Source organism: Ruegeria sp. AK4 (assembly GCF_056541025.1).
Genome location: NZ_JBQFXS010000012.1, coordinates 1 through 57,671, shown reverse-complemented (window position 1 = coordinate 57,671; position 57,671 = coordinate 1). Strand labels below are relative to the sequence as shown.

General features: G+C 56.8%; 50 protein-coding genes (1 of these 50 running past the window's edge). 28 read left to right on the top strand and 22 right to left on the bottom strand.

Annotated features, from left to right (window positions below; genetic code table 11):
* From ACR0EZ_RS18490 to ACR0EZ_RS18440, 11 genes are all read left to right on the top strand, one after another.
* Positions 1 to 890, top strand: the 3' portion of a protein-coding gene (locus ACR0EZ_RS18490) for a substrate-binding domain-containing protein (protein ID WP_480615883.1). It extends 256 nt beyond the left edge of the window; 890 of the gene's 1,146 nt are visible here — the last part of the coding sequence; its start codon lies beyond the left edge, outside the window; the stop codon is at positions 888 to 890.
* Positions 891 to 965: 75 nt separating this feature from the next.
* Positions 966 to 1,928: a YncE family protein gene (locus ACR0EZ_RS18485; RefSeq protein ID WP_480615881.1), complete on the top strand. Its 963-nt coding sequence runs from the start codon at positions 966 to 968 to the stop codon at positions 1,926 to 1,928.
* Entirely contained in the window at positions 1,925 to 2,929 is a 1,005-nt protein-coding gene (locus ACR0EZ_RS18480; protein WP_480615879.1) for a 4-hydroxythreonine-4-phosphate dehydrogenase PdxA, read from the top strand. Before ACR0EZ_RS18485 ends, ACR0EZ_RS18480 begins: the two co-directional genes overlap by 4 nt.
* A 10-nt stretch (positions 2,930 to 2,939) precedes the next feature.
* Entirely contained in the window at positions 2,940 to 4,115 is a 1,176-nt protein-coding gene (locus ACR0EZ_RS18475) for an L-rhamnonate dehydratase (protein ID WP_480615877.1), read from the top strand.
* 3 nt (positions 4,116 to 4,118) lie between these two features.
* The gene (locus tag ACR0EZ_RS18470) at positions 4,119 to 5,027 is read left to right on the top strand and encodes a dihydrodipicolinate synthase family protein (protein WP_480615875.1); all 909 of its coding nucleotides are present in this window, start codon (positions 4,119 to 4,121) and stop codon (positions 5,025 to 5,027) included.
* 1 nt (position 5,028) lies between these two features.
* Entirely contained in the window at positions 5,029 to 6,531 is a 1,503-nt protein-coding gene (locus ACR0EZ_RS18465; RefSeq protein WP_480615873.1) for an aldehyde dehydrogenase (NADP(+)), read from the top strand.
* Positions 6,532 to 6,660: 129 nt separating this feature from the next.
* Positions 6,661 to 7,593 (top strand): SMP-30/gluconolactonase/LRE family protein, encoded by a 933-nt coding sequence (locus ACR0EZ_RS18460; RefSeq protein ID WP_480615871.1) that lies wholly within the window; start codon positions 6,661 to 6,663, stop codon positions 7,591 to 7,593.
* Positions 7,594 to 7,809: 216 nt separating this feature from the next.
* Positions 7,810 to 9,060 (top strand): sarcosine oxidase subunit beta family protein, encoded by a 1,251-nt coding sequence (locus ACR0EZ_RS18455; RefSeq protein WP_480615869.1) that lies wholly within the window; start codon positions 7,810 to 7,812, stop codon positions 9,058 to 9,060.
* A gap of 12 nt (positions 9,061 to 9,072) precedes the next feature.
* Positions 9,073 to 9,363: a sarcosine oxidase subunit delta gene (locus ACR0EZ_RS18450; RefSeq protein ID WP_480615867.1), complete on the top strand. Its 291-nt coding sequence runs from the start codon at positions 9,073 to 9,075 to the stop codon at positions 9,361 to 9,363.
* Positions 9,360 to 12,314 carry a sarcosine oxidase subunit alpha family protein gene (locus ACR0EZ_RS18445; RefSeq protein WP_480615865.1) on the top strand — a complete coding sequence of 985 codons (2,955 nt, stop codon included), beginning with the start codon at positions 9,360 to 9,362 and terminating at the stop codon, positions 12,312 to 12,314. Before ACR0EZ_RS18450 ends, ACR0EZ_RS18445 begins: the two co-directional genes overlap by 4 nt.
* Positions 12,307 to 12,870 (top strand): sarcosine oxidase subunit gamma, encoded by a 564-nt coding sequence (locus tag ACR0EZ_RS18440; RefSeq protein ID WP_480615863.1) that lies wholly within the window; start codon positions 12,307 to 12,309, stop codon positions 12,868 to 12,870. Before ACR0EZ_RS18445 ends, ACR0EZ_RS18440 begins: the two co-directional genes overlap by 8 nt.
* Before the next feature lie 98 nt (positions 12,871 to 12,968).
* Here ACR0EZ_RS18440 and ACR0EZ_RS18435 read toward each other — a convergent pair whose 3' ends face one another.
* The 3 genes from ACR0EZ_RS18435 to ACR0EZ_RS18425 form a co-directional block, all read right to left on the bottom strand.
* Positions 12,969 to 15,350, bottom strand: coding sequence for an aldehyde dehydrogenase family protein (locus ACR0EZ_RS18435; protein WP_480615861.1), 2,382 nt, complete (start codon positions 15,348 to 15,350; stop codon positions 12,969 to 12,971).
* A 10-nt stretch (positions 15,351 to 15,360) separates the two neighbouring features.
* Positions 15,361 to 16,386 carry a deoxyribose-phosphate aldolase gene (gene deoC / locus ACR0EZ_RS18430; RefSeq protein WP_480615859.1) on the bottom strand — a complete coding sequence of 342 codons (1,026 nt, stop codon included), beginning with the start codon at positions 16,384 to 16,386 and terminating at the stop codon, positions 15,361 to 15,363.
* Between the two features lie 673 nt (positions 16,387 to 17,059).
* Positions 17,060 to 17,371 (bottom strand): hypothetical protein, encoded by a 312-nt coding sequence (locus tag ACR0EZ_RS18425; RefSeq protein ID WP_480615857.1) that lies wholly within the window; start codon positions 17,369 to 17,371, stop codon positions 17,060 to 17,062.
* Positions 17,372 to 17,619: 248 nt separating this feature from the next.
* Between ACR0EZ_RS18425 and ACR0EZ_RS18420 the strand changes: the two genes are divergently transcribed.
* Positions 17,620 to 19,137 carry a basic amino acid/polyamine antiporter gene (locus tag ACR0EZ_RS18420; protein WP_480615855.1) on the top strand — a complete coding sequence of 506 codons (1,518 nt, stop codon included), beginning with the start codon at positions 17,620 to 17,622 and terminating at the stop codon, positions 19,135 to 19,137.
* Between the two features lie 10 nt (positions 19,138 to 19,147).
* Here ACR0EZ_RS18420 and ACR0EZ_RS18415 read toward each other — a convergent pair whose 3' ends face one another.
* Positions 19,148 to 20,494, bottom strand: a complete 1,347-nt coding sequence (locus ACR0EZ_RS18415; RefSeq protein WP_480615853.1) for a phophatidylserine decarboxylase associated domain-containing protein — start codon at positions 20,492 to 20,494, stop codon at positions 19,148 to 19,150.
* Between the two features lie 211 nt (positions 20,495 to 20,705).
* On the bottom strand, positions 20,706 to 21,386 hold the full coding sequence (locus tag ACR0EZ_RS18410; RefSeq protein WP_480615851.1) for a GntR family transcriptional regulator: 681 nt from the start codon (positions 21,384 to 21,386) through the stop codon (positions 20,706 to 20,708).
* Positions 21,387 to 21,458: 72 nt separating this feature from the next.
* Between ACR0EZ_RS18410 and ACR0EZ_RS18405 the strand changes: the two genes are divergently transcribed.
* From ACR0EZ_RS18405 to proC, 3 genes are all read left to right on the top strand, one after another.
* Entirely contained in the window at positions 21,459 to 22,697 is a 1,239-nt protein-coding gene (locus ACR0EZ_RS18405; protein WP_480615849.1) for a TAXI family TRAP transporter solute-binding subunit, read from the top strand.
* Positions 22,698 to 22,766: 69 nt separating this feature from the next.
* Positions 22,767 to 23,708: a D-amino acid aminotransferase gene (locus ACR0EZ_RS18400; RefSeq protein ID WP_480615847.1), complete on the top strand. Its 942-nt coding sequence runs from the start codon at positions 22,767 to 22,769 to the stop codon at positions 23,706 to 23,708.
* 4 nt (positions 23,709 to 23,712) lie between these two features.
* On the top strand, positions 23,713 to 24,576 hold the full coding sequence (gene proC, locus ACR0EZ_RS18395) for a pyrroline-5-carboxylate reductase (RefSeq protein ID WP_480615845.1): 864 nt from the start codon (positions 23,713 to 23,715) through the stop codon (positions 24,574 to 24,576).
* Between the two features lie 217 nt (positions 24,577 to 24,793).
* Here the strand turns inward: proC and ACR0EZ_RS18390 are convergent, their stop codons facing one another.
* On the bottom strand, positions 24,794 to 25,636 hold the full coding sequence (locus ACR0EZ_RS18390) for an AraC family transcriptional regulator (RefSeq protein ID WP_480615843.1): 843 nt from the start codon (positions 25,634 to 25,636) through the stop codon (positions 24,794 to 24,796).
* A gap of 64 nt (positions 25,637 to 25,700) precedes the next feature.
* On the opposite strand from ACR0EZ_RS18390, the gene ACR0EZ_RS18385 reads away from it, so the two are divergent.
* The 4 genes from ACR0EZ_RS18385 to ACR0EZ_RS18370 all read left to right on the top strand — a co-directional run bounded on the left by ACR0EZ_RS18385 (position 25,701) and on the right by ACR0EZ_RS18370 (position 28,618).
* The gene (locus ACR0EZ_RS18385) at positions 25,701 to 26,951 is read left to right on the top strand and encodes an MFS transporter (protein WP_480615841.1); all 1,251 of its coding nucleotides are present in this window, start codon (positions 25,701 to 25,703) and stop codon (positions 26,949 to 26,951) included.
* 78 nt (positions 26,952 to 27,029) lie between these two features.
* Complete coding sequence (locus ACR0EZ_RS18380) at positions 27,030 to 27,446, top strand: VOC family protein (RefSeq protein ID WP_480615839.1); 417 nt, start codon at positions 27,030 to 27,032, stop codon at positions 27,444 to 27,446.
* 229 nt (positions 27,447 to 27,675) lie between these two features.
* Entirely contained in the window at positions 27,676 to 28,245 is a 570-nt protein-coding gene (locus ACR0EZ_RS18375; protein WP_480615837.1) for a DUF2087 domain-containing protein, read from the top strand.
* On the top strand, positions 28,238 to 28,618 hold the full coding sequence (locus ACR0EZ_RS18370; protein ID WP_480615835.1) for a GFA family protein: 381 nt from the start codon (positions 28,238 to 28,240) through the stop codon (positions 28,616 to 28,618). Before ACR0EZ_RS18375 ends, ACR0EZ_RS18370 begins: the two co-directional genes overlap by 8 nt.
* 122 nt (positions 28,619 to 28,740) lie before the next feature.
* On the opposite strand, the gene ACR0EZ_RS18365 is transcribed toward ACR0EZ_RS18370, so the two are convergent.
* Positions 28,741 to 28,989, bottom strand: coding sequence for a DUF2267 domain-containing protein (locus ACR0EZ_RS18365; protein WP_480615833.1), 249 nt, complete (start codon positions 28,987 to 28,989; stop codon positions 28,741 to 28,743).
* A gap of 55 nt (positions 28,990 to 29,044) precedes the next feature.
* Here ACR0EZ_RS18365 and ACR0EZ_RS18360 point away from each other — a divergent pair, with 55 nt between their 5' ends.
* A complete protein-coding gene (locus ACR0EZ_RS18360; RefSeq protein WP_480615831.1) occupies positions 29,045 to 29,329 on the top strand; it encodes a transposase in 285 nt (94 codons plus the stop codon).
* 246 nt (positions 29,330 to 29,575) lie between these two features.
* Positions 29,576 to 30,157, top strand: coding sequence for a TSUP family transporter (locus ACR0EZ_RS18355; protein WP_480615829.1), 582 nt, complete (start codon positions 29,576 to 29,578; stop codon positions 30,155 to 30,157).
* A 142-nt stretch (positions 30,158 to 30,299) separates the two neighbouring features.
* On the opposite strand, the gene ACR0EZ_RS18350 is transcribed toward ACR0EZ_RS18355, so the two are convergent.
* Positions 30,300 to 31,175, bottom strand: a complete 876-nt coding sequence (locus ACR0EZ_RS18350) for a LysR family transcriptional regulator (protein ID WP_480615827.1) — start codon at positions 31,173 to 31,175, stop codon at positions 30,300 to 30,302.
* Between the two features lie 93 nt (positions 31,176 to 31,268).
* Between ACR0EZ_RS18350 and ACR0EZ_RS18345 the strand changes: the two genes are divergently transcribed.
* The 4 genes from ACR0EZ_RS18345 to ACR0EZ_RS18330 all read left to right on the top strand — a co-directional run bounded on the left by ACR0EZ_RS18345 (position 31,269) and on the right by ACR0EZ_RS18330 (position 37,886).
* Complete coding sequence (locus tag ACR0EZ_RS18345) at positions 31,269 to 32,117, top strand: alpha/beta fold hydrolase (RefSeq protein ID WP_480615825.1); 849 nt, start codon at positions 31,269 to 31,271, stop codon at positions 32,115 to 32,117.
* 277 nt (positions 32,118 to 32,394) lie between these two features.
* Entirely contained in the window at positions 32,395 to 34,614 is a 2,220-nt protein-coding gene (locus ACR0EZ_RS18340; protein ID WP_480615823.1) for a tetratricopeptide repeat protein, read from the top strand.
* A 476-nt stretch (positions 34,615 to 35,090) separates the two neighbouring features.
* A complete protein-coding gene (locus ACR0EZ_RS18335) occupies positions 35,091 to 36,254 on the top strand; it encodes an extracellular solute-binding protein (protein ID WP_480615821.1) in 1,164 nt (387 codons plus the stop codon).
* A gap of 30 nt (positions 36,255 to 36,284) precedes the next feature.
* Positions 36,285 to 37,886, top strand: coding sequence for a BCCT family transporter (locus tag ACR0EZ_RS18330; RefSeq protein ID WP_480615819.1), 1,602 nt, complete (start codon positions 36,285 to 36,287; stop codon positions 37,884 to 37,886).
* Positions 37,887 to 38,277: 391 nt separating this feature from the next.
* Here the strand turns inward: ACR0EZ_RS18330 and betB are convergent, their stop codons facing one another.
* The 5 genes from betB to ACR0EZ_RS18305 form a co-directional block, all read right to left on the bottom strand.
* Positions 38,278 to 39,741, bottom strand: coding sequence for a betaine-aldehyde dehydrogenase (gene betB, locus ACR0EZ_RS18325; protein WP_480615817.1), 1,464 nt, complete (start codon positions 39,739 to 39,741; stop codon positions 38,278 to 38,280).
* A 63-nt stretch (positions 39,742 to 39,804) separates the two neighbouring features.
* Complete coding sequence (locus ACR0EZ_RS18320; protein ID WP_480615816.1) at positions 39,805 to 41,454, bottom strand: ABC transporter substrate-binding protein; 1,650 nt, start codon at positions 41,452 to 41,454, stop codon at positions 39,805 to 39,807.
* Between the two features lie 14 nt (positions 41,455 to 41,468).
* Positions 41,469 to 43,091, bottom strand: a complete 1,623-nt coding sequence (locus tag ACR0EZ_RS18315; protein ID WP_480615814.1) for a choline dehydrogenase — start codon at positions 43,089 to 43,091, stop codon at positions 41,469 to 41,471.
* Between the two features lie 250 nt (positions 43,092 to 43,341).
* Positions 43,342 to 43,917, bottom strand: a complete 576-nt coding sequence (locus ACR0EZ_RS18310) for a TetR/AcrR family transcriptional regulator (RefSeq protein ID WP_480615812.1) — start codon at positions 43,915 to 43,917, stop codon at positions 43,342 to 43,344.
* A 44-nt stretch (positions 43,918 to 43,961) separates the two neighbouring features.
* Positions 43,962 to 44,423 (bottom strand): Lrp/AsnC family transcriptional regulator, encoded by a 462-nt coding sequence (locus ACR0EZ_RS18305; protein ID WP_480615810.1) that lies wholly within the window; start codon positions 44,421 to 44,423, stop codon positions 43,962 to 43,964.
* Between the two features lie 109 nt (positions 44,424 to 44,532).
* Between ACR0EZ_RS18305 and ACR0EZ_RS18300 the strand changes: the two genes are divergently transcribed.
* Entirely contained in the window at positions 44,533 to 46,347 is a 1,815-nt protein-coding gene (locus ACR0EZ_RS18300) for a PLP-dependent transferase (RefSeq protein WP_480615808.1), read from the top strand.
* Between the two features lie 386 nt (positions 46,348 to 46,733).
* Positions 46,734 to 47,951 carry an MFS transporter gene (locus tag ACR0EZ_RS18295; RefSeq protein ID WP_480615806.1) on the top strand — a complete coding sequence of 406 codons (1,218 nt, stop codon included), beginning with the start codon at positions 46,734 to 46,736 and terminating at the stop codon, positions 47,949 to 47,951.
* A 179-nt stretch (positions 47,952 to 48,130) separates the two neighbouring features.
* Here ACR0EZ_RS18295 and ACR0EZ_RS18290 read toward each other — a convergent pair whose 3' ends face one another.
* The 8 genes from ACR0EZ_RS18290 to aptA form a co-directional block, all read right to left on the bottom strand.
* Entirely contained in the window at positions 48,131 to 48,763 is a 633-nt protein-coding gene (locus ACR0EZ_RS18290) for a tyrosine-type recombinase/integrase (RefSeq protein WP_480615804.1), read from the bottom strand.
* A 230-nt stretch (positions 48,764 to 48,993) separates the two neighbouring features.
* Complete coding sequence (locus tag ACR0EZ_RS18285; RefSeq protein WP_480615803.1) at positions 48,994 to 49,542, bottom strand: universal stress protein; 549 nt, start codon at positions 49,540 to 49,542, stop codon at positions 48,994 to 48,996.
* Positions 49,543 to 49,544: 2 nt separating this feature from the next.
* Positions 49,545 to 50,837 (bottom strand): TRAP transporter large permease, encoded by a 1,293-nt coding sequence (locus ACR0EZ_RS18280; RefSeq protein WP_170511078.1) that lies wholly within the window; start codon positions 50,835 to 50,837, stop codon positions 49,545 to 49,547.
* On the bottom strand, positions 50,834 to 51,448 hold the full coding sequence (locus ACR0EZ_RS18275) for a TRAP transporter small permease (protein WP_480615802.1): 615 nt from the start codon (positions 51,446 to 51,448) through the stop codon (positions 50,834 to 50,836). The genes ACR0EZ_RS18280 and ACR0EZ_RS18275 overlap by 4 nt, the downstream gene beginning before the upstream one ends.
* Positions 51,449 to 51,519: 71 nt before the next feature.
* Positions 51,520 to 52,509: a TRAP transporter substrate-binding protein DctP gene (dctP, locus tag ACR0EZ_RS18270; protein WP_480615989.1), complete on the bottom strand. Its 990-nt coding sequence runs from the start codon at positions 52,507 to 52,509 to the stop codon at positions 51,520 to 51,522.
* A gap of 104 nt (positions 52,510 to 52,613) precedes the next feature.
* Positions 52,614 to 53,723: an alanine dehydrogenase gene (ald, locus tag ACR0EZ_RS18265; RefSeq protein WP_480615801.1), complete on the bottom strand. Its 1,110-nt coding sequence runs from the start codon at positions 53,721 to 53,723 to the stop codon at positions 52,614 to 52,616.
* A gap of 25 nt (positions 53,724 to 53,748) precedes the next feature.
* The gene (locus tag ACR0EZ_RS18260; protein ID WP_480615799.1) at positions 53,749 to 55,260 is read right to left on the bottom strand and encodes a CoA-acylating methylmalonate-semialdehyde dehydrogenase; all 1,512 of its coding nucleotides are present in this window, start codon (positions 55,258 to 55,260) and stop codon (positions 53,749 to 53,751) included.
* A 34-nt stretch (positions 55,261 to 55,294) separates the two neighbouring features.
* Positions 55,295 to 56,617 (bottom strand): omega-aminotransferase AptA, encoded by a 1,323-nt coding sequence (gene aptA, locus ACR0EZ_RS18255; protein WP_480615797.1) that lies wholly within the window; start codon positions 56,615 to 56,617, stop codon positions 55,295 to 55,297.
* 155 nt (positions 56,618 to 56,772) lie between these two features.
* Between aptA and ACR0EZ_RS18250 the strand changes: the two genes are divergently transcribed.
* Positions 56,773 to 57,327, top strand: coding sequence for a cupin domain-containing protein (locus ACR0EZ_RS18250; RefSeq protein WP_480615795.1), 555 nt, complete (start codon positions 56,773 to 56,775; stop codon positions 57,325 to 57,327).
* Positions 57,328 to 57,448: 121 nt separating this feature from the next.
* On the opposite strand, the gene ACR0EZ_RS18245 is transcribed toward ACR0EZ_RS18250, so the two are convergent.
* A partial coding sequence (locus tag ACR0EZ_RS18245) for a hypothetical protein (RefSeq protein ID WP_480615793.1) occupies positions 57,449 to 57,671 on the bottom strand: 223 nt, incomplete at its 5' end.

The window sequence follows — 57,671 nt, the reverse complement described above, 5'->3', positions numbered from 1 at the left end:
CGGATTTCTGGGCGCGCAACTATCTGGCGATGACGAAACGGCTGGAAGAGTTGGGGATCGAATACGAGACCACAGAATTCGCCAGCCGTCAGATCGAGCACAGCCTGCAGTCGACCTATGCCAATCAGGTGGTTCAGGATGCGGACCTGTATGATTTCGTGATCTTCGGGCCGTCAGAACTGGCGATTCAGGCAGACAATATCGACAAGATGGCAGGCAATGATGGTTTTGCCACCTTTGTCTGGGCCTTCCACACGCCACCCAAGGACCTGAAGAACCAGCCGGATGCGTGGTTCGACTTCAGTTCGGCCGCCGGTGCGCTGACCATGTGCGACTATATGCTGGAACGTCTGGGCAACGATGTGACCATGGCGATGAACCGGGGCATTCCGGGCATCACCGACGATCAGCGCTCGGGCGATTTCAAGGCCTGCGTTGAAGAGAAAGGCAACTGGACCACCGTTTACGAACATTACGGTGAGTACCAGCGCGAAGGCGGCTTTGAAGGCACCAGCCTGATCCTGCAGGCCTATCCCGAAGCCACGATCATCCATAACGCCAACACCGCGATGGCCATGGGCTCAGTCGAGGCGCAGGTCGCCGTCGGCAAAGAGAAAGACGTGTTCTCAACCGGTTGGGGCGGCACGGGTCTGGAGCTGGACGCCATCCGCCGGGGCGAGTTGGACGCAACACCGATGCGCATGGGCGATGACGTGGGCGCAGCCACGGCCGAAGCGATCAAGGCACATCTGGAGGGCCGTCAGGACGAGCTGCCCTTTGTCTTCCTTGGCCGCATCACGGTGGCCCACGATCGGATGAGCGCGGATGAGCTGAACGCGCTGGAGCAGGAAGCGTTCCGCTTCTCGGGCGTCGGCGCGCTGGAACGCTGATACCCCTCTCTGTGACCGGCTGGCGAATGGCCGGTCACGGAACCTAATTTAAGACGGCCACCGGAGGGAGATCGAATGGCGCAATCCATGATGCTGATTGAAAAATGCAGCCATTGCGTAAGCTGGTATGACATTGAAACGGGCGCCCGGCAGGGGCGTTTGGATTTGCCGCATTTCCCCCATGAATTCGTGGTCGATGATGAGTTTCACTATGCCTATGTCGGGCATTATGGGGTGCAGAACTCGGGCATTGAAGGGCTGGAGGGCCGCTCGGTCATCGTGATCGACATCCGCAAGCAGGAAATCGTGCACACCTATGATCTGGGTGAACACCGCCGCCCGCATGGGATCGGGCTGGACGGGCAGGGGCGGCTTTATGTGTTGTCGGAATGGACCGGGCATCTGCTAGTCAAGGAAAACCCGCGTGCCTTCGATCAGGGCTGGGACCATATCACGCCGACCGGCGGCACCAAATGCCATCTGTTTGCGCTGACCCGGGGCGGGCATACGGCCTATTCGATGAACCTGACCTCGGGCGATGTGACCGTGTTCAAACCCTATGATGCCTCGGTCACGCCGATCTCGATCAAGACCGGGCAGAAACCCGAGGGGCGCTGCCTGCGCGAAGAGGCGCGGACGCTTTACACCTCGCAACGGATTTCCAACACGGTGGCGGTGATCAACATCGACACGCTAGAGATCGAGCGGACCTTTCCAACGCCGGACGATCCTTGCCGCATCTACTATGACAAAAGGCGCAACCGGCTGGTGACAATGAACCATTTCGGCGGGTCGTTTTCGGTGTTCGACGAAGCGACCGGAGAGATGTTGCACGAACAGAAAACACCCGCCAACCCGCTGGCGCTGTGCATCGATGATGAGGCCGCATTCGCCTATATCGCCATCGATTGCGAACAAGTGCAGCGCTTCAACCTCGATACGTTCGAAGTGGTGCAGACCTTTGACACCGGCAAAGAGCCGGACGTGATGGTCATCCTGCCGGACGGGTTTTCCAATTACTGGGAGGGCGCGGCATGACCAAACCCCGTATCGCCATTGTCCCCGGCGACCCGTCCGGCATCGGACCCGAGTTGATCGCTAAGCTGCTCAATCAGGACGGCGTGCAGGACGCAGCCGATATCGTGCTGGTGGGCGACAGCCACCTGTGGCAACGCGGCGCGAAACAGGCCGGGCTGGATGTGCCGCTGAACACGGTGGGCGCGGTGGCGGACCAGACGGGCCTAATGCATCTGGAACTCGACACCATTGCGCCCGAGGACGTGCAGATCGCTGAGGTCACGGTCGAGGGCGGCACGACCTCGCTGCGCTGTCTCGACAGGGCGATGGATCTGGCGATGACAGGGCACGTGGATGGCATCCTGTTCGGCCCGTTCAACAAGGCTGCGATGACCGCCGCCGGGCTGAATGCCGAAGATGAGCACCGCTATATGGCGCGGTATCTGGGCCATACCGGCTATCACTCGGAACTCAACGTTCTGGATGAGCTGATGACGACCCGCGTGACCTCGCATATCGGGCTTAAGGATGTGGCGGCCAATATCACCGAAGAGGGGATATTGAAGGCGGTTAACCTAGCCAACGACACTTTGCGCAAGGCGGGCAACACGCGCCCCAATATCGCGGTGGCGGCGCTGAACCCACATGCCGGGGACAATGGCAAGTTTGGCCGGGAAGAGATCGAAATTCTCGAACCCGCCGTGCGCAAAGCGCAGCAAAAACAGATGAGTGTGAGCGGTCCATGGCCCTCGGATACGGTGTTCCTAAAGGCGCAGCGGGGCGAGGTCGATGCGGTTGTGACCATGTATCACGACCAGGGCCAGATCGCGATCAAGCTTATGGGGTTCGAACGCGGTGTGACCGTCGCGGGCGGGCTGCCCATTCCGGTCGCTACCCCTGCCCATGGCACCGCTTTTGATATCGCCGGACAGAACAAGGCCGATCCGGGCGCAACACGGCAGGCGTTCGATCTGCTGGTGCGCATGGCGAAAACACATCGCGCCGAACGCAGCGCGGACTGAGAGGACAAAGATGACCAAGATCAAATCCGTACGCACCCGCGTCTGGAACTGGACCGGACCGACCGTGCCGCCCACCGGCAATTTCTGCACTAATGCCTCGGACGCACTGTATGAAAAGGGCGATGCGATGTCGTCCTTCCGTTTTCACCAATGGCTGACATGCGAGATCGAGACCGAAGATGGCACCGTCGGCATCGGCAACGCGGCCCTTGCGCCCTCGGTGGTCAAAGCCGCCATCGACGAATGGTTTGCGCCCTTGGTGATCGGTGAGGACCCGTTCGACTACGCTTACTTATGGGAAAAGATGTACCGCCGCAGCCATGCCTGGGGGCGCAAGGGGATCGGGATGATAGCGATCTCGGCGGTTGATCTGGCCATCTGGGACCTGATGGGCAAGCTGGCAGGGAAACCAGTGTTCAAACTGTTGGGCGGGCGCACCAAGGAGAAGATCCCGGTCTACTATTCCAAGCTCTATTCCGGCCCCATCGACGTGATGCAGGCCGAGGCCGCCGAGGCGCAAAAGAACGGCTATTCCGCCTACAAGATGCGGTTCGGCTGGGGGCCCAAGGATGGCATGGCGGGGATGCGCAAAAACCTCAAACGGGTCGAGGCCGTGCGTGAAGTCATCGGCTATGACGTCGATCTGATGGTCGAATGCTATATGGGCTGGAACCTCGATTACACCAAGCGGATGCTGCCCAAGCTGGTCAAATATGAACCCCGCTGGCTTGAGGAGCCGGTGATCGCCGATGACGTCGAAGGCTATCGCGAGCTGAATGCGATGAACATCATCCCGATCTCGGGCGGTGAGCATGAATTCTCGATCATCGGCTGCAAGGACCTGATCGAGAAAAAGGCAGTCTCAGTCCTGCAATACGACACCAACCGGGTGGGCGGCATCACTGCGGCGCAAAAGATCAACGCGATTGCCGAGGCGTTTCAGGTTCCCGTCATCCCCCATGCGGGGCAGATGCACAATTATCACCTGACCATGGCCAACGCCAATTGCATGATCAGCGAATACTTCCCCGTCTTCGACGTCGAGGTCGGGAATGAGCTGTTCTACTACATCTTCGAAGGCGACCCCGAGGCGTTGGACGGCTTCCTTGATCTGGATGATGACAAGCCGGGTCTGGGGATCGAGATCACGGACAAGCACCTGAAACATTTCGAAATTACGGAGTAACCCATGACCTATACCGGTATCTGGCCCGTTGCGCCGACGCCGTTTCATGAGGACGGAACGCTTGATCTTGAGGGGATGAAACGGGTTCTGGATTGCCTGATCGATCAGGGCGCGGATGGCATCTGCGTGCTCGCCAATTTCTCGGAACAGTTCCTGATCTCGGATGAGGAACGCGCAATCCTGACCCGGCTGAGCCTCGAGCATGTCGCCGGCCGTGTGCCGATGATCGTGACGATCAGCCATTTTGCCACCCAGATCGCGGTGGAGCGGGCGAAATTCGCCAAAGATCTGGGCGCGGACATCGTGATGATGATGCCGCCCTATCATGGGGCGCTGCTGAAAGGGAACGCGCAGCAGACCTATGATCAGTTTGCCGCCGTAGGCGAGATCGGTATCCCAATAATGGTGCAGGACGCACCCTTGTCAGGCGTTGATCTGCCTGTTCCCTTGTTGGTGCGCATGGCGCAAGAGATAGAAATGGTGAAGCTGTTCAAGATCGAATGCCCTCGGGCGGCCAACAAGCTGCGCGCGCTGATCGCCGAAGGCGGTGATGCGATTGAAGCGCCCTTTGACGGCGAGGAAGGCATCACCTTGTTGGCCGATCTGGATGCGGGGGCCACGGGGTCAATGACCTCGGGCATGATCGTGGATCAGATCAAGCCGGTGATCACGCACCACCTGGCGGGCCGCGTGGACGAGGCGACCGCCGCCTATGGCCGTGTGGCGATGGTGATCAACCATGAAAACCGCCAATGCGGCTGGCAATCCTGCAAGGCCGCGATGGTCGAAGGGGGCGTGATCACCTCGGATTTCTGCCGTCACCCGATCGACCCGTTGCAAACGGCCATCCGCGACCGGCTGATCGGTCTTTTGAAACCGCTGGACCCGATGGTCCTGAATTGGGGAAGATAACATGATCCTTGGACAAAACCTGATCGATGGCACCTGGGTCGGGTCCGACAACCTGCGCGCATCAGACGACCTTGGAGGGCAGAGCTTTGCTCAGGCCACCGCCGCGCAGGTGGATGCGGCCTGCCGCGCTGCCCGACGAGACTTCCGCGCCTATTCGGGTAAATCGCGGGCCGAGCGCGCCGCGTTCCTGCGCGCGATTTCAGACCAGATGGATGTGCTGGGCGATGAGATTACCCGAACCGGCATGGCCGAGACGGGTCTGCCCGAGGCGCGACTGGTGGGTGAGCGTGGCCGCACCACCGGCCAGCTGCGCATGTTCGCCGATCTGATCGAAGACACCGAGTATCTCGATATCCGCAGAGTTGGCGCGCTTCCTGACAGGACGCCACTCCCCCGTCCTGATCTGCGCCTGACGCACAAAGCCATCGGCCCCGTGGCCGTCTTTGGTGCGTCGAACTTCCCGCTCGCCTTTTCCACGGCGGGCGGGGATACCGCTTCGGCTTTGGCCGCAGGGTGTCCGGTGATCGTCAAGGGCCACAGTGCCCATGCGGGCACGGCTGAACTGGTGGCGCAGGCCATTGCCAGGGCCATCGAGATATGCGGCATGCCTGTGGGCACCTTCCAGATGGTGCAGGGGTCGGGGCGCGAGGTCGGCGCGGCGCTTGCACAGCACCCCGAGATCACCGCCGTGGGTTTCACGGGATCGCTGGCCGGGGGCAGGGCGCTCTATGATCTGTGCCATGCGCGCCCGCAGCCGATCCCGTTTTATGGCGAGCTGGGTTCCGTCAACCCGATGTTCTGCCTGCCTCAGGCGATGTCAGCACGCGCGGCCAAGATCGGCACGGGCTGGGCGGCCTCGCTGACCATGGGCGCGGGGCAGTTCTGCACCAATCCCGGCGTGGCGGTTATGGTTAAGGGGCCTGGGGCCGACGCATTGGAAGCGGCCTGCGTTGCGGCCCTGAATGACACGGCAGAGCAGAAGATGCTGACCGACGGCATTCACGACGCCTACGAACAGGGCGTCCGCGCCTTCCGCGACCTGATGACCGTGGTCACATCCTGCGGCGCGGCCACCGGCAATCGTTCGGCCATGCCCGCGCTGTTCAAGGCCAGCGCCGCCGAGTGGATGGCAGACCCCAAACTGCAGCATGAGGTCTTCGGCGCAGCGGGTATCCTTGTGCGCTGCGACGACGCGGATCAGATGAAGGCTCTGGCCGAAGGGTTGGAGGGTCAGCTGACCCTGACCCTGCACATGGACGATGGCGATACCGCGCTGGCGCAGGATCTGATGCCGGTTCTCGAAGAAAAGGCCGGTCGTCTGCTGGTCAACGGTTTCCCGACGGGGGTCGAGGTCTGCTCGGCCATGATGCATGGCGGGCCTTACCCGGCCAGCACCGATGTTCGGGCAACCTCGGTCGGGACGCTGGGTATTGTCCGCTGGCTGCGGCCGGTCAGCTATCAGAACATGCCCGACGCGCTGCTGCCGCCCGAGCTGCGGGGCTAGAACGGCCTGAGGATAACAAGTTTGCATATGACATCGGACGATCCGGGGCCTCGACCCCGATCTGCCGGGAAACAGGCGGGCGCAACCGGGCTGGGCCCCGGTCAGACCCGCAGATAAAGGAGCGGATGGATGTTTGGTATTCTGGACGGAACCGGGTTCGAGGTGATCGAAAAGGAGTTCGAGGCCTGTTTCATCGGCCATGCCCGGGTCGAGCGTCTGTGGACCGGTGCGCGCTGGTCCGAAGGCCCAGCCTGGTTTGCGGCTGGCAGGTATCTGGTCTGGTCGGACATTCCCAACAACCGCCTAATGCGCTGGGATGACACGGACGGCTCGGTCTCGGTCTTCCGCCAGCCATCGAACAATGCCAATGGCAATACGCTGGACCGGCAGGGGCGGCTTGTATCCTGCGAACACCTGACGCGCCGCGTGACCCGCACCGAACATGACGGATCGATCACCGTTCTGGCCGATACGTGGCAGAACAAGCGGCTGAATTCGCCCAACGATGTCGTGGTGAAATCCGATGGCTCGGTCTGGTTCACCGATCCGTCCTACGGGATCATGATGGATTACGAGGGCGAGCGTGCCGAAAGCGAAATCGGCGCCTGCCATGTCTACCGCATCGATCCGGATACGGTTGAAGTGACGGCAGTTGCCACGGATTTCGTGAAACCCAACGGTCTGGCGTTTTCGCCGGACGAAAGCTGCCTGTTCATCTCGGACACCGGGGTCACCCATGACCCGGACGGCCCGGCGCATATCCGGCGGTTCGATCTGTCCTCGGATGGCAAGTCTCTGAGCAACGGCGAGGTGTTCGCAGAATGCACCAACGGGCTTTTCGATGGTTTCCGCCCCGACCGGGCCGGTCGGATCTGGAGCTCTGCCGCCGACGGGGTGCACTGCCTGAACCCCCAGGGTGATCTGATCGGCAAGGTGCATATCCCGGAAATGGTGGGCAATGTCTGCTTCGGCGGGCCCAAGTTGAACCGGCTGTTCATCGCAGGCACAAGTTCGCTTTATGCCATCTATTTGAATGTGAACGGGCTGGATCAGACCGCTTGAAACGCTGAACCGAATAAGGAACGCACAGGTCCGGAATGCCAGCGCTCCGTCAGGGCTTCCAGATGGCCTTTCGGACACCCAAAACCCTGCCTCAGACCCTCGCAAAGGCCATATCCGGCAAATCTGTCGCATATAGGATGGTTTTCGTCCGAAATAACGCGCGAATTGATCGGCGGGCAATGCTCAGGTTGCCGTAGACAATAAGCGAGAGCCTTCATGCGATTTTCGGTGCTGAGACTGATCAAAGAGGCCGTCACCGGCCACAAGGGCTGGGGCCCGCAATGGCGCGACCCTGCGCCTGCGGACGCGTATGACTATGTCATCGTGGGCGGCGGCGGGCATGGTCTGGCAACGGCCTATTACCTGGCCAAGGAATTCGGCGCGGTGCGTATCGCGGTGCTGGAAAAAGGCTGGATCGGCGGCGGCAATGTGGGGCGGAACACCACGATCATCCGCTCGAACTATCTGCTGGACGGGAATGAGCCGTTCTATGAGTTCTCGCTAAAACTGTGGGAGAACCTGGAACAGGATTTCAATTACAACGCCATGGTCAGCCAGCGCGGCATTCTGAATCTGGTTCACACCGACGCGCAGCGCGATGCGGCGCGGCGGCGGGGCAATGCGATGATCCTGAACGGGTCGGATGCCGAATTGCTGGATACCGAAGGCGTGCGCGCGATGTATCCGTTCCTGAACTTCAAAGACGCGCGCTTCCCGATCAAGGGGGGTCTGCTGCATCGCCGGGGCGGCACCGTGCGCCACGATGCGGTGGCCTGGGGCTATGCGCGCGGCGCGGACATGCGTGGCGTCGACATCATCCAGAACTGCGAAGTGAACGGCTTTCGCATCGAAAACGGCAAGGTTCTGGGGGTTGAAACCTCGCGCGGGTTCATCGGGGCGGGGAAGGTTGGCGTGGCGGTCGCAGGCAGTTCCAGCCGCGTGATGGAGAAGGCGGGGATGCGCCTGCCCATCGAAAGCCACGTTCTGCAGGCCTTTGTTTCCGAGGGGCTGAAGCCCATCATCGACGGTGTGATCACCTATGGCGCGGGGCATTTCTATTGCAGCCAGTCCGACAAGGGCGGGCTGGTCTTTGGCGGCGACATCGACATGTACAACACCTATGCCCAACGCGGGAACCTGCCGGTGATCGAGGACGTGATCGAAAGCGGCATGGCACTGATCCCCGCACTGGGCCGCGCCCGCCTGCTGCGCAGCTGGGGCGGGCTGATGGATATGTCGATGGATGGCTCGCCCTTTATCGACAAGACCCACATAGACGGGCTCTATTTCAACGGAGGTTGGTGCTATGGCGGCTTCAAGGCGACACCCGCGTCCGGCTATTGCTTTGCCCATTTGCTGAAAACCGACCGCCCGCATGAAACGGCAACGGCCTATCGGCTGGACCGGTTCATGACCGGGCACATGATCGACGAAAAAGGGCAGGGCGCCCAACCGAACCTGCATTAGGGGGCTTATCCGATGATTATCGACCATCCATTGCTTGGCCCGCGCGACGCGCAGGAGTTCACCTATCTGGGCGATGCGTGCCTTCTGAACCGTCCCGACTGGCAGGCGGACAATGCGGCGCAGGCCTTTCACGACTACCTGTATCTGCGCGACAACCCGGCGGGCGAACATCGCGAGCTGTGGTTCCACGAACAGGGCGACCGCTCGTGGCTGGTGGTCACGCGCAACACGCTGACCCATGAAATTCTGAAGGTCGAACTGGCGCGGGATGTGGCAAGGGCGGCAGGGAAGGCGGCGCAATGACACAAAGCAATCGTCTGACCGGCGGGCTGATCGACCGCAATACCAGCCTGAACTTCACCTTCGACGGCAAATCCTATCAGGGGTTCGGGGGCGACACGCTGGCCTCGGCTCTGCTGGCCAACGGCGTGCGCCTGATGGGCCGGTCTTTCAAGTACCACCGCCCGCGCGGGGTGCTGACATCGGGCAGTGAAGAACCGAACGCGCTGGTCGAACTGCGCACGGGCGGGCGGCAGGAGCCCAACACCCGCGCCACCGTGGCCGAGCTTTATGGCGGGCTGAGCGCCAAGTCCCAGAACCGCTGGCCCTCGCTGGACCGCGATGTCATGGCGATCAACGACCGGTTCTCGAATTTCCTGACGGCGGGGTTTTACTACAAGACCTTCATGTGGCCCAAGGCGTTCTGGGAAAAGCTGTATGAGCCGATCATCCGCAAAGCCGCCGGTCTGGGCAGCCTGACCGGAGAGGATGATCCCGACCTTTATGACAAAGGGTTCCTGCATTGCGATCTGCTGATCATTGGCGCGGGTCCGGCGGGTCTGTCGGCGGCGCTGACCGCAGGGCGGGCGGGGGCTCAGGTCATTCTGGCGGATGAGGATTTCCGCATGGGCGGGCGTCTGATTGCCGAGACCGGCGCGCTGGTGGACATGTCCGGCGCAGACTGGGTTGCGCAGGCGCTAGGTGAACTGGCGGCGCTGAAGAGCGTGCGTGTAATGCCGCGTACGACCGTGTTCGGGGCCTATGACCATGGCATCTATGGCGCGGTCGAGCGCAACGCGGATCACCTGATCGCGCCTAAGGCGGACAAGCCGCGCCAGACTCTGTGGCGCATCTACTCCAAGCGCGCGCTGATCGCGACCGGGGCCATTGAACGCCCCATCGCGTTCGAAAACAACGACCGGCCCGGCATCATGCTGGCCGGGGCGGTGCGGTCCTATGCCAACCGCTGGGCCGCAACGCCCGCGCAATCGGTCGTTGTCTTTGCCAATAATGACGACGCGCATCAGACGGCGCGCGATCTGATGGCGCAGGGCATCAAGGTTCCGGCCATTGTCGATACCCGCCCCGACGCGCCGGATGTCGCGGGCACCGAGGTTCTGAAAGGAGCCCGGATTATCAACACTTCGGGCCGTCTAGGGCTGAGCTCGGTTCAGGTGCGCACAGACAAAGGGTATACAACCGATCTGCATTGCGAGGCGCTGGCGATGTCCGGCGGCTGGAACCCGAACCTGGGCCTGACCTGCCATCAGCGCGGCCGCCCGGTCTGGAACGCGGATATCCACGCCTTTGTTCCGGGTCAAGGGCTGCCCGTCGGTCAGATCGTCGCTGGCGCTGCCAAGGGTGAGCTGACCACCGATGCGGCATTGCAGGGCGGCGCGGCGGCGGCTGTGACTTCACTGTCAGATCTGGGGATCAGCGCATCGCCCGCCGATCTGCCCGCTGCCACGGATGCCCGGGTTTCGATCAGCCCTTTCTGGCATGTCCAAGGCGCAAAACGTGCGTGGCTGGACTTTCAGAACGATGTCACCGTCAAGGACGTCAAGCTGGCACATCAGGAGAACTTTACCTCGGTCGAGCACCTGAAACGCTATACCACGCTGGGCATGGCGACCGATCAGGGCAAGACCTCGAACGTTGGCGCGCTGGCGGCGATGGCGGAACTGACCGGCAAATCGATTCCGGAAACCGGCACGACAATCTTTCGCCCACCCTATACGCCGGTGGCGATGGGGGCCTTTGGCGGCCGCGCGGTCGGCAAGGCGTTCCACCCGACCCGCCTGACGCCCAGCCACACATGGGCCGAGGAACAAGGCGCGGTATTTGTCGAAGTCGGCAATTGGCTGCGCGCGCAGTGGTTCCCGCGCACGGGCGAATCCCATTGGCGGCAATCGGTGGACCGTGAGGTGCTGCAGACCCGCAATTCGGTCGGGGTGTGCGATGTGACCACGCTGGGCAAGATCGACGTGCAGGGCGCGGATGCAGCGGCTTTCCTGAACGTGATCTACGCCAACGCGTTTGGGAAACTGCCCGTGGGCAAGGTGCGCTATGGGCTGATGCTGCGCGAGGATGGCATTGCCTATGACGACGGCACCGCCGCCCGGTTTGCCGAGGATCATTTTGTCGTGACCACTACCACCGCCAACGCGGTTCTGGTCTATCGCAACATGGAATTCGTACGCCAATGCCTGTGCCCGGATATGGATGTGCAGCTGATCTCGACCACCGAGGCCTGGGCGCAATATGCCGTGGCCGGTCCCAATAGCCGCAAGCTGTTGCAAAAGATCGTGGACCCCGAGTTCGACATCTCGAACGAGGCGTTTCCCTTCATGGCCTGTGGCGAGATCACCGTCTGCGGCGGCCTGCGGGCGCGGCTGTTCCGCATCTCGTTCTCGGGCGAGCTGGCCTATGAGATCTCGGTGCCCACACGGTACGGCGACGGGCTGATGCGCGCGCTGATGGAAGCGGGTGAAGAGTTCGACGTTGTACCCTATGGCACCGAGGCCCTGGGCGTCATGCGGATCGAAAAGGGCCACGCCACGGGCAACGAGTTGAACGGCACCACCACGGCGCTGAACCTGGGTCTTGGCCGGATGGTGTCGAAGAAAAAGGACTGTATCGGCAACACCTTGTCCGAACGCGAAGGGCTGAACACGCCGGACGCGCTGGCGCTGGTGGGCCTGAGGCCGGTGGATGCCAAGGATACCATCGCTGCGGGCGGGCATCTGATGAACGCCACCGGGCCGGTCGATGCGGTCCATGATCAGGGCTATGTCACCTCGGCGGCTTATTCACCGATCCTGCACAGCTCGATCGGGCTGGGCTTTGTCAAAGGCGGGTTCGACCGCATGGGCGAATCCCTGCGTCTGGTCAACCCGCTGGAAGGGCAGGAGATCCTGGTCGAGATCGTCAGCGCTCATTTCCTGGACCCGGAAGGGGAGAAGCTTCGTGCATAACATAAAACCCATCACCCCGCTGGGCAGCGACACGCCACGCACCGACACCATCGGCACGATCACGATCACCGAGGTCGTGGATCAGGCGCTGGCCTCGGTTGCGGCGCGCAACCTACTGGCAGGTGCGGTGCAAAAGGCGCTGGCTGGAAAGATCGGTCTGACTTTGCCCGGCGTCGGTCAATCCTCCGAGGCCGCACCCTTTACCGCATTCTGGACCGGTCCGGATCAGTGGATGGTCACCGCCCCGCAGGGCAGCCACGAATTGCTGGCGTCCGAGTTGAAACAGATCCTCGGCGACACTGCGTCGGTGGTCGAACAGACCGACGGCTGGTGCCGGTTCGACGTGCAAGGCGCGGCGCTGTGCGACCTGTTCGAACGGCTGACCAACGCCCCGGTCCGGACGATGGACACCGGCGCTGCGATCCGCACCACGGCGGAACATCTGGGCGTGTTCCTGTGGCGGCTGGCAGAAGATCGCATGGCTGTCATCGCCCCCCGCTCCTCAGCCGCGTCCCTGCATCACGGTCTGCTGGCAGCGGCGAAATCCATCGCCTGACCCTCAGCCCGAGGGCAGCACATCATCGCTGGTCTGCGGCCCGGCCCCGGTTACGTCGCTGGGGCCATCCGGATGCGGCCCTGTTCCGCCAAATCCCTTTACTCGCCGTATGGAATCCAGACGTTTTTGACCTCGGTCGCCTGACGCAGAAATTCCTCACCCTCGGCCTGGACCGCGTCGAACCAGTCGATCGCCTTGCCATAATTCACCCAGGTGCGTTTGAGGTTCGCCGCCGAGGCCTTTTCGACCATCGCCGACCCTTCGCCAGTGCCGTGGTACCAGACGCCGTCGATCCCGTAGTGATCGGCGAGCGTCTTGGTCAGCTCGTCCTTGCCGCCGGTGACGATGTTGACCACACCGCCCGGCAGGTCCGAGGTATCGAACACCTGATACAAGTCGGTCGCGGCCAGCGGGTAGACCTCGGACGGGACGGCAACAACCGCGTTGCCCATGGCAATCGCCGGGGCCACCAGCGAGACAAAGCCCAGCAGCGGCGCCTCGTCCGGGCAGGCGATGCCCATGACACCCACCGGTTCCTTCATGGCAACGGTGACGCCGCGTACGGGCACCGAATGCACCTGACCGTCATATTTGTCGGCCCAGGCGGCATAGGTGAACAGCCGGTCGATCGCGGTTTCAACCTCGGCGGCTGCGGTCTTGGCCGAAGCGCCGGTCATCTGGCGCAGGCGGGCTTCGAACTCTTCCGCGCGGGCGGCCAGGTTTTCACCGATATAGTAGAGGATCTGCGCCTTGTTGTGCCCCGAGGCTTTGGCCCAGCCCCCTGCCGCACCGGTCGCGGCCTCGACCGCGTTGCGGATGTCCTTGCGGTTGCCCAGCCCCACATGGCCGATCAGCTTGCCCTTGGGTGACACGACAGGCTGCGAATAACCGCTGTCGGGCCGCGCCTGTTTGCCGCCGACATACATCTTGGCGGTGCGGTCGATGCTGCCCAGACCGCCAAGGCCGGTTTCTTTCACTTCAGCCGGTTTGATGGGGGCCGCGTCTTTCAGCGATTTGAGGTGTTTGGGTTTGACGTATTCATACAGCCCCTCGCGCCCGCCTTCGCGGCCAAAACCGCTTTCGCGATACCCGCCAAAGCCTGCGGCAGCGTCGAACTGGTTGGTGCAGTTGACCCAGATCACGCCGGCCTTGATCTGCGGCGCGACACCAAGGGCGAGGTTGATGTTCTCGGTCCAGATGCTGGCCGCCAGACCGTATTTGGTGTTGTTGGCCAGTTGCACCGCCTCGGCAGGCGTGCGGAAGGTCATGGTGACCAGAACCGGGCCAAAGATTTCCTCTTGCGCCAGCGTTGCCCCGGCTTCGACACCGGTCAGCAGGGTGGGCGGGTAATAGCAGCCATTTTCGGGCAAAGCGGCATCGGCCTGATAAAGCGTCGCGCCTTCCTCGACACCCAACTCGACCATGCGGGTGACCTGCTTGTGCTGGATGGGATCGACGATGCAGCCGACGTCGATGGATTTGTCCAGCGGGTCGCCGACGCGCAGGCTTTGCATGCGCAGCCTGATCCGGTCGTGGAACTTGTCGGCGATGGATTCATGCACCAGCAGGCGCGACCCGGCGCAGCAGACCTGCCCCTGATTGAACCAGATCGCATCCACGATCCCTTCGACCGCGCTGTCGATATCGGCGTCGTCAAAGACGATGAAGGGGGATTTGCCGCCCAGCTCCAGCGTCAGTTTCTTGCCGGAACCGGCGGTCTGTTCGCGCAGAATGCGGCCCACGCGGGTCGAGCCGGTAAAGGCCACCTTGGCCACATCCTTGTGACCGGCGATCATCGCACCGACCGGGCCGTGCCCGGTGACGATGTTCACGACACCTGCGGGCAGGCCGGCCTCAACGCAGATATCGGCAAACAGAAGCGCTGTGAGCGAGGTGTATTCCGCAGGTTTCAGCACGACGGTGTTTCCCATCGCCAAAGCGGGCGCGATTTTCCACGCCAGCATCAGGAAGGGGAAGTTCCACGGGATGACCTGACCGGCAACGCCGACGGGTTCATGATCGGGCAGTTCCTTTTCCATCAGCTGCGCCCAACCGGCATGGTGATAGAAATGGCGGGCGGCGGTGGGGATGTCCGCGTCGCGCGATTCCCGGATCGGCTTGCCGTTATCCATGCTTTCCAGAACCGCGAACAGGCGCGCATGTTTCTGGATCAGCCGGGCAATGGCATACAGGTAACGCGCCCGCGCCGCGCCGCCCATTTTGGCCCAGCCCTTCTGCGCCGCCGAGGCCGCGCTGACGGCCTGATCCACATCCTTTTTGGTCGCCTCGGTCAGCGACGCCAAAGTCTGGCCATCCGCTGGCGACAGGCTGTCGAACTTTGATTTGCCCGGTTTGGTGAAGGCACCATTGATGAACAGGCCGAAATTGCGGCCGTGATTGTCCAGCCATTTGTTTGCAAGCTCGGCGCTTTCGGGTGCGGGGCCATAATCCATGGTCTTGAAAATCTCTGCAATTGTCATGTCAGCCCCCTTAGCTGATGCCGTGCCGGAAGGCGGCCGAGTAGCGGCCCGTTACGTGGTGCTCAAGCTGGCGTTCGATATCGCCCAGCAGGCTGGAAGCGCCAAACCGGAACAGGTCGGGCTCGAGCCAGTCATTGCCGCGCTCTTCCTTCATCATCGAAAGATAGATCAGCGCGTCCTTGGCCTTGGAGATACCACCTGCCGGTTTGAAGCCGATCTTGTATCCGGTCCGCTCTTCGTATTCGCGGGTGGTGCGGACCATGGTCAGGCTGACCGGCAGCGTGGCGTTGACGCTTTCCTTGCCGGTCGAGGTCTTGATGAAATCGGCCCCCGCCATCATGCACACATGGCTGGCCCGCGCCACATTGCGCAACGACCCCAACTGACCGGTCGAGATGATCGCCTTGACATGGGCATCGCCGCAGGCGTCGCGATAGGCGCGCATCTCGTCATAGAGCGCCTGCCAGTCGCCGGTCAGCACATGACGGCGCGAGATCACGATGTCGATCTCGCTGGCACCGGCGCTGACCGATTCCTCAATCTCTTTCACCCGCAGGTGAAACGGGCTGAGCGCATCCGGAAAACCGGTCGAGACCGCGGCAACCGGGATACCCGTGCCCTCCAGCGCCTCGACGGCGGTTTCGACCATGTCGTGATAGACACAGACCGCACCGGTGGTCAGGTTCAGGCTTTCGATGCCCAACGCCTCGACCAGCTCCTGCTTCAGCGGACGGCGCGCCTTGGCACACAGCCGCCGGACCTTGCCCTTGGTATCGTCACCGTTCAGCGTGGTCAGATCCATCAGGGTAATCGCCCGCAGCAGCCAGGCCGCCTGATAGTCTTTCTTCACGCTGCGCCGCGCCGACAAAGACGCCGCCCGGCGTTCAATGGCCGAGGTGTTGGCCTGAACCGAGGACACCCAGTCCAGATCCAGCGGCACACCGGGGTTGCGCGGAAAACGTGCGGCATGCGCCGCAACCGGAAGGTGGTCGGTTCTGACCGTTTCCTTTTGATCGTCCAATGTCGATACAGTCACTGTTTCTCTCCTAGCGTGGGCAGGAAACTCTTGCCGTGGGGCGTGGCGGGGATATCCAGATGGCGCGCGGACGTCGCGCCAGTCAAAGCCAGATTACTGGACATGGATCTGGCGCGTTATCGCGCGATAGACGGAATCGCCGCAGCCCATGATCTGTGCGTGCGTCGCGGTGCCATTCCAAGCTTGGGCTGGATGGATGAAGACTGCAAGAGTATCGTCTGTCCTTTCCACGGTCTGTAAAATGGCAATGACGGGACCTGCACCCGAGGTCCCGCAATCGCTGATCGGCCGAAACCGATCCCCAAAACTGTTCGGCTTATCAGCTATCCGGCGGAAGAACGCAATGGGCTGATTGTGTGAGCGATATGTTGCAACCAAGTTGAAATGTCACTTGGTCTACAAAGTAGAAATGTCCCAGCTGCCGCGGAACGGTAGTGCAGCCTGACAGGGTGGAGACCTCAAACATCGGAGCCCTGTCTGGCTGCACGCTTTTCTTTCGCTGCTTTCGCAAACCTTGAGTTCCAGCATTGTTGCGCCGACCTGTCGGTTTGTAGTGTGTGGCCTGAGTGCCGACGCGGTGCTTCTTGGGTGGTGCTTTATCCTGCTCTTGCTTGATGTGCTCCAGCACTGCGCTCAGTCGCTTGTTCCCGATGATCGCCGCGTGGCTCACACGTTAATCTTTGTCGTAAGCAGAGTAGGGCAGTGGAACGCCCTTTGACCGGAATTCCAGCGTACCGTTATGGTATTCATAGCTGTCCACATATTCGCCAACGAGGCCACGGGTGAGATCGTTCTCTTCAAGCGTTATCCGCTTGCGGTCGTAGCGCAGCACCAGGTTCCTGTCGACATAGCGCTCGTCGCGCCAGCACAGGATGTCCCTCAGACGGTCGGGCTCGACATTCAGGGCCCGGTGCAGATTGTCCGGCTCCTGCAGCGAAGGTCTACAATGCGGACTGCAGGCGCAGCATTCGGCTGTCATGCTCATGGTCGGCTTTGGGCCGTTGGTCAATTGCAATAAGCCATGAGGTAGACTTCCGATAATTCAAGCTTTCGAACTTGGATGCTACTTGAGGTCTCCTAGAAAAATCGTAGAACCTAGTTCGTTTGGTTCGGGCGAAAAAAATCAACCAAAGAACCATTCAAGCATTGCAGCAAAAAATGGAACACAAACTCCGACGGTTATGTAACTTAGACGGGAAGCAATGTTTAGAAACCGATCGGACAATAGAACTTATGGCAGTGCAATCTAACCGGGTTTCGGAAGCATCGGAAGGAGATAGTCAACCGACATCTGCTCCCAAGAAGCTTGGTCTGTTCGCCATGACTTTGCTGGTCGTCAGCGCGATGTTTGGTGGCGGAGTTTTCAACATTCCGCAGAACATGGCCGAACAGGCCGCGCTGGGTGCGGTTCTCATTGCTTGGCTCATCAGCGGTCTGGGTATCTTCTTTGTCACGCGAAGCTTTCAGGTTCTGGCCGATATCCACCCGGAGATGACCTCGGGTATCTACATGTACGCACGCGCTGGCTTCGGCAGGCTCGCCGGTTTTCTGATTGCCTGGGGTTATTGGCTGTCCGTCGCATTCGGAAATGTCAGCTATGCTGTTCTGCTGATGGACGCCCTGAATTACTTTTTCCCGCCTTACTTTCAGGACGGGAATACCTGGCAGGCTACGCTGGGTTCATCCCTGATCATTTGGTGTCTGTGTTTTCTAGTCATGCGTGGCGTGAAGAGTGCATCGCTTCTGAACAGTATCGGGACCGTGGCTAAATTCCTGCCGGTTCTTGTGTTCTTGGCAGTGGTGGTTTTCTTCTCGTTTGGTAAGGGACTTATCACGGCGGATCTCTGGGGGAATACTCTGGACACTCAACATGCCGACAAACCCTTGGGCAGTCTTCTCGACCAGATCAAAAGCACAATGCTTGTCACGCTCTGGATGTATATCGGCATCGAATGCGCCGTTGTGATGTCCGATCAGTCCGACGCCAAAACCGTCAGCCGGGCAACGATCCTTGGCTACTTCATCGTGACGGTCATCTTTGTTCTCATCTCTGTCGTGCCATTTGGCGTGATGTCCCAGGGTGAGCTTGCAGCGCTGGCCCCACCCTCCACTGCGGGCATCATGATGTCGCTCGTCGGCTATTGGGGCGAGGTTTTTATTAATGTTGGTGTAATCATCGCCTTGCTCAGCTCCTGGCTGGTCTGGACGCTGCTTGTGGCGCAGTTGCCGTGGGTCTGTGCAAAGGACGGGACTTTTCCGAAGTTCTTTGCCAAAACCAATCAGGCCGATATCGCGTCGAATTCGCTTATTATTTCAACCGTTATCATGCAAGCGGCCATCATCGTTGTCTATTTTGCCGATAACGCATGGAACTTGATGCTATCGATCACAGGCGTGGTTATTTTGCCGGCATACATAGGATCTGCAGTTTTTCTTTGGAAAGTGATCTGGTCGGGCGAATACCCGCGTACCGCAAAGCTCGGCAGGAATACGGCCTTGATTACCAGCTTGCTCGCGACCGGCTTCGGCCTGTGGCTGGTCTACGCGGCGGGCATCCAGTTCATGCTGGCGGGCGCCATTATCTATGCGGCCGGATTGCCCGTATTCTACTGGGCGCGCCGGACTGCCGCAGATTCAGCCACCGCGTTTGACCGGGCCGAGGCATTGGTTGCCGCGGGTCTGATGCTGCTGGCAGGCGTTGCCTTGTGGATGTTGGTCGACGGGCAGCTGCCTGAGGTGTTTTCGGGTTGAACGATCAGGATTATATGCGCGGTCCAACCGTCGCAATCCGTTGGTTGACCAGGATGTTTGTGCTGTCGAGTCCCGGCTCCTGCCCGTGCAGATCAAACTCGATATCAACGTCTGACTGAAAGACCAGGCAATGCGTTGAACCGCCAAAATGGAACATGCCGATCTCGTCACCTTTGGTGACGTGCTGGCCTTCGTAAACGGTGATGTCACAAGTTGAAACTTCGGCCATGCCGATGCCGACAAAACACATGAGGCCGATATCAGGATTGTCCGCCTCAATGAATATCAACGCGCGCGTGGCAACCTCGGCAATATAACCCTGCGAGGCATTTGGACCAGCAGGGTCCAGTCCTTCCGGCATGATTTCCGAGTAATAGGTTCCTTCGATCCGACGGGTTTTGACGACCCGGCCCGAAACCGGGGCATGCCAGCGATGATAGCTGAGCGCGCTCAGGAATGCCTGGTACACTGTGGCCGAGTCGAAGTGATCAACCAGCGGATCGTTATCCAGCATGAATTGCAACGCGTAAGGTTGCGCTTTGATCCAGAACTGATCGCGCAGCTTTACCTCTCGGGCGACCCGATAGGGCGCCGACTCGCAGGCGTTAACGACAACCGCATAATCGTTGGGCGCAGCAATGGGTCGAATCCCGTCGTGAAACTGGCGCGTGAAGAAATCGTCCCAGGATTTGAATCCAAAGTGAGGGAGCGACGGGTCGCAAATGAAATCCTCTTTGAAGGTGGGCATCGCTTTTTGCGCAGCTGCCCCAAACCACCCGGTTTTGGGATCATCAGTCAAAACCGATCTGCTTTCCGGTGATTGCAAATAGACTGCCCATTCATTCAGCATGTCGCGCAGGCACGCATCAATCTTGTCATCCAGAAACCCGGCCCAGCCGCCGACATTGGCCATTGACCAATCGAGGATCGCATTGAACGGAAATCCGACTAGACCGCTTTCATTAAATTCGGGCGCGTGCGTCATGATCGTGTTAAACAGCCGAAGCATGTGTTCATAGTCGCGCACCTGCGGCTTGCCTGTAGGTGTGGATTGCTTGCTCTCAGGGACCTCCTGAAACATCTGCGAAAAGAACATATAAGCCTTCGCATCCGTCTCGATCAGGGTCTTGAGCCGTTGTACAGATGGCAAAAGCGGGCTGGTGTCTTGCTCGGCCTTGGTTGCGATTTTCGCGGACCAAGCGTCCAGCACATCTTGATCCGAAGGCAACCATTTGCCGACTTTGTAATGAACGTTTACAGAAGTTTCTCTCAAAGTCATCGTAAGCACCTTTTCCCGCTGCGTCCTAGTCGATCTCAACCCTGACGATATTACGTGTCCAGACGCCACGGTGTCCATTTAGATGCAGACAACTTGAAATTTGCAGTTTCAGCGGTCCTGACGTTTTTCGAGTCATAAATTGTGCAATTGCAGCGATCGGCGGCTATGCGGGTTGCGACCACAGCATCACAAAACCACTCTGAAGGTCCCTTTTGGGCCGCTTTACCTGTATAAACTCGTTGGCTGCAAACCCCGCCAATTTCGTTTTTGATTGTCAGTTCGAACCTTTTCACAACACGTTTCGCTCATTCAGAAACTTCATTGTGTTTTTCAAGCCTTGCCGCATGTGATCTTCAAGGTGAGCGAGCATGTCATCTAAATTCTCACCATTGGCGAGTTCAATGTATTTGTCATGGGATTCCCGAAGTGGCCCGCCACGCCCATGCGCCTTCTGATGCATGGCAAAGTAAAACTGGAGGTTGGGTTTCAGGCGTTCCCAGCTTTGCAGCAGAAGGGTGTGTCCCGAAAGTTCATAGCACCAAGAGTGGAGGTGCATTTCCGCCATGATCGCGCCGTAGGGATCATTATTCGAGATGCAATCGCATAACCTGTTGTTGCGCATTTGCAGGTCGGCGAGGCTAATCAGGTCTCGTTTGTCCCAGCAGAACTGAAACGCCATCTTCTCAAGCCCCGTTCGAAACGAATAGATTTCATTAAGATCAATTGGATCCAGTGTACGAAGGAAAGTTCCGCGGAACGGGATGTAAACAAGAAGGCCGATTTCGCTCAATTGAACCATCGCTTCGCGCAGTGTGGCGCGGCTGACATCCAGCTGAGCAGCAACCTGAGTTTCAAGCAGTTTTGCGCCAGGCTCCAGATCCCCGGTCAAGATCAGTTTCTGGAGTCGCTCCAGCGTTCTGTCTTTCAATGTGTCGCCGGATTTCTCCGATGAGGATGCTTGCTGTGTCATTTCGATCCTGTTGATGGAATTTCCAATGGATGGAAGGCGAGATTACGTCGTTAGGCCAAGATAGCCAGAAAAATGATCGCAGCTGAACTTCCAATTCGGTCCAATGGTCGACTGCTGCAGACCGCTCTCAAGGTAGCCGGCCACTTCAAGAATGTCGACAATCATATAAATTGTCGACAATATGGGAATTTTGTTGTACCGTTTCGGCAGGTGGGGATTCGAAAAGCTCCGAACCTTGGCTGCGATTGCCCACTCCATCGGCAAGAGATGATCACCCGGTTTGCAACCGCGGTGACGCAACAGGTGAAAAGGGAGTTATTCATGTTGTCGAACGGCATCCTGAAAAGGAGAATTCATACCGGGCTTGCAGCATTCAGTACGATCGCGCTGCTGGCAGGTGCACCGGCGAAAGCAGAAGAGTTTCTGACAATCGGTACCGGTGGTGTCACCGGCATTTACTATGCGGTCGGTGGCGGTATCTGCCGGCTTGTTAATCAGGGCCGGAAAGAGCATGGTATTCGCTGTTCGGTCGAGAGCACCGGCGGATCGGTCTATAACCTGCGCACCATGCGCGAGGGCGAACTGGAAATGGGCATTGTTCAGTCCGACTGGCAGTTCCACGCTCTGAACGGGACCAGCCTGTTCGAAGAGGATGGCCCGGACGGCGAACTCCGCAGCCTGTTCTCACTGCATCCTGACACAGTCATCATCGCCGCTCGCAAAGACACCGGTATTGAGTCTTTGGATGATCTTGGCGGACGGACCATCAACTTGGGCAATCCTGGCTCCGGAACGCGTGGCACAGCTGAAGTCCTCGTAGACGCGATGGGCTGGGACATGGATCACTTTGGTTTGGTGACCGAGCTTAAGTCAGCAGAACAATCAGCAGCGCTATGCGACAACACCATCGAGGCCTTTCTGATGGTTGCTGGCAATCCAGTCGCCAACGTGCTGGAGGCCGCCACAACGTGCGACATCAACATCATTCCTGTCGAAGGTGATGCTGTTCAGGCGCTGGTCGAAAGTAAGCCATACTATGGGAACGTAACCATCCCCGGTGGCCTATACCGCGGAGTAGATGGAGATGTGCCGTCCTTCGGTCTACCGTCTACGTTCGTGACGTCTTCAGATGTACCTGAGGAAACCGTCTATGTGATGGTCAAGGCAGTCTTTGACAACTTTGATGCCTTCAAATCATTCCACCCGGCCTTTGCCAATCTCAAGAAAGAGGAAATGGTGGTAAACGGTTTGTCGGCACCGATGCATCCGGGCGCCGAGCGCTATTTCCGCGAAGCCGGATTGATCAACTAAACCCACAACAGAGGCGGCGGTCGCCGCCTCTGCGCCTCTTCAACGCAACGTCCACGCAAGAGTCATGACATGAGCGAGCAAACTCTAAGCCATTCCACACATGACGCGCAGGAAGACGCGCGCAATCGAGACATCAAGATCTTTCTCAACGGCAAGATCATCCCGCGCAGCGAAGCGATGGTGTCTGTCTACGACTCCGGTTTCATGCTGGGCGATGGAATGTGGGAGGGCTTGCGACTCTACAACGGCACATGGGCGTTCTTTGACGAACACATGGATCGATTCTTCAACAGCTGCAAAGCCGTCTCTATTGACGTCGGCATGACGAAAGACGAAGTCCTGCAGGCACTGAATGACACGGCCAGAGCCAATGGAATAACAACTGACGCGCATTGCCGGTTCATGGTGACCCGCGGGCCAAAGGACAAGCCGTTTCAGCACCCGGGACTGTCTCGCTCTGGGCCCACGGTGGTTGCGATTGTGGAACACTCGAAGCCAGTGGACAGCCTGATGAGCCAGGGTATTCGCCTGGCCACAGTGCCCCAGGTACGCGGTCTGCCGATGAGTCAGGACGCCAAGTACAACAGTCATTCAAAGCTGAACTGCGTTATTGCGTGCCTACAGGCAGAACAGGCTGGCGCTGACGAAGCCCTGATGCTGGACCCGAATGGGTTTGTGAACACCACAAATGCGTGCAACTTCTTCATCGTGCGCCGAGGTGAGGTTTGGACCTCCACAGGCGATTACTGCATGAACGGAGTGACCCGCCAGAAGGTCATAGACCTGTGCCGGGCAAACGACATCCCGGTATTAGAGAAGAACTATTCGCTTTATGAAGCCTACGGAGCTGACGAGGCCTTTCTGACCGGGACTTTCGGAGCGCAAACCCCCGTTGCGTCCATAGATGGAAAACAGATCGGGGAGCATGAAGGCGCTGGTCCGATGACCCGCCGATTACGCGAGCTCTACAAAGAACTTGTGCAACGAAGCACCCTTAAGGTTGCGAGCTGATTGTATGGAACAAGTCGTGCGCCCAGAAGGTCAGTGCCGGTTAGAGGTCGGTGATCGTGGCTTGTTGCTTTTGGGGTGCGGCGAGATGGGATCCGCTCTATTAAACGGATGGCTCAATGCCGGGTTGGAGCCCGAACAGATCATCGTCCTGGACCCGCATCCATCAGACTGGCTGGAGGGCCTTGCGGGACGTGGTCTGCGCTTGAACCAACAACCAGATGAGCCGCCTGCTGTTGCGGTAGTTGCGACGAAGCCTCAGGTCATGACTTCTGCTTTGTCGGACCTGAACTCATTTGGGTCCGGGCAAACTCTTTTCGTATCGGTTGCCGCTGGCACTTTGATTTCGACATATGAAGAGTTGCTGGGTCCGCAGACGCCAATTGTACGCACAATGCCAAACACACCAGCAGCTGTTGGTTCTAGCATTACCGCCCTTGTCGGCAATGCCTGCACTACCGTCAGTCATATGGATCTCGCAATACAACTGATGCAGGCAGTTGGAGAGACCGTGGTCCTCGATGATGAGGCCATGCTTCACGCTGTAACCGCGATTTCTGGAAGCGGCCCGGCCTATGTGTTCGCGATGACAGAGGCATTGGCAGAAGCCGGGAGAGAATTGGGTTTGGCTCAAGAAGTTTCGGCCAAACTGGCATCTGCAATGGTTTCTGGGAGCGGGGATTTGATGCGGCTCAGCACAAACTCACCTGCCGAACTTCGAAATCAGGTTACGTCGCCAAATGGAACAACTGAAGCCGGCCTGCATGAGTTAATGTCCCTTGATAAAGGGGTGTTCCCGCTCCTTCTAAGGACTGCGCAGGCTGCTCATAGTCGCAGTATCGAGCTGTCTCAAGGCAAAGACGGGACGTGATGTCCAAAGCGCCCTGATTAACTCGTTGCTGTGCTTCAATAGTAGTCCACTTCCGTGACGTCCTGTATTCAGTCTAAGGCGTGAGATGAATTGTACGTATAACAAATGGCCGGTTTCTTGAGCCTAAAACAATGATACCAAGCAAATCCAACGTCTGCTTGAGGAACGCTGCGATGCGGCGGTGCAAACAATCATTGATGTCTGCAAAGGGCCGCAATCACCTGACCGTATTTGGCACGAGAAATCTGTCTTTTTGAACCGCTCTTGGACTTACGCCAAGCGTTTGTCGGAACATATAGCTGAACGCGCTTGTCGACTCGTATCCCATGTCGAACGCTACCGAGGTTGCGCTGGCACCCGATGCAAGCAGCGAGACGGCATGAAGAACCCGCACGTGCCGCAACCATTTTGACGGCGGCATGCCCGTTTCTGCAACAAAAAGGCGTTCAATGGTCTTTCGACTGGCAGGCACATCTGACAACCATGCTTCCACCGAACGAACGTTGCCAGGGTCGTCAAGGGCAGCTTGAGCAGGCCGCTGAAGTCGCGCGTCTTTCGGCAAAACCAGACTGAGCGGTACGTCCTTCGCTGCGAGCAGCTCGTGCCTTAGAAGGGTGTGCAGGGCAGTGTTGTGATCGTAGGTGCGCGTATTTGTGACCTCGGGCATTGCGGCAACAAACAATGCATCCAAAAGCGGCGTCATGGCCACAACTCGGCAATTGGGCCCAAGTTGCTTGGCCTCGTCGCGATTGACATCGACGTAATGCATGACGTTGTTCGACCCGTAGCGCATCCAGTGCTGTTGGTCGGGGGGAATCCAAATCGCCATGGCCGGGCTCAGGAGCAGAACTCGATCGGGTGTGCCCACGTACATCGAGCCCGAAGCCGCAGAGATGAGTTGACCGAAATCGTGACAATGCCAGTCGTAGCTTTCGCCTGACGCTGGCTTGATTGTCTCCCCCAAATATCTGGGTCGAACTGACCGTCTTGATAGGGCATCCGACAATGACGAATCCTCGATGATAATTGCCTCTCTTTCGACAGACAGACATATCACCATTGGCTAGACAACGCCAAGCCATCGGGCATTGGGTCCGATGTGACGCTCTGGACGGAAACCTAATGTGACCAAACAAACCTTGATGGCATGGTTCGCCGTGGGCCACTTCGCGAACGACTGGCCAATTGCGACCCTGTGGCTGATTGTGCCCGCTGCTGGCCTAACAATGAACCTTTCGCCGGCTGAGGTCGGATTGCTTTTTTCACTGTTCACCGTTGGCGGTGCACTGGCCTATGTGCCTGCAGGTCTGATTGCGGATCGTGTCTCTGACCGAGGACGCCTTCTTGTCACCACCTTCTTCTGGGTTGCCTTTGGCTATGGGCTTGCGGCACTGGCTTCGGGGTATTGGAGCCTGGCCTTGCTTTTGGCGATTGCGGGAATGGGAAACGCCGCTTGGCATCCGATTGCAACTGGTGTGCTAACGAACGCCAACAGGCGCAATCGCGCCAGTGCCTTGGGCATACATGCGGTTGGCGGCTCGTTCGCCGAAGTTTTGGCGCCAATATCGGCCGGATTGCTTCTTTCGTTCGTGGATTGGCGTGGGGCTCTGGTTGTTTCGGTGCTGCCGACGGTCTTTGTCGGTTTTTGCTTCCTAAGGGTGGTTCAGGCAATTCCTACTGCCGAAAGTCCGCGCGTGAACCGACAAGACATGTTGGAGCTGATGCGGGCTTGGCGGAGCCGAAACGGATTGCGCATCGTCACGACAGCTTCGCTCTACAACATGGTACTGATCGGATTGTTGAGCATGATACCGCTCTATCTGGTGACAGCTCACAGATTCGCACCGGGACCCATCGGGATCGCCTTTGCGACCATTCTCTTAGCCGGTGCGCTGGCTCAGCCGTGCGTTGGATCAATTTCCGACAGGTTCGGCCGCTTGCCGATACTTGCAATCGGAAATGGGCTTGCAGCCCTGGCGATTGGCACACTGATGTTCGAACCTCCGTTCTGGATCATGATCGCCATGATGACGCTTGGGGTCGCGTCGTTGGATGCAGTTCGGCCAGTGATGCTTGCAGCGGCTGTTGATCATTCGGATCGCAGTGAAAGCACCACGCTGGGTTTCGCGTTCGCGATATTGGATGGCGTAGGTGCGTTTGGAGCGGTGCTGGCTGGAGTGGCGGCAGGTTTTTCATGGGGGACCATGTTTGGCTTCAGCGCCGCCCTTGCAGGTGGCGCAACTTTGCTTTGCGTCAGAAGCTGGCGTGAGTCGGAGCGGTCCCACCATCCCGCTTCGGTGACCCGAACGTGGGAAAAGCGCATGACAATCGAAGAATCCAAAGCTGAACATGCCCGGCGATACTGGTTACTCTAGGCAAAAATTGGCAGGCACAGAGGACGGTGTGACAAAATTCGGTTAGAAACACTGATGCCCTGTTAAGGAACCCAAACAATGATCGCATACATTACCGTTGGCGCAGACGACATGAGGCTTGCGGAACGCTTTTATTCGGCCTTCCTGCCAGATCTGGGATATCGGCTGGAGTACTATCATGGTGATCTGAGCTATGCGCTACCTGCGAAACCAGGACAAACACCAAACCTACCTGAGTTCTATGTCAAATCCCCATTCGATGGGTCGCAGGCTTCGGCTGGAAACGGGACAATGATTGCGTTTGAGGCACGCAATCAACAACAGGTTCGCGACCTTCATTCCGCCGCTGTTGAGGCTGGCGGATCGGACGAGGGTGCACCGGGCTTCCGAGAGCTTTATGGGCCAAACTTCTTCGTTGCATACTTGCGCGACCCTCACGGCAACAAGATCGCAATATTCTCGAGCGATCAGAACGAACCGGGACGGGATGGATGACAGCGACAGTTATGAAGGCGATAAACGTCAGAATGCCGCCTTGGCTAAGGTCGCAAATATTGTTATGCCTCAATCACGGTCGGCAGACACCGAGGCGTCGCTGCTCCTTTCGGAGAGCTAAACCTGCCATAAAGATCTAACGGCATAGCACCCATTCACTCAGATGAGAGCGCCGTTTCGTCAAGCCAGCGACCGACGATCCAGCACTGGCGCTCGATTTGGATGACCCATGCCTAAACTTCAATTGCCGCTATATTCGGACGACCTGACTGGCTTTGTGCGCTCTCTGTCCAAACAGTTGGGCGACGCAAGCCCTTCGCATCTCGTGCTCATGAACATGGCTGCGCGTGCCGCAGGCTTTCAAAACCTACAACATATGCGTACGGTTCATGCAGCCGGGCAAAGGCTTGGGCGCTCAGTTGGCGAGCGGCCTTTGGATGCGCGGGCTGTAGAGCGCGCCCTAAATCAATTCGATGTTGTTGGTCGCCTCATTCAGTGGCCGTCCAAACGCAATGTGCAGACGCTTGCTCTCTGGGCGCTTTGGGCGAGACTGCCTGCGGCACAGCCTATGCCAGAGCGTGAGGTGAACGAGCGCCTGACCCTGCACCACCTCTTTGAAGACCCGGCAACCCTGCGCCGAACAATGGTTTCCTGCGGGCTTCTTACTCGCCGCAACGACGGAACAGATTACCGGCGCATCGAACGGGAACCGCCAGCGGAGGCCAAAGCGCTGATCAAAGCTCTGGGTCTGCGGTGCTGGGCAAATTCGCAAAGTGCGAAAGAGGTGCGCCATGCATAAGGGCTCGTGCCTCTGCGGCGCCGTGCGGATCGAAGTGAACGGTGACCTGCCGCGCCCCACGGCTTGCCACTGCCAGCAATGTCGCAAGCATTCTGGTCACTACGAAGCTTCCATAGATATTACCCGGACGGCACTTCGGGTAGAAGGAAAAGCCGCTGTGCAATGGTACCATTCATCCGAAAAGGTCCGGCGTGGCTTTTGCAGAATTTGTGGGTCGACATTGTTCTGGGATCCGATCCACCATGACTGGACGGCTGTTGCCATGGGTGCACTTGATGGCCCAACGAACACCTCGCTAGCGATGCATATCTTCGTGTCAGAAAAAGGCGACTATTACGAAATCGAAGATGGTCTTCCACAGAACGAACATTAGCGCGGGCTGCGGCATAGGTGGATAAGTCGGATGATTGGTTTGGTCGTCAAGCCGCCTTCCGCCAGCTCCGATCGGGCTCCTGGAGAAACAAGGACCGTAGTCAAATGATCCGCTGATTGAGTTCATTGGGATCGTCTACGTCGACTTTCCAAAAACTCCTGAGCAGCTTTCGGTAACCTCGCCAATACGCGCTCAAAATCGCTGGCATTTGTACAACGACGGATCGCCCATGCGGTTGCCTCAATTGCGTTATTCGGAGTCAAGTTGTGATGCTTACGAACGTTCTTGGCCTCGGCCAGTAAGTCTTTGCGTGGCTTGAATGGTGCCGGCGGCTCGGAGACATTCCATCCTGCGACAAAAACTGCCCTCACTGTCTTTGCCCCCTAAAATTGGGCCATTACTTTGGCCGAGAAGGGGGAACAAGGGATGGCTCGGAAGCGATACTCGGACGAAGACATTCTGAAGCTGCTGCGTGAGATTGAACTGAAGCTGGCAGATGGCGACGATGTTCGGACAGCCTGTCGTGGTGTCGGTGTCAGCGATGCGACCTACTACAATTGGCGGCGTCGGTTCGGTGGCATGGGCAAGTCGCAACTGTCGAAGTTGCGCAGCCTGGAGAAAGAAAATACCCGGCTGAAGAAGAATGAGCCCTTTGTCCGCCATTGGTCCGAGGACAATGGGCGAATGCCGAACTGGAACTGGACAAGCTGATCCTCAAAGAAAGTCTGAACTACCTAAAACCGAGGGTCCGACGACGAGCTAACTTCGTCAGGCCGTCATTCATGCTCGCCAGAAGCTCGGCACATCAGAGCGTCGCACCTGCAAGGTGGTCGGCCTAGCAGCTTTCATGGGCTCTCTGGTTAGTGGTCTGGGCGGTTTTGGCGGCTCATTTATCATCGTCCTGACGCCGGTTGTTGGGGCCAAAGCGGTGATCCCCTTGATCAGCGTTTATGCGATTTGCGCGAACCTTTCTCGGGTCGTCGTCTATCGCAAAACGATCGCCTGGAAACCAGCCATCCAGTTCACACTGGCTTCGCTGCCCGGTATTTTCTGGGCGCTAGTTTCCTGAAAGAAGTGCCCGAACAGGTTTTTTTGGGCTTTATGGGTGCGATCCTGATACTTATTCTTCCTGCTCGGCGATTTCTAAAGAGAACGTCATTTGAGCCGGGGTTAAAAACTGTTCTCAGCCTTGGTTTTTCCTTCGGTTTCATGAGCGGAACTGCCGCCGGGTCGGGCATGCTGGTCATCGCGTTTTTCAACAGTATCGGCCTCAGCGGACCGTTGCTGTTGGGAACGGACGCCGTCATCGGTTTATTCAACGCTGTGACGCGCTCGGGGACATTCTACGGATTTGGTTTGTTAGACAAAAACCTGATACTTCTGGGCCTATTCATGGGTTTGATTACTATCCCAGGAACTTGGCTGGCCAGTCGTTTGGTCCACAAGATGGGCGCGCGCATCCACAACTATCTTATAGAAGCCCTAATCGCAGTGTCAGGAGTGTTGTTTGTCGTACGAGCTTTCACTGTCGGCCCGTGAGACCGGTGGTTCTCGCCAAATAGGAGAATTTTGGGAAGCCGATGAAGTCCGCAAAGCCGTTGTTAGGTCAACTTACTATGAAAGCCCGCGTTGAGCCCAAACTGCGTAGCGCCACGTCATAGGCAAAGTTTTTCTTTTGCGATCAGGCAACGCGCAACGAAGTAGGTCTTCCAACCTCCGCCGCGATTTCTTTAAGCAGTGCGCGAGCAGTGTCACTTCGGCTCTTGGGAATAGAGCGCGCGACGTAGGCAATCGCCGGAGGCTCGGGAAAGATACCTTCCATAACCTCTAGGTCTGAAGACAAATGCAGGCCGTTCATCAGTGCTACGCCAAGCCCTGCGCGCGCTGCCGCAAGAATGCCAGAGACGCTCGGGCATTCGAGCACAGCGTCGAACTGGTGCCCCAGTACGGTGCCGTGTGATTGCGCCCAATGCTTGAAAAAACAGTTTTCATCGAAGGCGAGGAACGGCACAGGCGCGTCCGGCTTTAGCGGCAGGTCATGTGACTTGATCCAATGCAGCCGATCCTCGTAGAGCACGATGTCGTCGCGGCGAACCTCATCTCTCAAAACCTGAATGACCGCGATATCGATATCGCCCGCTGACAACCAATCCAACAAAGTCAGGCTCTGGCCTATCCTTGTGTTTACCTTGGTGTCGGGATGCAAACGCGTGAACCGCCCGAGAATACGGGCCACGTCTCCACCAGTCGTGTCTTCGGTCATTCCCAAACGAATGGTGCCAGCCATAGGTTTCTTGCCTAGCGCGGCCAGAGCTTCGTCATGTAAATCCATCATCCGCCGCGCATATTCTAACAAACGCGTTCCAGCTTCCGTGAATAAGGGCCCACCGGCACGTCGTGCCAACAGTTCACAATCCAACACTGTTTCAAGCCGCTTGATTTTATGGCTCACCGCAGGTTGCGACAACGCCAGATGTTCAGCGGCGCGTGTAACGCCACCGTGGGCAGAGATTGCAACCAAAGCACGCAGGCCTTCAATATCGAGCCGCTCAGTCATTCGAAAATTCGATCATGTTATGACAATCATTCATTTGATGTATTGACTAGCAAAGGGCTAAGGCTGGGAAAAGTAGAAAATGGAGTTTCCCTCATGGCCCACTTTGTTGATCAAGATGTTCTCATCAACGGCACACGCATTACGCACGGCGTGCATGGACGCGGAGCCCCCGTGGTTCTTCTCCACGGCACGCCTTCCTCTTCCTATATCTGGCGTAATATCCTGCCGACGTTGGTTGAATCCGGCTACAAGGTTCACGTGTATGACTTGCTCGGTTACGGGTTGTCTGAGCGCCCGCAAAACCCAAGCGTCGACACATCCGTGACAGGTCAGGTGCCGATCCTTGAGGGACTGCTGGAGGTTTGGGGGCTCGAAGACGCCCACATTATTGCGCACGACATCGGCGGCGGCGTTGCTCAGAGATTTGGTATTCGATGCCCTAAACGGATGCGAAGCTTGACTATGATCGACGTAGTCAGCTTTGATAGCTGGCCCTCCAAGCGGACAAGTGAACAGATGCAAGTCGGGCTTGATAAGCTGATCAAGGCAAGTGACGCGGACCACCGCGAACACTTCCGAGACTGGCTCTATTCGACGGTCCAGAACAAGGAACGTTTGGCAGAAACGTCGATGGAGACTTACCTCGATTTCATCTGCGGGCCGGTCGGACAGAGTAGTTTCTTCCAGCATCAAGTGATGCACTATGATCCCAAGCACACTGACGAGATTGCACCGCGATATGCCGAGCTTGGGCAAAAACCGGTGCAACTCATTTGGGGGGCAGATGATGCGTGGCAGGTCGTTGACTGGGCGAACAGATTGCATGCAGCAGTTCCCGGGTCAGAGCTGCATGTCCTGGAAAATTGCGGCCACTTCTCGATGGAGGATCAGCCCCAAAAAATCTCTGCGTTGCTAGTCGAATTTCTCGGCCGGAATTCGTGACGCAAAAGAAATATTGCTGCCGTACCATAAATGAGGGTGGACGGTAGCTTCGTCCGCAAGCTTGCGTTTGGCTTACACCGAATTCGGCTCTTGCAGCGAAGGTCTGCAATGCGGACTGCAGGCGCAGCATTCGGCTGTCATGCTCATGGTCGGCTTTGGGCCGCCCTGAACCGTACGGGTAGCCACCGGTGACCTCGATCACCAGCCTTAAGCACCCAACTCGTCATCTTCCGGAGAACTTCCTATACTGTTCGCAAATGTGGTGCGAGGGATCGGTTTGGTTCAGGAGATGCTTCAACGTCGGCTGGCGGCCATCGTCGCGATCGACATGGTCGGCTACAGCCGCCTCGTTCAATTGGACGAGGCTGGCACCTTGGCGCGCCAAAAGGCGATCCGTACCGATCTGATTGACCCCGCGGTGCGGAGCTTCGGGGGGCGAATTGTCAAGACGACGGGCGACGGTGCGCTGCTTGAGTTCGCAAGTGTGGTCAGCGCCGTCGAATGGGCCGTCGCTGTGCAGCGCGAGATGCCCGACCTCGAAGTGGACATTCCCGAAGACCGCCGCATCGCTTACCGGATCGGTATCAATCTCGGCGAGATCGTGCATGATGGCGACGACATCTTCGGTGACGGGGTGAATATCGCGTCCCGCCTGGAAGGTTGCGCTGACCCCGGAGGAATCTGCATATCCGAACCGGTCTTTCTGAACGTCCGCGGTAAGCTCGATCTCGGCTTCGCGGATCTTGGCCCGCAACAAGTCAAGAACATACAGGATCCAATCACAGCCTTTGCGGTGCTTCCAAACCCCGAAGATGCCGGTACCGTTGTCACGGCCCGCCGCATGCCCAAGCCGACCCTGCGCTTTGGGGCGGTGGCGCTCGCCTTGGTGCTTCTTGCTGCGGGATATCTCGCCTGGAATTGGCTGGCACCGTCCGAGCCTAGGGGCGACCGCCTGCTGATCCTTCCATTCGCTGTTGCCACGGCCGCGGACCGGCAACTTGCCGACGCTGCGACCGAGGATTTCATCGCTTCGCTGTCGCGGGTTGAGGGGTTGGAAACCGTCCCGCACTCCGTTTCCATCGGATATAAGGGCATCGCACCCGAACCTGGTGATATCGGTTTGGACGCCGGTACACGTTACGTGCTCGACGGAATGGCGGCCCGCTTGGACGACCGGATTGAGCTGGCTGTAAGGCTCAGGGATTTCGGTGATGCCGGCGCGGTAATCTGGGACGAAAGCGCTGGCGGGGCACCTGATGAATTCTTCGATCTTTTGGCCGGACTCAAACAAAGGGCCATCGCCGAACTCGTAGGCCCCGTGTCGGCACGTGAACGCTCCGTGTTGCAGGCTCCGGGCACGAAGGATGTAAGCGCGTTCCTCGCCTATGCCGAAGCCGAAAGGTTCCTCGCCAGCGGGAACTTTTTCGAACTGGAAAAATCTCTGCCTCTCTACGAGCGCGCGATCGAGCAGGATCCCGATTTTCTGGCCGCGCATGCAGGTTACGCCACCGTGAACTTCATCATCTGGAGCCGCAGCTACAACACCATCCGATATACCCTCGATGCGCTCAAGGAAGCGGAACAAACGGTTCGCCAAATCCTCGACATAGATGATACATATCCGGATGCGCTCGGGCTTCAGATCGGCATCAAAATCGAAAAACGCCAATGGAACGCTGCCCTGACCGAGGCCCGGGGTGCGGTCTTCCTGCAACCTGATGAACCCCGGTTGCAGTACGTGTTGGGCCAGGCTCTTCTTGCGGCCGGGCTCTATGACGAAGCGCGCACAGAATTCACGGCTTACGAAGACCTTTCGCCCCGTCTCAATGCATCGGAAATGCGAGAGCTTGCCTTTCATCGCCTTCTTCTGGACGAGGTCGACCTGGCGCTTGCGCTTCTGGACCGCGTCCCGCCCGAAGAAAGCGACCGGATCGATCAGTATATTTTTGCGGCGGCGGCACATGCCTGGAACGGGGATATCGAGATCGGGAAACAGTTCATGGACCTGTTTCTGAAGGAAACGGTCTGGAACAACCTCCTTTGGCAAAAGGGTTACTTTGGACGGTACTCGGATCCGGCCCTTTACGAGGTGTGGGCTGAAGCGCTCGCGGCCGTCGGAATGCCAGCCTCGCCATTCGATTTCGAGAAGGGGCGGGAAGCCGACAGATTGGGGCATGACGAATTGGTCGCGCTCTTCTCGGATGAGTACGAAGAAATTGTCGACACCGGCCCCTTCGGTACGCCCTACCGGCAGGATCACCCGTCCAAGGGGGTGACCGTTATGTTTTTCGGCTGGATGGATGGCCAGCCAATCACGTCGCGTTGGGCGATCCGGGACGGTCAGTACTGCCACCGCACGAAGGCGGTCCATGTCAACCGCGAAGAGTGTAACAACGTCTACATCGATCGGGAAAAATCGACGGACGCAGTCAAATACGTCGCGAATGTCTATTCCTTCGGTGTATTCGAGTCCGAATTCCGGCGCCGGGTAGACTAGGCGGCGCTACGCATATTTTGCATGGTCCTGTGCAAAGTAAAGTTGCTGTGACTTCATCCAGGTTCTTACTTTGCGCTTGCCGCGAATGTCCGCGAAGCGGGCTGCACTCGCGGCATTCCAGGACCCTGGCCAAGGTCTGATCTGGGCCGATGCGGGGCAGGGACCCATGCTGCGCTGCATCCGAGGTCTGGAATGAGCCGAGGCTGTCCGCCGTGGGGTGAACAATAGTGAGCAGAGTTCGCGACAACTGCTTTTTTTGGATCTCTCACCGAAATGTAGGGCCCATGAAACGACAAACTGGTCGGTGTATTACCTCGAAAGGTCGTTTTTGTCCTTTGGTAGCGACCAGTAGTCCTGATGATCAAGTGAACGGCCGTGCGACTTGGGTTTTCGTTTAGTGTGCAAGATCGGAGCGGCACCCGAAACTTGACCTGTTCGGATTAAGAATCTTTGAAAAACCAATTGGGAGGACAGAAATGAACGACCGCAGACCCCTTAAGAAATTTGGGTGGTACTTGGCACCCGCCGCGCTTGTGCTGTCCATAACGGCGGGGGTTTCCAGAGCGCAGGAGACCACTAATGAAGTTCAAACAGCTGCGCAACCGGCCCAACCGATCACCTTTACTTCGTGGACCGGTCCCTACATGCGAAGTCAGATGCTGGGCTTTGTACGGCCATATGAGACCGAGAAAAACACGCGGGTGCATGTTGCGCATTACAATGGAGGAATATCGGAAATCCGCGATCAGGTCGAAAGCGCCAACGTGATTTGGGATGTGGTTGATCTGACGCAAGCAGACTCGCTGAGGGCTTGCAATGAAGGTTTGCTGGAAGACTTGTCAAACATCGAACTGCCGAATGGGGCTGATGGCACACCGTTTCGCGAGGATTTCGTCGAGGGCGCGCTGAACGATTGCGGCGTAGGCGTCATCGTCTGGGGCACCGCTTATGCCTTTAGCAACACGGCTTTTGGCGACAACCCACCCGCCAGTATCGTTGACTTTTTCGACACAGAAACATTTCCGGGCCCACGTGCCATTCGCAATGACCCGACCGTAATCATGGAATGGGCCCTGATGGCCGATGGTGTGCCGCGCGAAGAGGTCTATCCGACGCTGGAATCCGAAGACGGCGTGGAACGGGCCCTGGCTAAGATGGATGACATCAAATCCGGCCTTCAGATCTGGGAGACCGGCCGTGAGCCGGTGCGCATGCTCAATGGCGGGGAGGTCACTATGTCATCGATCTGGGCCACGACAGGGGCGACTGCGTCACAAGAAGACGGGGCCGATTTCACCGTCAACATGGACGGTCGGGTGATCGAGCTGGATCTCTTCGGCATCCCGAAAGGCAGCCAGAATAAGGAGGCGGCGATCGATTTCATCCGCTTTGCCAGCAGTTCGCAGTCGCTCGCCGACATGGTGGGTTACCTGCCAAATGGACCGACCCGCAAATCGTCCATTGCGCTGTTGTCCGAAGATGTGTTGGAGCGCATCCCCAATGGCCCAGCCTATGATGACAAGCTCTTTATCATGTCGGATGCCGATTGGTGGTCCAACCACCACGCAAGGCTCGAAGAGGCCTTTCAGTCCTGGCTGGCCGGGTCCGCGCGCCAGGGCGCTGCCGGATCAACACGGTAAGCGCAGGCAGCAGGGAAACGAGGTATAAAAATGACTGACCAAACAACACAAAGACCTGAAAACCTTGTCGCCAATTCCGGGCTGTTCAAGGGTATGAACCCGCTGATGGGCATCGCCTCGATGGTAATGATCCTAGGGTTCGTGATCTTCACCATCCGCGATGTCGAGGCCTCGAGCGCCATCTTCGCATCCGGCAAGGACTTTATCATAGGCAGCCTAGACTGGTTCTACGTGCTGGTGGTCAACGCGGCCCTTTTCTTCGTGCTCTGGCTAATGATCAGCCGGTTCGGCCATGTGAAACTGGGCAAGGACGAGGACGAACCTGATTTTTCGACCTTTTCCTGGATCTGCATGCTGTTCAGCGCGGGGCTGGGATCGGGCCTGATCTATTGGGGCGTCGCAGAGCCGATGTTTCACGTTCAGGGTAGCCCGTTCCTGGATCGCGGCGGGATTGAACCCGGTTCTGTCGATGCAGCCATCTCGGCAGTCACGATCACCAACTTCCACTGGGGCTTCCATGGCTGGGCGCTCTATGTGCTTGTGGGTCTAAGCCTGGCCTATTTCGCCTATCGCCACGGTTTGCCGCTGACTCTGCGCACTGCGCTCTATCCGGTACTCAAGGAGAGGATTTACGGCCCTTGGGGTCACCTGGTCGATCTGATCGGCGTCTTTGGCACGATCTTTGGCCTGGCCACCTCGCTTGGCCTTGGCGTCACGCCGATTGCGGCAGGGCTTGAAGACCTCGGGTGGATGGCCAACACCCAGACCAACCAGTTGATCCTTGTGGCCATCATCACCTGCATGGGCACGGCCTCGGCCGCATCTGGCGTGGGCAAAGGCGTGCGGATCCTGTCAGAAACCAACGTTATGGCCAGCGTCTTCCTCTTGATCCTGTTCATCGTGCTCGGGCCAACCGCGTTCCTGTTAGGGATCACTCTATCTGGATTTGGTGACTACCTTTGGACGGTTATCCCAATGGGATTCTGGATCAATGGGGAGCCCGATAACCAGTGGCAGAGCTGGTGGACGATCTTCTACTGGGGCTGGTGGATTGCATGGTGTCCGTTTGTGGGTCTCTTCATCGCACGCGTCTCAAAAGGGCGCACCATCAAGCAGTTCTGCTATTGCGTTCTGTTGATCCCGACTTCGGTCGTGATGCTGTGGATGGGAGTTTTTGGTGGTGCTGCTGCCGGCGTTGATCTCTTCTATGACGCCGGCGTGGTCGAGGCGGTCAACAACGACTACGCCGCGGGCGTCTTCGCGACGGTCAAAGGCTTTGGTTATACTTGGTTGACCTACCCGATCACGGTCCTGATCACGGTCCTGCTGATCTCGTGGTTCGTGACCTCGTCGGATTCTGGCACGCTGGTGATGTGCACGATGCTATCGATGGGTGATGAGCACCCACCAGTCAAGTTTCGCGTCTTTTGGGGCCTCACTGCTGGGATTGTTGCGGGTGTGCTGATGCTGGCTGGAGGCCTGAGCGCCCTGCAAACGGCATCAATCGTGGCGGGTCTACCAATCGCAATCATCCTTCTCTTCATGATCTACGGCATCGTCGTGTCGCTGCACGAAGAACACCCGCTGCCCGATGTCGAGGACAAATACGACCTGGAATTCCTTAACCGATAGCCGGTGGAGCCAGGCGCAAAAAAGAATGGCGGCTGCGGTCGCCCTTCTTTTTTTGATAATTCGAGGTCTTTGTGAGCAGCTTCATCTGACTGGTCCAAATTGATTTTCAGTGCACGTTTGGCCTTGGTTCCAGCCGCACGATAGCTTGCCGCTAAGCCGTCAGTGAGTGGTTTTGGTAAGTGCCGCGCTCGCAGCGAAAGTCTGGTTCGGTGAAGTTGCATTGCGGTGTGGGCGGACCCGATGAATGGCAGGTTTGGGCCGAAGGTGCTTCTAGAGGCTCAGAACTAGTTTAGCTTCTTTACAGCGAAGGTAGGGTAACCGGTTTACGTTCACACATCTTCGAAGTTTGATGGCCAAACCTCGATCTATGGATCGAAATTGACGATCTAAATCAAGCGAACGGATTGGCCAATTGTTTCAGGCTGGAGTAAATGCCTTTCGTGCGCATATGCTCGGCGAGTGTCTGCAATCCATTTTCGTATCCAAGCCCCGACTGTTTGAAACCTCCATACCCAAAGCCGACAGGCAGATCGAGCACTGTGTTGATCCAGATGGTTCCAGCATCCAACCGACGCGCAACTTTATGCCCGCGCGCCATGTCTTTGCTTACAATAGCGGCGCACAATCCGTAGATCGTATCATTGGCCCGCCCCACGGCTTCGTCGAGAGTGTCATAGGTAAGGACAGCCATGACGGGGCCAAAGATTTCTTCACGGACGGCACGCATTTCATCATGACAACCTGCAAGGACTGTTGGTTCGTAAAAATTACCGAGTGGCAGCTCGGGTACATCGGCGAACCGGCCACCGCAAATGATCTCGGCCCCATCCTTTTTTGCATTGGTGACATATGAATGCACCTTGTCTCGGTGATCTGGAGAAATCAGCGCGCCCATATGCGTTTTTGGGTCGAGGGGGTCGCCGACACGGATCCCAGCAACGACTTTGCGTACACGGTTCAGAAACTGCGCTTCCAGTGAATGCGGCACGAAAACCCGTGTGGTATTGCCGCAGATTTCGCCATTGGAAAGGAAATTTCCTTGTGCAGCTATGAAAGCCGCCTGGTCGATATCTGCATCCTCTAGAACGATCAGTGGAGACTTGCCGCCAAGCTCCAGCGAAGTGACCTTAACTTCAGAACTAGCGGCCTCCAAGATGCGCCGTCCAGTCGGGATACTTCCCGTCATCGCGACGTGATCAATATCCGGATGGCTTACCAAAGCTTGGCCAACTGCACCTGCGCCCAAGACGACGTTGAACGCACCTACCGGCAATCCCGCTTCGGTCAGTATTTCCGCAAGGACCAAACTTGAAAGCGGTGTTAGTTCAGATGGCTTAAGGACAACTGCGTTACCCGCCGCCAATGCGGGAGCAGCCTTCCATGCCGAAATTTGTAACGGATAGTTCCAGGCGCCGATTGCAGCGCAAACCCCAAGAGGTTCGTATCTAAAATGTGCAATTCCGTCGGGAAAATCCTGGGATCGTCCCTCAAGCGTCATGGCAGCGGCAGCGAAGTATTCGAAACCCTGCGCGGCAGTTTCAATATCTATCGGACCGATTTCAGATATCGGCCGACCTGTCTCGGCAACTTCCAGTTCGGCCAGCGCCGCGCGCTTGTTGCGAAGAAGTGCGGCAGCTCGATGAAGGATCGAGGCGCGCTCAGCGACAGACACAGCAGCCCATCCAACCTGCGCCTGACGCGCGGCTTTCACTGCTTGGTCGACACAGGCAGGCGTGGCCTCGCCGACCTCGGCGATCGTCCGACCGGTGCAAGGGTTACTTGACGCGAATGTCTTACCAATTGCCGGTAAAAATCCCCCTTGTACGTATGAGGAAAGCCCCGTTGGTTTCAGCATCTTTAGTCCTTTTGAGGTGTTCTAAGGCCAACTTGGGCATCCATGTAATCACCGCACGATCTGTTAGGTGAAGCCCCACTTATACTGGTGGTGATCCCAGGTGATGTGCCGGCCCACACCCTTGAGTCCTGGCTTGAAGTGATTATAAACCGCCCGCCAGTAGGGCTGTATGATTACGCCATCCTCTTGCATCAAGGCTTGGATATCCTTCATCACCTCACGTCGCTTGTCAGCATCTGCAATCGACATAGCCTTATCCAGTAGGCCGTCGAACTCGGAGCTTGCGTACCCCGTTTCATTCCAGGCGACACCGCCGCGATAACCGGCGGCAAGCACTTGAACGCCAAGCGGTTCATGGTTCCACTGGGTTGCTGAAAATGGGAAGGAATTCCAACCATTCCAATAGGTACTGCCTGGCAGGACTGTTCGCTTGACTTTGATCCCAGCATCTCGCAACTGCGCCGCAACTGCATCACACGTATCCTTCTGCCAGACTTCCTCATGGCTGATCAGTTCATGCTCAAAATCTTCTAGCCCAGCTGCAGCCATTAATTCTCGCGCCTTTGCCTTATCGACAGTGGCAGCTGGCATTTCAGCATATTCCGGGTGCATCGGGCCAACATGGTGGTTTTCCGCGACCGAGCCGCGTCCACTGATCCCTAGTTCCAGTAGAACCGAATTGTCGACCGCCAAGGCGAGAGCGCGACGCACATTCGGATCTGCATAGAGTGCCTTGCCGTCGATCTCGGATTGTTGGTGCGGGCGGATTACAAGGGTATTGGCTGTCACAACTTCAGCCCGTTCAAAACCAATGCCATCCAGCACGTCAATGAAATCGCCGGTCGTTTCGTCCAGCACATCGACCTCATCCGCTTCCATCGCGGCCACCCAAGAAGCTGCATCCTGACCAAAATCAATGTACTCAATCCTGTCCAGGTACGGTCCACCATATACTTCGGTGCCCCACCAGGTGTGATCTAAGTTTCGGCTCAGGACGGCCTTTTGGCCAACCTCCAGCATTTCCATCAGAAAGGGCCCCGTGCCGACGTTGTTGAGGTAGTCGTCAGAGAAGCTTTCATGAACTACCTGTGCCGGAAAGATTGTGGTGCTGGCGATGATGGCTATGTCTGGTTGTGATAGTTTCAGCTTCAAATTCAAATCGTCTATTACTTCAACAGCGTCCGGGCGCATCTTTCCGGTGTCTTCATCAATCATAGCGCCAAATCGCGAGGCCATTGAATTGCCTTCGACCGTGTTGTCGCACCAGCGTTCAAAGTTACGCGCTACATCATTTGCCGTGAACGCATCGCCATTGTTCCAGGTCACGCCCGGGCGAACTTTCAGCATGTACTCAGTGGCGTCGTCGTTCGCTTCCCAACCTTCCAGAAGCATGCCCCGAAAGCTGCCGTCATTCTGATATTCAACAAGGTATTCTAACGTTCCACGGGAAAAGTTGGACATCTGGATCCAGTCGTAAAGCCGCGGATCCTTGAGCGCTTGAACGCTCATCTGGTGCCTCAAGACACCGCCTTGCTTCGGAGGCTCGTCGGCCAAAACCGGTTGCGACACTCCGATCAAGCCATATGCAGCAGTCGCTGATATCCCAAGCGCCGTAACTCGTGTAAGGAATTCCCGCCGATCCAGCTTACCTGATCGGTACTCTTCGGCGTACATATTCGCTGCCGGATGGGGTTTAGATTTTAGTTGGGCCATCGGACTCTCCCTTTTCATAGGGTTGCGGAAGGCTGGGGTTGCGGTGTCAACATCGGGCCTCCCTTGATATGATCTGCGGCCTTTTCACCGATCATGATGCACGGAGCATTCAGGTTACCGCTTGTGATTGACGGAATGATTGAAGCGTCTGCAACACGAAGCCCTTCTAGCCCGTGGACTCTGGTCTCGGGGTCGGTGACCGACATGGTATCCATTCCCATCCGACAGGTTCCGCACGGGTGGTAGGCGCTTTCAACGTTGGCTAGGATCGCTTCATCGATTTCCTGTGAGTTTTTGGCTTCTGCAAAGGGGGCTGCGGCTTTTTTTCGGAAGGGAGCGAGGCTGGGTTGCTCACCGATCTCACGTGCTTGCTCAAGACAAGTGCGCAATTCGGTGAGGTCCCTGGAGTCTGTCAGATAACGAAAATCGAGAGCAAGTTCGGCGCGGGGATCGCTTGAGGTCAGCCGCACCTCACCGCGGCTGCCGGCACGCAATGTACCGACACAGAGGCAGAAACCTCCTTCGCTTGAATAGATGTTCATGCCGTTTAGGAAGAAAGGGAAAAAATGGTATTGGATATCCGGATGAGCAACATTTGAACCAGACTTTGTGAAAGCTCCCACTTCGACTGCATTAGTCGCGCATATGCCATTCCTGAAGGCGATCCACTGCGCGCCCGCGGCGACCTTTCGTATCGGATTGGCGTATCGGTTCAATGACCTTGACGGTGAGCCAGTCCATTGCACATGCAGCTCAAGGTGATCTTGTAGGTTTTGCCCGACGCCAGGCAAATCGGAGATAACATTGATCCCGTGATCCCGCAGGTGATCCGCCGGTCCAATTCCAGACCGCATAAGTATCGCCGGTGACCCAAAGGCTCCCGCAGACAAAATTATTTCACCGTTGCAGGAAACAGTTTCGACTTGTCCTTTGCGCTCAACCTCGACACCAGTAGCGCTGTGATTATCGAACAGAATTCTATGGACCAATGCTCCGGTCATCACCTCGAGATTGGAGTGCGGTTTGCCCCCACGCAAATACGCATGGGCGGTGCTTGCCCTTTTGCCCCGGCTAATAGAAGCGTCGAAACTGCCAAAACCTTCCTGTTTCGGACCGTTGAAATCTTCTGAAAGACCAAATCCCGCTTCCTGACCAGCAGCGAGGAAAGCGCTATTCACCTCCATGCCCATATCCTGCGGTCCAGTTGCTACTGGCCCCGACCCACCGCGCCATTCGGATTCTCCCCGACTGTGGGTTTCAAGCTTCTTGAAATAGGGAAGCACTTCGGCGTGGCTCCAGCCGATAGCACCTTCCGTTGCCCAACGGTCGTAGTCGGCAGGATGACCACGCAAAAACGCCATGCCATTAATCAGTGAGGAGCCACCAACACCGCGCCCTCGCGGGTGATACACACGGCGTCCGCAGAGCTTTGACTGCGGTGTGGAGCTAAGCGCCCAGTTGAAAGGCCCCCCCGCATAGTTGACGTAGTAGGCCAATGGCATTGCCGTTGACCAATGCCGCGCCGGCGGGCCCGCTTCGATCAGCAGGACACGGGCATCGCGATTTTCAGCAAGTCGAGAGGCCACTACACAGCCAGAGGAGCCGGCACCGACGACGATATAATCGTAGGCGGCCACGCTAAACGCTTTTGCTGATCAGATTAATTTTTTGAGTCGACATGCCCATACCCTCCTGAACCCGGTCTTCATTTGGCGTGCGAACTACGCTTGGTCCGCATCGACCAATGGACAGAATCCTCGCTTACTTGGGATTGTCATACGATCGTATGATTCGAGTCAATAAATTTCATACGATCGTATAATTACGAGAATGACCCGGAAAAAAGTAAAGTTTTCATTAATTTATTTGGGGAGATCGTCTGCGGACTCACAGCATCCGACGAATGCTCTCGACCACCAGGTTGCGAGCGCGCTCGGGAGGCATCAGATCGGGTTCCACCTGCGACCGAAGCCAAAGGCCGTCTGCTAGTGCCATTAGCGAGGCGCTGAAAGTCGCAGGGTCCACATCTTGTCCCGTCTCGAGGTTGTGTTTGTGAATTTCATCCCGAAGTGCCTTACGCCAGGTGGCATAGGCCTTATGACAAACCACTCTAAGCTCTTCGTCGTGCAAAGAGGCCACTGAAAAGGCGATCCAGGAGCGAACGCTGCGGTGATCGAAATTGGGTGGGACAAACATCGATACAGTCATATTGACGATCCGTTCCTCGGGCGTACATCCACCCTGTGAGAAAAAGATATCGTTCCATTCTTCAAGCAAGTGTTCGTAAGCAGCGACAAGCAAGGCGCTCTTAGTGGCGAACCAATAGGTTACCATCCCACGTGAAACGCCGGCGATTTCCGTCACGGTCGACACCGACGTATCGCACAACCCCCGTGTCTCGATTGACGTAAGTACGGCCTCAATCAAGTGTTGGCGTTGTTCGGTGTCGGGTTTTGCTTTCATGTCTTTTGACTAGAACAAAAGGGACTGTCAGGTCGATAGGGACTTCACCTTGGAGGCATCGGGAAATTTGGCGACTGTTTAACTTGTCCAAATACGAAATGTGTCTCCAAGCTGCCGATCCCCTCTATCCGGGTCAGCCTATCGCGGACGAACCCTTCGTAATCCTTGAAGGACTGACACATGACTTGAAGTAGGTAATCGTGCCCACCGGACATCAGGTAACAAGCAATGACCTCATCCAAGCGAGCCACGCCTCTCTCGAATGTAGTGATCGTCGCTTCGTTTTGACGCTCCAACCTGATCTGGACAAAGGCCATCACGGCGAGACCGTAGGCCTCGGGATCAATTACGGCGGAATAACCCTGAATAACACCCGACTTTTCCAGTTCTCTAACCCGTCGAAGGCAGGGTGTAGGCGAAAGGTTGACCCGCTCGCTTAATTCCTGATTCGTTACGCGCGCATTTATCTGAAGCTCGCGGAGGATTTTATAATCTGTCGAATCCATGTTTCTTTATAGCAGATTCTGCCAAAAATTTGACGGAATTATAGCAGGTTTAGCTACATTTGCGCGATCTCGTTGCCATACTTCCCAAACAACATCGGGAGGCACCAAAATGACTAAAACTGCGCTGACACAGCTGAGCCCACTGAGAAACACGACCCGTGCAACTGGCGCTGAGGATCTTGCCCGTGAGCAGGCCATGCATTTCGGGATCGATCCGGACACCGATTACGGGCGCGCGTTGATTGAGCTGACTCGCAATCTCTATGCGGCCAACGCTGCTACGGCCGATTTGTGGAAAATCACGATGGATGGGTTGGACGGGGTCGACCGTGGGGACAAACTCGCTTGGTTCAATGCCAAGCGTTTTGTAAGCTTCCAACTGGCAAAGGTTCTCGACAACCTGCAGAACCCGTTGCGCGCCACGTATCAATCAATCACGACGCACCAGCCCGGTTTTGTGGTTAAAGGTGCCTATCCGCTTTTCGACAATGTCGCTGCGATTTTTTCCGCTAGTCCGGTCATTACCCGAACCGCGACCTACCTGTTTGCATGCACTGAGTGGGTCGAAGACGCTTTCAACGGCCGCGAGCCCTTGCATGACATCTATTCACGCTTGCTGAATCCAACATCCATCAGCCTTGCCAACCATATCGTGGACATTGAATGCGGGCCTGAGTCGAACCAATACATGGCTTGGAATTTCAACTCCGGCATGGCCGCTATCGATGGTGTGCTGAGCCATTTGGTCGGCCGGGATGACATCATCGTCGCTTCCCGGAATGTTTATGGCGGCACCTATCAACTGCTGCATGACTGGTACGCCAAGAGCTCCAACCTCGCTGTCGAGATCGAATGGGTCGATGGCTATGACGCAGAGAGTTTTGCCAATGTGATGGAAAACGCAGCAGAGAAATATGCCGAGCGTCTGGCCGAAGGGCGAAAGATCTATGTCTATCTTGAAAGTCCCTGCAACCCTCATGGTTATGTACTGGATGTGTCTGGCATCAGCCGCGCTGCGCATGAGCGGGGCTGGCGAGTGGTCGTCGATACGACAGTCGGCACACCGTTTCTGCACCCGGTTCTGAAACACAACGATGCGATGGCGCGACCTGATTTCGTTGTGCATTCCTACACGAAAGAGCTTGCCGGGTTCGGGACAACAACCGCTGGAGTCGTCATTGGTCGTAACGAGGACATGTTCGTGCCCAAGGGTAGTTCTGCCGATGCAGTCTGGCCAGACGGTAGTGCCCGTAACGTGAATTGGGACGAATGCATGTTCTGGAACGTGTTTTACATAAAAGGCGGTTTTCTAGACTCAGAAAAAGCATTCGAGGTCCTCAACGGAATGAAAACCTATGAGATGCGCACTTTGCAAAAGGCCATCAATACAACCGTCTTAGCACGAGTGCTAGACATGCACCCAGACATCAACGTGTCGTGCCCGGTTTTGGAAAACAATCCCAATAATACGATGTTAAAAGAGCATATGTATCTGGGTCTTCCAGCTGGTCTGTTCACCATAGATATGGAGGGTAAGAGCGGTGGCGGTGTTCCTGCAGAAGCCTTCAAAAGGTTCTTCGATGCACTTGAACCAGCGCTTGGGATGCAGGTGAGCTTAGGCCAGACCTGCACCGTCGGGCTTTGCCCGGCGTTGACGACCCATTCTGAATTGAGCTCCGAGGCGCAATCAGTGGCAGGAATCCACCCGACTACAATGCGGATTGCCGTGGGGCTGGAAGATCCCAGGATTTTTCTGGCGCACGTTCAGAGGACCGCGAAACGCACTATCGACCCTCACATCACCGGGTTCTCATCTGGCTTCCCGGTAGGAGAGGAAATCGACAAAATACTCAAGGAAGTGACACATGACATCCATGATCGACACCTTAAATCTCTGCCTAGCAGTGACCGCTTATCAAGCTAGGTGAAACCGCGAAGCATAGTCTCGGTGAGTTCAAACAGAGACCCAATTCTTTTCGGGATCACCTTGGCATCCGAAAACGGCAACTATGTCCCGCGCTCTGTGAATTCGTCCAACAATAGATTTTGCAGGCGCGGCGAATGACCGGAATGAATGCTGCAAACGCAGAAAATCGGTGCCGTGTCGAGTGACCGGTATGGGCCGTCTCCATCTGAAACAGATGGACCTATCGATCGAATGATGCGTTTGCCTCTCTGGCGGCTGTGAGCCCTAGGTTCTGGATGCTGCACGGAACACGAACGGCAGCTATCAGGTCTAATTTGCACAACAAACTTGCGCTCGTATCTTCCCTGGGCAAGAGTTCTTCTTGCATGTCTGGAGTACCAACAGTGGCCGCATATCTGCTCGCCAGAAACCGTAACTTTCGCCTGCTTTTTAGCGCAGGAACACTGACCAACTTGGGCGACGGGCTGGTTATTCTTGCGCTGCCTTGGCTCGCGACATTGATGACGCAAAACCCGATAGCCATTGCTGCTGTCGCGGCTGCAGGGCGGCTACCGTGGTTGCTGTTTTCAATTCCGGCCGGGGTCATTGTTGATAATGCGGATCATCGCAAGCTCATAGCGCGTACCGACTTGTTGCGGGCGGCCGTCATTCTGGCAATTATGATGTTGGCAATGAACCAACAAGCGCAAGGGACTGTCTGGGTGCTTGCAGGTCTTGCCTTCTTGCTGGGATCGGCAGAGGTCTTACGGGACAATGCCGCCCAAACCTTGCTCCCATCCATCGTGGACTCACAAGACCTCGAAAGTGCGAACGGTCAACTTTGGAGCAGTGAGCAACTCACCGGTCAGTTTATTGGCCCTCCGTTGGCGGGATTCTTGATTGCCGCTGGAATTGCTATTCCTTTTGGCATTGACGCTGCACTGCTTGTATTGGCGGCAGGCCTCGTCTGGATGATTTCGCTCCGACCCAAACCAAGGGTCAGCGCTAGCTTTCGTACAGCGCTGATCGAAGGGATCACGTACATGCGACGTGATCCGCTTTTGCTTCGACTGGCGATTGTCTTGGGAATTGCGAATTTCATTGCGACCGCAACAATCACGGTTCAGGTTCTCTTTGCGCAGGAAGTCTTGGCGCTTTCGTCGTTCCAATACGGCTGGGTGTTGTCTGTAGAAGCCGCTGGCGCGATAACTGGTAGTTTACTTGCAGCCAGATTTATCTCATTGCTTGGAACTCAGGCCTGCTTGTATCTATCCATTGCAGCCTGGAGTCTTGGCTATGCGGTGGTTGGAATAAGCCAATCAGTTGTCACAATGAGCATTGCGTTGTTCTTTGTTTTGGCAGGGGCGATGCTCTGGAATGTGATTACAGTGTCTTGGAGACAACGGCGCATCCCATCTGAGTTACTTGGCCGGGTCAACAGCATTTACCGTTTTTTCGGTTGGGGTTCCATGCCTTTAGGGGCTTTGGCTGGCGGGGTCGCTGTATCTGTTCTGGAAATTGAGCTTGGCCGTGAACTCGCCTTGCGTTCAACATTCCTACTGGCGGGCCTCACTTGTGCTTTCTTGCTGGCGTACGCATTGCTAAAACTGCGCTTGGATTAAAGGCATAGCAGACCTAATAAGCGTAACAGGCTATGGCCGTTTCGTCCGCGATGTGTCAGTTGGTGAATCTAAAGGCTTTGCGCTTGCATCGAACGGCGGCTCTGACGCGCCGCAATGCGGCGTCGCAAGTTACGGTTGGAGGTCGGCTTTGGGCCGCCAACGAAAGCGGCCCGTGGTATTCAGATTTCAATTGCCTCTGCAATAGCAAGTGCATCCTCAAGCTCAACGCCGAGATACCGAACGGTACTGTCCATCTTCGTGTGCCCGAGTAAGAGCTGCACCGCGCGCAGATTGCCCGTCTTTTTGTAAATTTGAGTGACCTTTGTGCGCCGCATCGAATGTGTGCCATATGCGCTGGCTTCCAAACCTATAGACGTGACCCAATCACGCACGATCCGCGCATACTGGCGCGTTGAAATGTATAAACGCTCATGAAAACGCCCTGGCCAAAGGTACTCAGACCCGACCATGAGTTCGTCTTGCATCCACCTCTTGACTGAGCTCCGAGTTCCTTCAGAAATCTCGAAGCGGACTGGTTTCTGAGTTTTGCTTTGCAGCACCGAAGCCCGCTCCTTGATCTTACCAGAAGCCATGATGTCAACGACTTTCATCTTCACCAAGTCACAGCCGCGCAACTTGCTGTCGATGGCCATATTGAATAGAGCAAGGTCGCGATGGTTTTCTGCGAGCTCTAATCTTACTCGAATTGCCCAGACGTGTTTGGGTTTCAACGGCCGTTTCTGACCGACGATGCGTCCGTTTTTCCAAGCTGGGCGAAGCGCGCGAATGGCAGGTAAGTTTGGTGTTTCCATAACTGATCCTCCGATCCGCCATGCCCGCCCACAACGACAACCCGACGTTGACGAAAGAGGATATCACACGATGCCGCGTTGCCGCCGAGGTCGGCTGTGAGCCCTACCTTTCAAATGCCGCAAAGTAAATTCTGGTAGGAACGCCAATAGCAGACCTTGGTCGCAGTGAGACGTGCTTATTACCGCAGATTTCAAAGGACAGAGTTACTGACACGCTGCGGGCGCCAGCATCACAGACGGAGTACATGCACCGAACATTGAGCATGTCGAACGACGAGAGCGGCTGTTGAACCCAAAAAGAACTCTTTCATCCCTGGTTTGTGCGAAGCAAGGACAATACAATCTATGCCATGTTTGTTTGCATACTCGGTGATTGCTCTGCCAGCTGATTGACTCTCGATCAAGACAGAAGAAACCTCAGTTTCGTTTTTTAAGCGCTCGGCCAAACGCGCCTTTGCTTTTTGGAGAGATTTTTCTGCGATCCCTTCATCCATATAGTACATTATCTGTCTATTTGGAGGCTCATGGATGTGCGCGGCAGTGATTTTTCCGCCTTCGGATGCAAGGGCATGCGCCGCAGAGATTGCATGTTCACTGATGCCATGTTCCAGAGACAGCGCGACTAAGATATTTTTATACATTAAAACCTCCGTAATTGGGTTTTCAGTTTTTGGCTGCTTACGAGCCTCTCCCAATTCATCTGTAAGAGAGTGCTCGGGCACCCCAGTCGTTAGAATTGGGGTGCGTGCTTTTTGTCTTGCGCTATAGCGCTTTCCCATCGCTACCTGCTGAGCAGGAGGTCCGGCAGGAAAAGGGCCAACTCTGGTACAAATGTTGTCAGCATCAGAGTGGGGAGCCAGGCAAAGACGATGAAGATCAAAGTCGGCCACAACATGCGCGAAACCGGTTCATCACAAACCTGAGCGCCGAGATAAAGTAGTGGCGCAGTTGGAGGGGTGATGTTCGCCATACCAAGGTTCACGCCAATGACGGCCGCAAAATGGATCGGATCCATGCCAGTGCTCTGAGCAATGGGCAGCAGGATTGGTGTTGCCAAAAGCAAACCGGAGATATCATCCATTAGCATTCCGATCAGGATCATCACGACATTAATCATTAGAAGGATGACGACCGGATTGTCCGAAACGGAGTAGACCAGATCTTTGGCCAACTGAGGGGCGCCTTGCGAGATCAAATTGTCCGACACGATCAGAACCATGAAGATCATGACCATGACCACGCCAATCGTAACACCGGAATTCTGGATGGTCTGAGCCAGTGTTTTCCAGGTAAGGCCGCGATAGAAGTAGATCGCGATCGGGATCGAGTAGACCACTGCAATACCCGCAGCCTCGGTCGGCGTCATGATGCCACCATAGATTCCGCCCAAAATGATCAGCGGCATCATAAGCGCAGGTCCGGCCAGGCGCGCCTGAACTCCGAATGTCGGCAGGAACGGTTTGGGACGTTCCGTCAGGTTGATGTCGTCATACTTCCGCAGCATGAACTGATTAACGACTATCAAAAGCGTGATTAGGATGATCGCTGGAATGACCGTGGACAAGAAGCACTTCAGTACGTGCTGCTGTGCAACCCAGCCATAAAGGATGTGCGACGAACTCGGTGGAATCAACAGGCCCAAGGGGCTGGCCGCCACGATCAGAGCTGCCGATTGCCCACCCGGATAGTTGGCCTTTTTCAGGTGGGGCATCATGATGCCACCGATACAAGTCAGTGTTGCATTTGCACTACCTGAAATGGAGCCGAACACACCGCAGGCCAGCACCCCAGCAGCGCTCAATCCTCCTTTAATATGGCCAATGAACATTTCAGCCAGAGAGACTAGAGGGGCCGCGATTTTACCTTTCTCCATGATGCCTCCGGCGATCATGAAGAGTGGGATCGCCAGAAGTACAAGTGAGCGGATACCTGTAGAACCGGTGGGCAAGTAGCCGGTGATGGATTGATCTCCGACAAGGGCGATGAAAATCAAAACCGATCCGAATGCCACATAAACGCTGACGCCCAACAGCAGCATAAAGCAGACGATTAGGAGACTTCCTCCGATGATCATTGGGTTTCTCCTTTTTGCATTTCTGATCTCAAGGGAAGCCCGAGCCCCTTGCGGATATGCACGTACAGATATGCCGCCGTGAACGTCGCCATGAGGCCAAAGGCAATCATGATCGCAATCCGCCAGGTCACAAACGGAATGCGCAGCACTGGGGTTGCGCGCAGCCGGGGGAATGAGAAGTCATCAAGCAGCGAGACATAACAGGCGTACATGAGGAATAGGATCACCAGCACCTCGACTGTTAGGACGACAAAGCCGCGCCACCAAATCAACCGAGGATTTTGGATCACGATGCCAAGAATGTCCGCGTTGATGTGCAGGTTGCGGGCAGAGGCCAGAACAGCACCTGCAAAAAAGCCGATGATGCTAATGCCCAAAAGCCATTCTTCGTAGGCAAACAGATCACCGCCAAATCCATACCGGATGACAACAACTGCCCCAAATGTGAAAGCCATCAGGAAACCGGCAAACATAACGACCTGCCTCATGGCAAAAGCCACTGCTTTCAGCGGATACCCAATAATGACTGGCAACTCGTCAGTGATTTTTTGCGAGCTCTTCTTTTCTGCACTTTCGACGACCAACGGACGCCCAGCTTCAGTGCTAGACATCTTTCTCCCTCCCTTTGTTGAGCTAAATACGAAAAAAGGGCCAACTGATTAGCTGGCCCTTTTCTCAGTGTTTATTGCTGTTCTTTTGCTGCCAGCAGGCGGTCGATGATGTCCTGACCGACGTTTTGTGCCATCGCTGGCCAGACCGTTTCCTGGACATGAGCTGCCATCGCAGCTTGTTCTTCGTCACTCAGGCGCAGGATGGTGTAGCCTTTGTCGAGCAATTTCTGGCCGAACACTTCATCATTCTCACGATTGTAGGCAAAGAAGTCTTCGGACGCCTTCGTCATCGCGGCTTGCAGCGCGGCGCGCTGTTCGTCGTTCAGCTTGTCGAGTGTCCGCTGCGACGCGTAGAAAGTTGTCAGCTCTGAGATCGAATTGTATTCGACAAAATGGGTTCCAACGTCCGACTTGGCGAAGATCGAGTAGGTCGCGGTTTTGGTGCAGCAGATTGCTCCATCGACAATCCCAGCCTGAAGTGCGGGGAAAATGTCGCCCCATGCCATGGTGGTCGCTTGATAACCTAGTTCTTCGACCATTGATTTCACGACGCTGGACGACCAGACGCGAATGTTCATGCCCTTGTCGTCAAAAGTATTCCAGTTCTTGGGCTCTTGCGACGAAACGATGCCGATGAATCCTTCCGGATTCTGCGCCATGACGCGCACGCCATATTCGTCGGTGATCTCTTGCAGGATGGTGTTGAACTCGGAATCCATGTTCAGAAGCGTGCTCTCCATGTCATCCCAGCCGCCCAGCAGGAACGGCATTGACAGGAATTCCAGGCGTGGATCAGTATCGGCATAGATGAACGCCGATGCCAGGTCGATATTGCCGCGTGCAACATCTTCGAACAGCGCCTCACCCGAACCCAGTTGGTTTGCCGGGAATACTTCGATCTTCAGGCCGACGTCTGCTGCCGCGACATCCGCTGCGACCTGCTCCATCATTTTCGTGCCCTGATGGTCAATCGGGAACACGCCGGCAAAGCGCAGTGTCATGTCTTCCGCTGCGGCTGCTGTCGAGAGAGTGGTTGCAGCAAGCAAAACAGCGCCACCCATCGCGCCGAGTGCGCGGCGGTTAATCTTCGTAATCATTAAGGTTTCCTCCTCAGTGGTGGGTGTCCCGCCGCATTACGCGCGGCGGGACATTTCTTTGCTTCAAATCAGCAAAGTTCCGGGGCGACGAACTCGTATCCAAGGTCATCGGCCACAGCCTTGTACGTCACCTTTCCGTGGGCCACGTTCAGGCCGTTCATCAGATGACGATTATCTGCCAGCGCCTGCTTCCAGCCATGGTTTGCAATAGCCAGAGTGTGCGGCAGCGTGACGTTGTTCAGTGCATAGGTCGACGTTCGGGCGACTGCGCCCGGCATGTTGGCGACGCAGTAATGAACAACATCGTCGACAACATATGTGGGCTCAGCGTGAGTGGTGGCTTTGGACGTTTCAAAGCAGCCGCCCTGGTCAATCGCAACGTCCACGACGACCGCACCGGGTTTCATTTTTGAGATCAGCTCGCGTGTGACCAGCTTGGGCGCAGCAGCACCCGGGATCAGAACCGCACCAACAACCAGATCAGCATTGGTGATTTCTTCCTCCAATGCGGCTTTGGTCGAATAGACAACCTTGGCGGACGCCTCGAAATGGTTCTCCAGCTTCTCAAGCACTGCCGGATTGCGGTCCAGAATGGTCACGTCCGCGTGCAAGCCGACGGCCATCTGAGCTGCGTTGAAACCAACGACGCCTCCACCAATGACTACTACTTTGCCTGGTTTCACACCGGGCACGCCGCCCAGCAATACGCCCAGACCACCCTTGGCCTTTTCCAACGCGCTGGCCCCGGCTTGGATCGACATGCGACCAGCAACCTGACTCATCGGTTTCAGTAGGGGCAGACCGCCATTGTCGTCGGTGACGGTTTCATAAGCGATGCAGACAGCGCCCGAGTCGACCAGATCTTTGGTCTGTTCCGGGTCGGGGGCCAGATGCAGATAGGTGTAAAGGATCTGACCTTCCCGCAGCATGGCGCGTTCAACGGCCTGAGGTTCCTTCACCTTCACAATCATCTCTGCATTGGCAAAGACATCGGCTGCGGTTTCGGCAATCTCTGCGCCAGCGGCCCGAAAGGCATCATCATCTGTGCCAATGCCGATGCCGGCATTGGTTTCCACGATGACGTTATGACCATGAGAAACCAGTTCCGCGACGCTCTCGGGGGTCAGGCCGACCCGATATTCATGGTTCTTGATTTCCTTGGGAACACCAATGAACATGTTCTTCACTCCTTGGATCGGATGATCATTGCGCCGTTGGCATGACGAATTCGACACCTTCCGAGATGCTTTCGGGCCAACGCTGCATGATAGATTTCTGTTTGGTGTAGAAACGAACACCCTCTTCGCCATAGGCGTGCATGTCGCCGAAAAGGCTCTTTTTCCAGCCGCCAAAGCCATGCCACGCCATGGGAACCGGGATCGGAACGTTGACGCCGACCATGCCGACCTGAACCTGTTTGCCAAACTCACGCGCTACGTTGCCGTCACGGGTGAACAGTGACACACCGTTACCAAACTCGTGGTCGTTGATCAGTTGCAGACCTTCCACAAAGTTGGAGACGCGGACGCAGGACAGGACGGGGCCGAAGATCTCTTCCTTGTAGATCTTCATGTCGGGTGTGACGTTGTCGAACAGGGTGCCGCCCAGGAAGAACCCTTCTTCATGCCCTTCGACGGTATAGTCGCGACCATCGACCAGCAGGTCAGCACCTTCTTCGACGCCAGAGTCGATGTAGCCTTTGATCCGGTCGCGCGCAGCAGCCGTCACGATAGGGCCCATTTCGGCGTCCAGCTCAAGGCCATTCTTGACCTTCAGAGTTTCGGCGCGCTCTTTCAGGACCGGCATTAACTTATCGGCAGCATCACCAACCAGCAGAGCAACCGAGATCGCCATGCAGCGTTCGCCTGCCGAGCCAAAGGCTGCGCCAATCAATGCGTCCGCAGTCTTGTTCATGTCGGCATCGGGCATCACCAGCATGTGGTTCTTCGCGCCACCCAGAGCCTGAACGCGTTTGCCATGCCGCGCACCAACCTCGTAGATGTAGTTCGCAATCGGGGTCGAGCCGACGAAGGACACGGCTTTGACGTCGTCATTTTCCAGCAGTGCATCCACGGCGACCTTGTCACCTTGTACGACGTTGAACACGCCATCGGGGAAACCGGCCTCCTGCATCAGATCGGCGTATAGCAGCGCAGCGGACGGATCGGTCGGTGACGGTTTCAGGATAAAGGTATTGCCTGCGGCGATGGCGATCGGGAACATCCACATCGGCACCATGACCGGGAAGTTGAAGGGAGTGATCCCAGCCACAACGCCCAACGCCTGACGCGTTGTCCAGTTGTCCATGCCAGTGGAGACCTGCTCCGTGTAATCGCCCTTGAGGAGTTGCGGAATGCCGCAGGCAAACTCGATGATATCAATACCACGCTCAACTTCGCCTTGGGCGTCGGTGAACACCTTGCCATGCTCAACCGTGATGGCGCGCGCCAGATCGTCCTTATGCTCGCGTACCAGGGCCAGAAAGTTGTTCATAAGGCGGGCGCGGCGGATTGGCGGTGTGTTTGACCACTGCGGGAACGCGGCTTTGGCAGCGGCCACTGCGTCGTCGACGGTCTGGATGTTCGCCAGTGACACCTCGCCGGTTTGCGCACCGTTTGCGGGATTGAAAACCGGCTGCGTATTTTCGCCGGAAGGAACAGTGATTTGGCCATTAATGTAGTGGCCGATCAAAGCGATCGGGGATGCATCTTTCATGATGTCAGTCCTATTTGGGGTTAGAAGTTAGGGGTTATGGCAGATACGCCAATACCTCTCCAAGTGTTTGAAAAAGAGTCGTTATTTCGGGTTCCGAGATGATCAGTGGTGGCGACAAGGCGATGATGTCAACTGTGACACGGATCATTATTCCGGCGTCCCAGGCAAGTTTCATCGCGTCATAGCCCCGTGCCCCCGGCGCGCCCTCTCGTGGTGCAAGCTCGATCGCGCCCACCAATCCCAGATTGCGGACATCGATGACGTTCGGCAGACCTTTGAGGTTGTGAAGCTGATCCTCCCAGTGCTGCGATAGCAATGCAGCGCGGCGGAACAAATCATTCTGCTTGTAACTCTCCAGCGTTGCCAGTGCGGCGGCGCATGACACAGGGTTGGCGGAATAGGTGTAGCCGTGGAATATCTCAATCGGCGCATCGGCATTTTCCATAGCCGACTCGTAAATCTTGTCGGATACGATGACCGCACCCATCGGGATGACGCCATTGGTCAGGCCTTTGGCCGTCGTGATTATGTCCGGCTTCACATCGAAATACTCCGATGCTGTCGCCACACCCAAACGACCAAAGGCGGTGATGACCTCGTCGAAAATCAGCAGAATGCCATGGCGGTCGCAGATTTCCCGTAGTCGCTTCAAGTATCCTTTCGGCGGCAGAAGCACACCGGTGGACCCGGCCATCGGCTCAACGATCACTGCCGCAATTGTCGATGCATCGTGAAGCGCGACTAATCGTTCCAGATCATCCGCCAGTTCCGCGCCGTGTTCCGGGCAACCGCGGGAAAAGGCATTTTTCTCTAGATCATGCGTGTGGCGCAAATGATCCACTCCTGTAAGGAGCGTCCCGAAATGCATCCGGTTCTTTACGATGCCGCCCACCGAGATGCCACCGAAGCCAGTGCCGTGGTAACCACGCTCACGCCCGATCAATCGCGTGCGCGCGCCATCACCGCGCATTCGGTGGTAGTGTAGCGCGATCTTGAGCGCTGTATCGACAGACTCGGAGCCAGAATTGGTGAAGAAAGCGTGGCTCATCCCCTCAGGCATCATCGCTGTCAGCTTTGCCGACAACTCAAACGCCTTAGGGTGGGAGAACTGGAAGTTCGGTGCATAATCCAACTCGTGCACCTGTTTCTGAACCGCTTCAACGATCAGCGGATCGCGGTGTCCTGCGTTAACGCACCACAGTCCGGCGGTTCCATCCATGACCTTCCGACCATCAGAACTGGTGTAATACATCCCCTCGGCCGCTTGGATCATCCGGGGCTCGCGAAGAAAATCACGATTGGCCGAAAACGGCATCCAAAACGATGACATTGTATTGGGTTGATCGAGCACGTTCATTCCTCGTGATGCAGATTTTCATTTGATGACAGATCCTTGCAGAGTTCAGACCTTCCGCACACCCGGCTTTTTTTTAATCTGTAAGTTATTGAAAAAAATCGTCGCGCCCCTAGAATGCTTTCGATCCAAAGCAAGAAAGCACTAGAGTAACGGTTTTGTCATCAGATCTCGAAACTGCCCGTCGTCTAAAGTTGATTCGGACGACCAAGGGCCTCAGTCAACGTGAAATGGCCAAACGCGCGGGAGTCGGTAGCGGGACGATTTCTCAAATCGAAAGCGGTTCGACCCAACCATCTGTGGCGTTGCTAAAGAAGATCCTTGCCTCGATAGACGTCAATTTGGGCTTTTTCTTCAGTTTTGAATTGCAAAACGAGGAGTCGTTTTTTTACCCGCACGAAAGAATGCGCGACTTGGGATCACCTGGTGTCTCCTATTTGCTTGTCGCAGGAGAGCGCCGAGACAGAAAACTACAGATGCTCATAGAAGAGTACGATGTCGGTGCCGACTCGGGTCGATCTGTACTGTCGCACGAAGGAGAGGAATGTGCGGTTGTGATAGAGGGCCGTCTTGAAGTCACAGTAGATGGGCAGTCCAGGGTTCTGGGCCCCGGGGACGCGTACTACTTCTCAAGCATATTGCCACACAGGTTTCGAAACGCTGGAGACGCACCCTGCAAAGTCATTAGCGCATGCACTCCTTCGTCGTTCTGACTGAATCCCAGAAGCTCTTTTGTGAGCGCTTCAATATATCTTAGGATGGTCAAATTCGACATCCAACTCAGAATGTAGAAATGAAATCGAAATTCACGATCATGGCCGTTTGTCGCCTTTCTCACGCGATCCCCGTCGGCGGGCTTTTTAGATTTCGCGCGTGCAGCGAATGGCCGGAATGCGGGCTGCGGCTGCGAAATCCAACGAAGTGCTCAAAGTCGGCTCTTGGCCGTTGGCGGGCATTGGCCATTGGTTTACGATGCAGCATTCGGTGCTTGGTACCCAAGACATCGCCCAATCTTTCCCGCAGAGAATAGCGGGGAATCGGCTGCGACTGCCCCCGG

Excerpts from the sequence above, each read along its gene's own strand:
- ACR0EZ_RS18485 (WP_480615881.1), top strand. The coding sequence starts at position 966 with ATGGCGCAATCCATGATGCTGATTGAAAAATGCAGCCATTGCGTAAGC.
- ACR0EZ_RS18480 (WP_480615879.1), top strand. The coding sequence starts at position 1,925 with ATGACCAAACCCCGTATCGCCATTGTCCCCGGCGACCCGTCCGGCATC.
- ACR0EZ_RS18475 (WP_480615877.1), top strand. The coding sequence starts at position 2,940 with ATGACCAAGATCAAATCCGTACGCACCCGCGTCTGGAACTGGACCGGA.
- ACR0EZ_RS18470 (WP_480615875.1), top strand. The coding sequence starts at position 4,119 with ATGACCTATACCGGTATCTGGCCCGTTGCGCCGACGCCGTTTCATGAG.
- ACR0EZ_RS18465 (WP_480615873.1), top strand. The coding sequence starts at position 5,029 with ATGATCCTTGGACAAAACCTGATCGATGGCACCTGGGTCGGGTCCGAC.
- ACR0EZ_RS18460 (WP_480615871.1), top strand. The coding sequence starts at position 6,661 with ATGTTTGGTATTCTGGACGGAACCGGGTTCGAGGTGATCGAAAAGGAG.
- ACR0EZ_RS18455 (WP_480615869.1), top strand. The coding sequence starts at position 7,810 with ATGCGATTTTCGGTGCTGAGACTGATCAAAGAGGCCGTCACCGGCCAC.
- ACR0EZ_RS18450 (WP_480615867.1), top strand. The coding sequence starts at position 9,073 with ATGATTATCGACCATCCATTGCTTGGCCCGCGCGACGCGCAGGAGTTC.
- ACR0EZ_RS18445 (WP_480615865.1), top strand. The coding sequence starts at position 9,360 with ATGACACAAAGCAATCGTCTGACCGGCGGGCTGATCGACCGCAATACC.
- ACR0EZ_RS18435 (WP_480615861.1), bottom strand. The coding sequence starts at position 15,350 with ATGACAATTGCAGAGATTTTCAAGACCATGGATTATGGCCCCGCACCC.
- ACR0EZ_RS18425 (WP_480615857.1), bottom strand. The coding sequence starts at position 17,371 with ATGAGCATGACAGCCGAATGCTGCGCCTGCAGTCCGCATTGTAGACCT.
- ACR0EZ_RS18420 (WP_480615855.1), top strand. The coding sequence starts at position 17,620 with ATGGCAGTGCAATCTAACCGGGTTTCGGAAGCATCGGAAGGAGATAGT.
- ACR0EZ_RS18415 (WP_480615853.1), bottom strand. The coding sequence starts at position 20,494 with ATGGACACCGTGGCGTCTGGACACGTAATATCGTCAGGGTTGAGATCG.
- ACR0EZ_RS18410 (WP_480615851.1), bottom strand. The coding sequence starts at position 21,386 with ATGACACAGCAAGCATCCTCATCGGAGAAATCCGGCGACACATTGAAA.
- ACR0EZ_RS18405 (WP_480615849.1), top strand. The coding sequence starts at position 21,459 with ATGATCGCAGCTGAACTTCCAATTCGGTCCAATGGTCGACTGCTGCAG.
- ACR0EZ_RS18400 (WP_480615847.1), top strand. The coding sequence starts at position 22,767 with ATGAGCGAGCAAACTCTAAGCCATTCCACACATGACGCGCAGGAAGAC.
- proC (WP_480615845.1), top strand. The coding sequence starts at position 23,713 with ATGGAACAAGTCGTGCGCCCAGAAGGTCAGTGCCGGTTAGAGGTCGGT.
- ACR0EZ_RS18390 (WP_480615843.1), bottom strand. The coding sequence starts at position 25,636 with ATGGTGATATGTCTGTCTGTCGAAAGAGAGGCAATTATCATCGAGGAT.
- ACR0EZ_RS18380 (WP_480615839.1), top strand. The coding sequence starts at position 27,030 with ATGATCGCATACATTACCGTTGGCGCAGACGACATGAGGCTTGCGGAA.
- ACR0EZ_RS18375 (WP_480615837.1), top strand. The coding sequence starts at position 27,676 with ATGCCTAAACTTCAATTGCCGCTATATTCGGACGACCTGACTGGCTTT.
- ACR0EZ_RS18370 (WP_480615835.1), top strand. The coding sequence starts at position 28,238 with ATGCATAAGGGCTCGTGCCTCTGCGGCGCCGTGCGGATCGAAGTGAAC.
- ACR0EZ_RS18360 (WP_480615831.1), top strand. The coding sequence starts at position 29,045 with ATGGCTCGGAAGCGATACTCGGACGAAGACATTCTGAAGCTGCTGCGT.
- ACR0EZ_RS18350 (WP_480615827.1), bottom strand. The coding sequence starts at position 31,175 with ATGACTGAGCGGCTCGATATTGAAGGCCTGCGTGCTTTGGTTGCAATC.
- ACR0EZ_RS18345 (WP_480615825.1), top strand. The coding sequence starts at position 31,269 with ATGGCCCACTTTGTTGATCAAGATGTTCTCATCAACGGCACACGCATT.
- ACR0EZ_RS18335 (WP_480615821.1), top strand. The coding sequence starts at position 35,091 with ATGAACGACCGCAGACCCCTTAAGAAATTTGGGTGGTACTTGGCACCC.
- ACR0EZ_RS18330 (WP_480615819.1), top strand. The coding sequence starts at position 36,285 with ATGACTGACCAAACAACACAAAGACCTGAAAACCTTGTCGCCAATTCC.
- betB (WP_480615817.1), bottom strand. The coding sequence starts at position 39,741 with ATGCTGAAACCAACGGGGCTTTCCTCATACGTACAAGGGGGATTTTTA.
- ACR0EZ_RS18320 (WP_480615816.1), bottom strand. The coding sequence starts at position 41,454 with ATGGCCCAACTAAAATCTAAACCCCATCCGGCAGCGAATATGTACGCC.
- ACR0EZ_RS18310 (WP_480615812.1), bottom strand. The coding sequence starts at position 43,917 with ATGAAAGCAAAACCCGACACCGAACAACGCCAACACTTGATTGAGGCC.
- ACR0EZ_RS18305 (WP_480615810.1), bottom strand. The coding sequence starts at position 44,423 with ATGGATTCGACAGATTATAAAATCCTCCGCGAGCTTCAGATAAATGCG.
- ACR0EZ_RS18300 (WP_480615808.1), top strand. The coding sequence starts at position 44,533 with ATGACTAAAACTGCGCTGACACAGCTGAGCCCACTGAGAAACACGACC.
- ACR0EZ_RS18290 (WP_480615804.1), bottom strand. The coding sequence starts at position 48,763 with ATGGAAACACCAAACTTACCTGCCATTCGCGCGCTTCGCCCAGCTTGG.
- ACR0EZ_RS18285 (WP_480615803.1), bottom strand. The coding sequence starts at position 49,542 with ATGGGAAAGCGCTATAGCGCAAGACAAAAAGCACGCACCCCAATTCTA.
- ACR0EZ_RS18280 (WP_170511078.1), bottom strand. The coding sequence starts at position 50,837 with ATGATCATCGGAGGAAGTCTCCTAATCGTCTGCTTTATGCTGCTGTTG.
- ACR0EZ_RS18275 (WP_480615802.1), bottom strand. The coding sequence starts at position 51,448 with ATGTCTAGCACTGAAGCTGGGCGTCCGTTGGTCGTCGAAAGTGCAGAA.
- dctP (WP_480615989.1), bottom strand. The coding sequence starts at position 52,509 with ATGGGTGGCGCTGTTTTGCTTGCTGCAACCACTCTCTCGACAGCAGCC.
- ald (WP_480615801.1), bottom strand. The coding sequence starts at position 53,723 with ATGTTCATTGGTGTTCCCAAGGAAATCAAGAACCATGAATATCGGGTC.
- ACR0EZ_RS18260 (WP_480615799.1), bottom strand. The coding sequence starts at position 55,260 with ATGAAAGATGCATCCCCGATCGCTTTGATCGGCCACTACATTAATGGC.
- aptA (WP_480615797.1), bottom strand. The coding sequence starts at position 56,617 with ATGAACGTGCTCGATCAACCCAATACAATGTCATCGTTTTGGATGCCG.